The organism is Legionella nigrisilvae (genome assembly GCF_977063395.2).
Map to the genome: position 1 here is coordinate 749,730 of NZ_CDRUGZ020000038.1, position 57,671 is coordinate 807,400.

The following is a 57,671-nucleotide window of genomic DNA, read 5'->3' on the forward strand; positions in this document are numbered from 1 at the left end:
TTATACTTCTGCCTTAAATGGTTACGCTAAGTTGAATTTGGAAGATGAAGCCACAGACATGAGTGCTTTATTACAAACGATTATCAATGAAGTTGAAGCACCTAAAGTGGATGCGAATGGTCCTTTCCAAATGCAAATTAGCTCTCTCGATTATTCATCTTATGTGGGTACTATTGGCATAGGTCGTATTACTCGAGGCCAAATTAAAGCTAAATCCCCAGTTAAAATTATTGATAAAGATGGCAATATTCGTGCGGGTCGATTGTTGCAACTACTCGGTTTTAAAGGCCTTGAGCGCATCGAAGTTGAAGAAGCGGGGGCGGGCAATATTATTGCCATTACTGGTATCGAAGGCATTAAGATTTCTGATACGATTTGTGATCCCAATCTGGTTGAGGCATTACCGGTACTTTCGGTGGACGAGCCAACAATTAGTATGACCTTCCAAGTTAACGATTCGCCGTTCGCAGGTCAGGAAGGAAAGTTTGTGACCTCGCGAAAAATTCGGGAACGCCTAGAAACAGAATTATTACACAACGTTGCTTTACGCGTTGAGGATTGTGACGACCCTGATAAATTCCGGGTTTCTGGTCGCGGTGAACTACATTTGTCCATTCTGATCGAGACAATGCGTCGTGAAGGCTATGAATTAGCGATTAGCAAACCAGAAGTCATTATTCGCGAAGTAGATGGCGAGCAACAAGAGCCTTATGAGCATTTAACTGTCGATGTAGAAGAAAATCACCAGGGTTCTATCATGGAAAAGTTAGGTGAGCGTCGTGGTGAACTGCAAAATATGGTTCCAGATGGTAAAGGCAGAGTACGTCTTGACTATATGATTCCTACCCGAGGCCTGATTGGTTTTCATAATGAGTTCTTGTCTTCCACCTCAGGTACAGGTTTAATGTATCATGTGTATGATCATTATGGTCCGGCAATTAAAGGACGAATAGGGAAGCGCGCAAATGGTGTACTGATTGCCAATTGTCAAGGAATGGCGCGAGCTTTTGCTTTGTTCAACTTGCAAGATCGTGGTAGGTTATTTGTTGAGCCACAAACAGTTTGTTACGAAGGAATGATTGTTGGAATCCATGCCCGTGATAATGATTTAGTGGTGAATGTGACTAAAGAAAAACAATTAACTAACATTCGTGCTTCAGGTTCTGACGAAAATATTATATTAACTCCTGCAGTCAAATTAACTTTGGAGCAGGCATTGGAATTTATTGATGATGATGAATTAGTGGAAGTAACTCCTGATTCCATCCGTATAAGAAAAAAATCATTGAAAGAACATGAACGAAAAAAAGCATCAAGAACAGCAAATATTGAAGAATAAAATTAAATTTGAACGGATCGTTTTGTATGCACGTCAGCACCGAGCCAATCAAGGGGTAAACGAAAGTTTAGGCCGTCTGATCGAGTTCCTGGAAAACCAAGACGTGCAAATTTACCAAGACATTGATACCGCTTCTAGCTTTGATGCGAAAATTCCCATATTGGCCAGGGAAGATATGGGTAAAAAAAATGATTTGATCATTGTTGTTGGCGGTGATGGGAGTTTGCTTTCAGCAGCCCGCATGGCGATTAAAGTGGATACCCCGGTCATCGGTATTAACCGCGGCCGCCTGGGGTTTCTTACCGATATTTTGCCCCATGAACTGGAAAAACAGATGGGTGCAGTTCTTAGAGGCGATTATGAAGAAGAAAAGCGTTTTCTTTTACATACTCGAATTTATGATGAACATCATACTTATTTTGAGGGTGATGCACTCAATGATGTCGTATTAGGCCGGGGTCAGGAAACGCATCTCATTGAATTCTCAGTACATGTAAATCAACAATTGGTGAGCCATTATCGATCTGACGGTATGATTCTCTCCACACCCACCGGTTCTACTGCCTACGCTTTATCTGCGGGCGGTCCAATTATGCATCCACAATTAAATGCCATCGTTCTTGTGCCTATGTTTTCTCATAGTTTGAGCTCACGTCCATTGGTTATCGATGGCGAGTCTAAAATTGAACTGCATATCAGCCAATTCAATGAAGCTGATTTGCGAGTGAGTTGTGATGGTCACGAATCAAGAATGGTCAAACCCGGACAAAAAGTGGCTATTCAAAAAAATAGCCATCAATTACGTCTACTGCACCCTCTTGATTATCATTATTATGATACATTACGATCAAAACTGGGTTGGGAATCTAAACATCAGGGATAGGATTGAACATGCTCACCACTTTGTGCATTGAACAGTTTGCGATTGTACAACACTTGGAGTTGGATTTTACTCAAGGAATGACTGCCTTCACTGGTGAAACAGGAGCCGGTAAGTCCATTATGATCGATGCTCTGATGCTGGCTTTAGGTGATAGAGCTGATGCTTCGGTTATTAGACCAGGCCAAGAAAAATGTGACATCACCGCTGGATTTTTTGTGGGCCAGGGCTCGGAACCTGCCCTATGGCTTGCAGAACACGATATTCCTTGTGATGATGGTGAACTCTATTTGCGACGGGTAATTTATGCCGAGGGTCGCTCCAAATCCTATATCAATGGCCAACCATTCCCATTACAAAAGGTAAAAGAACTCAGTGAAAAGCTGGTACATATTCACGGACAACATCAACATCAAACCTTGATGCATCATGCAACGCACCGCCAGCAGTTGGATCAATATGGCAAAAATCAGGTATTACTTGAGGAAGTTGCCCAACTTTACAAACAATGTCATAAAGTCAATCAAGAAATAGAAGCGTTGGAAGTCCAGCAACAACAAGCAGATAAAATTGCATTATTACAATTTCAAATTAATGAGTTATCTGCATTGAATTTGCACGAAAACGAAATTGAAACCTTATATCAAGAACACCAAATGTTGCATCATGCAAAAGATTATTTGCAAAAAAGTCAGCAAATTAATGGATTATTAAATTCTGAGGACGAACCCAACATTTGTACCAGTTTAAATCAGATTTTGCACTCCTTGAGTCAATTGCCACAAGAACAAGCTCAAATCAAAAATACTGTGGAGTTGATTAACGGCGCACTGATTCAGTGCGAGGAAGCGATAGATGAGATGCAACAATTCGCGGAGCGTGTCCACCTGGATCCAGAACGATTACATGAAATCGAAACCCGCATGAGTGCCATACATCAGCTTGCGCGTAAATATCATATTGATAGCAGCCAACTCCATGAACATGCTCAAAACTTACAAAAGGAATTAGATCTTTTGCAAGACAGCGAAAGCAGATTAGCAAAATTAAAAATACACCATTGCCAGTTAATAGCCAACTATGAAAAAGCTGCCTTTAAATTAAGAGAGATACGGAAAACACAGGCAAAAAAACTGGCGCAAGAAATCACAGCCAGCATCCAACAGCTTGGTATGCCTAAGGGATGGGTGGAAATTGAACTATCTCCTTTGGAAAAAATGCATCCGCATGGCATGGATAAAGTGGAATATAAAGTATGTACCAATCCGGGTATGGAGCTTGATTCATTAAGTAAAGTAGCATCTGGTGGTGAGCTTTCCCGAATTAGTTTATCCATCCAAATGATTACCGCCCAACAAGGTACAACCCCAACCTTATTGTTCGATGAGGTGGATGTCGGTATTGGGGGGGCTACTGCTGCTTTAGTGGGACAAATGCTTCGTAAATTAGGTGAGCGTTTGCAAGTATTTTGTGTGACACATCAACCTCAGGTGGCTGCTGCAGCCCATAACCATTTTATGGTTGAAAAGTTAAGCGATAATAAAGAGACGTTCACCCAAATTTCCTTACTGCAGTCAACTGAAAAAATTGATGAAATTGCCCGCATGTTGGGAGGGTTGAAAATAACAGAACAAACTCGCTCCCATGCCAAAGAATTATTGCTACAAAGCAACTAGGGGCTGTTGATTTTTCTAACTAGGGTTCTCACTTCCTAAGATATCGGCACTTTCGTAGCGTTATACCTCTCATTACGATTTTAATGCTTCACTAAGTGAAATAAAATGGTAGCCATGTTCTTCAAACATGCGCAGTAAATCATCTAAGAAGTAACCATTTAGCAAATTAGCATGGATGAGTAGGACTTGCTTTCCAGGGGTATTTTGTTCCGCAGTCAATGTACGTTGCCAAACGTATTCTAGATACCGTTTTTTCAAATCAGTTAAGGATGCCTGTGGATTTTGTTTCATTAGTTTTATTAATTGAGAATTAAATTCGAAATCCTTACTGTCAATGGTGACGGGAGCAATAATGTAATTATTTTTACTTAAGTAGTGGCGGACAATACTTTTTTTCCAAAATTTCCCTTCTGAGAGATAGGGGTAACGAAAATATTTTGGCTGGGACATAAAGGGTGCCAGCACTTTATCTGCTTGAATAAGATCGTCGATGTATTCTTCATAAGAAACCCGTTTTAATTTTAAATGAGAATAACTATGGTTTCCTAATTCCCAACCATTCTGTTTAAATACCTCAAATTGCTTTATCGTTTCGTTGTTCACTCTACTCCCAATCATAAAACCAATTGCCGGAACTTGATGACTCACAAGGCTGTTGACCATTTTTTCAAAAGCTTCATAAGGCGTTTTAATAAGAGGTAAATCGTCAATGGTAATTGCAACACTCCGTTGTTCTGCAAAGCAGATACCAGTTAATAGGAAAAATAAAGCAATAGCATGGTACAGAATTTTTTTCAAAATAGCACTCCAAACATGGTATTGGTAAATTAAATTGAACTAATTCGATATAGGCGACTATGTTTGCATAGAAATGTGATAGTTCCAATAGTTAAATATTAAGGGGGATGATCACCCCGTCTTAAGAGGATGGGGTGAAAAATGGATGGTGTTTATGACTAGACTACTTATTAGATTGCATTAACACGTTCTGGTAGTGCTTCAATGAATTCTTGAGTCGTAGTTTTTTCATCTTTTCGCAGAGCAAATAGCCGAGGTTGATTATAAATAGAATTATTTCTTGCTTCCTTAAGAACATCCTTTATTGAAGAATGACCAGAAAGAGTTTCACGAACTTTGCTTTTTAATTGTTTTAGTTGTTCTTTTTTATCTTCTGCCAGCGACGCATTAACCAATACAGTGTCCAAGTGTTTTCGCTCATATTTTTCAATGAGAGATAGCGTATGCTCAATGTTCCATTCCTTCGACGGATATTTCGCATCCTTCGCCAATGAAACATTAATTTCATCTGGAATTCCTAGTTGCTTATTCCATGCTTTAGAAAAACTGAGTGGTTTCGGTTGAGATTTTTGGACTGTATCACTTGAAATGGGATTCAATTGGCTAGCTAAGTAATCCCAACTGGCAGCAAGAAAATATAAGGGGGAGGCAATAAATTTAAGAACCTGTGTGGGGATGTCGGTACCATGTTCATTATCCGCTTCAGAACCCAGGCGTTCTTCCAGTAAAGTTTTGTGTTTGTGATTACCCGATCCCAAGAAATAGTGAGCATCTTCAAAACCCTCACTAATAATTGCTACGAGTGCAGAAACTATTTGAGGTACTCCAGGCATGCGATCTGAAGTGAGCGCCACGCTTACTAAATGACCAAAAAAAAGAAGAATACGTAATGGGGTAATCGTTAATTTTAATAAAATACGAAATGGGTTGAGCATTTGCAGCCAATTTTCTGTATCCCAAACATGGGTAAATCCAGCAGAAATTGCCTTGTAAGTGCGTTGAAATATATTCTCAGAGTTTTCCTCATCAGAGTTTTCCTCCGTCGCCTCATACACTATTTCCAGAGATTCGGCAGAATTTTGTATGTTAAAGAATATTGCGGATAAGCCAGTGATAATGGGATTAATAACCCCCATAACAAAACTGGGAATGTTTTTCATCCATTCAAATAAAGGGCGAGCACTGGTTGCTACAGTCCACCAAGTACCCGCGGTACAAACCGTAAGTGCAATGGCTAAGCTAACTAAAAAAATAGCTATGGCAGCCATAAACAAGTTACGAGGATTTAAGCTTTTGTTTAAATCGTTGCTTAGTTTGGTGTACCATTTTTTTATGGTGTCATTGTTGATAAGATCAGTAATCGTGTTATACGTCAACATACCATAAGCAGCCCCAGCGATTAGTGCCATAGGGACAACTAAGATTGGCCACAAAGCAAAAGGAATCGCAGCCATCAAAGGGATCACGCTGAAGGCTTCAACAATGAGGTAGGTGCTACCAAGCCCCATAAACGTAGCGGCAAGAAGGCTAAACCCTTTAACAAAATTAAAAGTGGACTGACGTTTATCTAAACGGTCTTGCCATTCACTTTGTCCATTTTTTTCAAGCCAGTCTCTTAGTTGTGCTGTATAAAATGATAAGTTCTGCGTTTTCTTTTTCTTCACTGAAAATAATTGCAAAGCGAACCATTTTTCCATGTCGGACAAAGTTTTTTCGATTTGCTTTTTGCGTTTTCTACTCTCTTTATCGAGTGGTTTATGGTTAAACTCACTAAGCAATTTGAGTTGGGCCTCATAATCTTTAAAAAACTGAGGACACTCTTTAGACGTTGTATCGGGAAAATGTTCTAGCAAATATTCTTTAGCTAAATGATTCTCAAGATAATCCTTTTTAAATAACTTTTTGAACGATCCTTTTAGGTTTTGTAGATAGACTTCACCTTCATAGGCCACTGAAAGACCAAAAGCAGCAAAGGCTAGAGATAAAGCGGGGTATAAAGCATACATCCCTCCAAAACTTAAAAAACCAAGAATTAAACTAGCACCTACAGTAAGGGATGCCAGAGCAAGGTAACGAGGAATTTTTTTGAATCTTTTTTTTGTTACTGCCATTTATTTGCTCAATTAATGGATTAGGGCTGAAACTGTATCCCAAATGAAAATGATTATCAATAGCGATAAGTTTAAAAAAAAGACATGTGGTTATTTTTTTATTGAAGAAAACTTAAATTAAACAGTGGATTCAACTGCCGAATTTAGGTAAAGTGAGTTTTCGCAGTGTAAACACATTTAAAATTTTAATTTTAACTTAGGAGTAGAAATGCGTTTGAATCAATGGATGACCTATATCGCAGTGGGCTCGGTGCTTGCGAGTACTAACGTTTTGGCCAATGCCCCTGTTCATGAACAGTTGCAAGTCCCTCAATGTCTTGCAGCCAAAATCACTGCTCCTTATGAGGTTTTGGCAGAAAATAAAGAATTTAAGATTATTGATCTCGCTGCGGCTGATGTAGATACCCTGACTCATTTAGCAGATGAAGCAAATTGTGGTCGTTTTGTGAATGTAAGCCATCATATAATTGGTTCCTTACTGCCCGCAAAAAAACAATCTGCGCAACGAGTTCTGCAGAAAAAAAACATTAAAACAGTACAACCACAAAATACAGTTTATGAGATTAAACATCAGAATGAAGTCAATGCAGCATTACATGAGGTAATTCCAGCAAATATTTGGAATACTTTGACAAAACTTACCTCCTTTCATAACCGTTCCGCTACCAAAGATACCGGCGTAGATGCAGCACGTTGGCTAAAAAAGACTTTTGAAGACATGGCTCAAGCAAATGGCCGCACTGATACTGCAACTTTTTTCGTGAAAACAGGAAGTTACTATAAGCAACCTTCATTAGTAACGGTTATAGGTAAAGATATTAATGAACCAGGTGTGGTAATTGGCGCCCATATGGATACACTGGATGGTCGTATGCCAGGGGCTGGAGATGATGGTAGTGGTTCTTCATCGATTATGGAAATGGCTCGGGTTTTGCTATCTTCTAAAACAGTTTTTAAGCGCCCAATCTATATTATTTGGTATGCAGCTGAGGAACGAGGTTTAGTCGGTTCTCAATATGTAGTTGAACATTTCATGGATCATTCGATTCCTGTAAAAGCAGCAATCCAGTTCGATATGACTGGATATCGAGTGGATTCCAAAGATCCAACTATGTGGGTATTTACTGATTATACCAATAGAAGTTTAAGTAATTTCGTAGCAGAATTAATCAACAATTATGTTCAAGTTCCAGTTGCTTATTCAGAGTGTGGCTATGGTTGCAGCGACCATGCTTCATGGGATGAAGTAGGTATTCCAGCCGCATTCCCATGTGAGTCTAATTTTGAAGATCACAATCCGTACATTCATAGTTCTGAAGACACTATGAATAGATTAAGTCTTGAGCATATGACTAATTTCTCTAAATTAGCATTGGCTTTCGCTATTGAAATGGCATCAGAATAATCCTACATGCCTTCACCTCTGCCTGTGTCCACGCGCACAATCCCACGAGCAAGTCGTGGGGTGCAGGGGTAATTGGGAGCTAAGCAGGTCTGTGCAAGAGATGTGTATAAGTTAAGTTGAATTCATAGAGGTGATTGTTGTTCTTTAATAATGTGAGATGTAATGATGAGTCGAGCAGTACGTAAAGTAGGGCTATTTCTGGGTATATTTTTAAGCAGTATAAGCTTCGCTGTAAATGCGGGGAAGCTTCTTCCTCCCTGGTACTTATTGAATAATCAGTTAAGTGCCACCTTAAATGCGGATCCTTGTGTACACGTGGGTGATTTAACCGGCGATGGGCTTGAAATGGAAATTAAAGTTACTGTTTGTAATGAGGATAAAGCACGTGCATTAGCCTCATTCATTAATCGTGTGCATACCTATGGAGATGAATTAGCAGTAACGGTAAAAATTTATTCTGATTCGGCTCCTGTCGAAGCGAACGCGCCCAGTACCCCAGATGAAGCGGTGGAGCTTATCAATCAAGCTCTTAAAGGAAACAAATATTTTTTAAGTGCAGGACTTGGCACAAGACAATATGATGGAACCGCCTATGCACTTTTTAAACCTATGATTGTGCAATATTATGCTGATGATACGAGTGACTGGTATTTTAATAAGAATGAAGTAGCAGCTAAAGCTTTTGGGACTGTTTTTAATCTAGACCCTTATCTTGATGGCGCTATTAAAATGTATGCTAGCACCGAAGTGATAGAATAAGATAAACAAAGTAAGCAAACATAAACTTCTTTTATATCCCAGGTCAAGGAGACCCTTTAACCTGGGTTTCACATACTAAGCATCCTCTTGAAGTGATTAAAAATTATACAATTCCTATAAATTTATCATAATTGTGATAGACTACAAAAAAGACATTTAGTCATTTTTTTGCCCACACAGGCAATGCCTCAATATATTTGGAAAGATGTTATGCCAAAATGTACCATTGGATTATTACTCAGTGCAGCACATATTGCTTACCGCATTGTGGGGAAGGACAATAATTTGCGAGAAGAGCCTCGTGAGGGGTACGTCTCTACAGCCCAATTAATGGCTGATATCTCTAATTCGGGATACCTCATTACGGAAAAAACCAATGCCGATGTAGCACTTTCCAATGGTTTAACTGCAGTTCGGCTTGAACCACTAGATAACGAATCGCCTATCATCATTTCTTTTAGAGGATCAGATTCTCTGAGAGATGTGTTTTCAGACCTAAATGTAATATTGACTGGCACAGTAGGAAGAAAACTACAAGAAGATGCTTTTTCTTTTTTTAAAGAAACTAAAAAAGCTTTTCCAAATAGAGAAATTATATTAGTGGGTCATTCTCTTGGAGGGCACTTAGCTCAACATGTAGGTGCGATAGCTTATGCCGAAGATCCAGACTTGATAAAATCAAGAAGTATCCATGTAAGAACTTTTAATACCGCACCTGTTGATTCACGTCATGGTAGATGGTTGAAGGATAAACACCCTTCTATTTTTACTCAATTTTGTAATTATAGACTGGATAGAGATGTAGTCAGTCAAACACCCGTTAAACAATATTATGGAAACACCTTTTCGTTTTGTACCGAAAAAGGTAGGTTTGCAGCTCATCCTCTGAGGGCAATGAGAGAAGTTATTCCTGACTCCGTACAAAACTTGGAAATAGGTGGAACTAATAAAGTTCAAAGAGACTTAAATACCTTAAAAGAAGCAGTTCTAGGTATAAAAGAAGCTTATGCTGCCCATATAAAGGGGCAATGGTTTTCTAAGTTTCGAATGGGTAGTAAAAATATGAAAATTATCGATGAGACCTTAGACTTGGTTACCAAGGAATTAAATGAAGATCCGCCTGATTTGGAAACGGCAAAAGTTCTACTAAAACTTGCTAGGCTGGGAACACATGGAGCTACATCGCATAAGTGCTTGAAATTTTTACTAGAGGATGTCGAGTATGTTCAAAAAGAATATAAGGAACTTCTTGCATCCTCGAGTGTGTCGAGCGAGAACGCCTATGAATTTCATCGTTAAACGGATGGATTATTCAACGGTGGACAATGATACTCTTCGGTGCTCTCATTTTCGGAATTGACTGCTTGCAATACAATGGGGAATTTCCACAAAGAATAGAGATGTTTCAGTACGTCTGCGGTGGTATTCCCTAAAGGTACTCTGTTTTGTTGCGTATACCTTAGAGTCATGGAGCGATCTCCTTGTACGTCAACAGAGAAAATTTGAATATCGGGTTCTAAATAACCTAAATTATACTGTCTCGATAATGCCTCTCTTATTCTTTGATATCCTGGCTCATTATGAATTGCATTAACATAAAGATCAGGACTGCGATCATCGTCAACAACATGAAATAATTTTAAATCACGAATCAATTTGGGTGATAGATATTGGGCAATAAAACTTTCATCCTTGAAATGGCGCATCGCATTATCCAGGCTACTTAACCAATCGGTATTAGCCAAATAAGGAAACCATGCTTTATCTTCTTCAGTAGGATTTTCACAAATCCGTTTGATGTCTTGCATCATATGATAACCCAAAGTATAAGGATTAATTCCACTATAATAGGGGCTATTATAAGGTGGTTGCATGATAACGTTGGTGTGACTTTGTAAGATTTCCAACATAAATTCATCTGTAACCAGCCCTTCATCGTACAGTGCGTGTAAAATGGTATAGTGCCAAAAGCAAGCCCATCCTTCATTCATCACCTTGGTTTGCCCTTGAGGATAAAAATACTGAGCCATCTTGCGTACAATACGGACAATTTCTCTTTGCCACGGCTCTAATAAGGGTGCATTTTTTTCAATAAAATACAAAATATTTTCTTGCGGTTCTTCTGGGAATCGTTTTTTCTTAGCTTCTTCGGTGACTTGTCGGCCTTGAGGTATGGTTCGCCATAATTCATTAACTTGCGATTGCAAGTAAATTTCGCGATTTTGTTGGCGGATTTTTTCTTCTTGGATGGACAAAGGTGCCGGGTGTTTGTAACGATCCACACCATAGTTCATCAAGGAATGACAGGCATCCAAAATTGATTCTACTTCATTGATGCCATAACGTTGTTCACATTCACTAATGTATTTTCTTGCAAACACCAAATAATCAATAATGGCATCAGCAGAAGTCCACATTTTAAATAAGTAATTGTTTTTAAAAAACGAGTTATGTCCATAACAAGCATGAGCAATTACCAAAGCTTGCATGGCCATGGTATTTTCTTCCATAAGATAGGAAATACAAGGATTTGAATTAATAACTAATTCATAAGCCAAACCCATTTGTCCTCTTTTGTAACTTTTTTCAACACTGACAAAATGTTTACCAAAAGACCAATGATGATAACCTATAGGCATTCCTACAGAAGCATAAGCATCCATCATTTGTTCTGCAGTAATAACTTCTATTTGATTGGGATAAGTGTCTAACTTAAAGTCTTTGGCAATGCGTGCAATTTCACGATCGTAGTCCTGTATTAATTCAAAGGTCCATTCTGCACCTGTAGATAATGGCTTCTTCTTTTTCATGCAGTCTTCCTTTTAAATAGCTCATGAAATACCGGGTAGATGTCTGCTACCGTATCAATATTCTCCATCGCAAAATTAGGATAGCGCTCTTTTACTAGTTGATAAACTTCCCATAAACTTTGATGATGGCGTGGCATGATTTCAATATAGGCAAAATATTGCAATAAAGGCATGATCTTATCTTGCAATAACTCCTGACAATAAGGGGAATCGGCGTTCCAATTATCTCCATCTGATGCTTGGGCGACGTAAATATTCCATGCTTCGGGAGGATATCGGGTATCGATAATGGTACTAAGAAGTTCTAAAGCGCTGGAAACTACAGTACCCCCCGTTTCTCGCGAATAAAAGAACTCTTCTTCATTTACCTCTTTGGCAGAGGTATGATGGCGGATAAATACGAGCTCAATTTTTTCATAATTTTTGGTAAGAAACATATAAAGAAGGATAAAAAAGCGTTTTGCAATATCTTTCTTCGCCTCATCCATTGAACCGGATACATCCATTACACAAAACATGACTGCTTGAGTTGAGGGTGAGGGTATACGAACGCGAAAGTTATAGCGTAAATCGATAGTATCAATAAAGGGGAACGTTTGTATTTTTTTCTTAAGATATTCAACTCTCTTTTGCAGATTGATTAAAGCCTCGGCATCTGGAACAGGTTGGGCCTGTAGTTGCTCGAGTTCTTCTTCAGCAGCGATTAATTGTTTTTTATAAGGAGAAGCTAAAGCAACGCGACGTCCCGTTGCTTGTTTCATCGAGCGAAGAACATTAATATTGTTGGGAATGCCACTGGTTGTTACTCCCGCCCTTACTGTTTTGAAGGTGCTAATACGCGCCAATTCTTTTTTAACTAAATCTGGCAATTCCAGATCTTCAAAGTACAGATCCAAAAATTCTTCCCGTGATAATTCAAAAACAAAATTATCCTCACCTTCACCACTGTCACTGGCTTCAGAACCATCCCCGCCACTCCCAGAACCACCAGTGGGCCTCCTTATTCGATCACCAGTAACAAAATTATCATTACCAGGTAATACCCGTTCTATGTGTCCACCTTGACCTCTATGAAACATAGGCTCAGAAATATCTTTGGCTGGAATGGTAATTTGTTCGCCTTGGTCAATTTCGGTAATACTTCGCTTGCCAACTGCATCAGAGACAGCACGTTTGATCTGATTTTTATAGCGGCGAAGAAAGCGTTGGCGATTAACCGTACTTTTTTTACCCGCATTTTGTCGTCTATCAATCAATTGCGACATAATTTAGCCCCACATAAAATATTCTGCACCTATTTGTACTTTGGCGAAGGCAAGAGCCTGGGCTCAAAGAAGCTTTACTATAGGTCCCGGGTTACAACTCGCGCTTAACCCAAACTACAAAATAGCTAGTCTTTAGCTTTCTCTCATAGGTGCGAGAGAACCCCATTATTATTGTGACTTACGTACTCGCAAATACCATTCGCAAAGCAAGCGTACTTGTTTGCGTGTATAACCTTTATCGATCATTCGAGAAATAAACTCCTCATGTTTTTTCTTATCATCTTCAGATGCTTTGGCATTGAAAGAAATAACAGGTAACAAATCTTCCGTATTGGTGAACATCTTTTTCTCAATCACCGATCTTAATTTTTCATAACTGTTCCACACAGGGTTTTTGCCACGATTATTAGCACGGGCGCGTAAAACAAAATTCACCACTTCATTACGAAAATCTTTTGGATTGGATATCCCTGCGGGTTTTTCAATTTTTTCCAGTTCTTGGTTTAATAAAGCGCGATCGAAAATTTCACCGGTATCTGGGTCGCGATAATCTTGGTCTTGGATCCAGAAATCTGCATAGGTTATGTAGCGGTCGAAGATATTTTGGCCATATTCAGAATATGATTCCAAGTAAGCAGTTTGAATTTCCTTGCCAATAAACTCAACATACTTAGGTGCCAAATATTCTTTAATAAAGGCCAAGTAAGATTCCTGTACTTCTTGCGGAAATTGTTCTTGTTCAATTTGACGCTCCAAGACATACATTAAATGTACTGGATTCGCGGCTACTTCACTATGATCGAAATTGAACACTTTAGATAAGATTTTGAAAGCAAAGCGAGTGGACACACCACTCATTCCTTCATCAACACCGGCGAAGTCACGGTATTCCTGATATGATTTAGCTTTCGGGTCGGTGTCCTTTAAACTCTCGCCGTTATAAACGCGCATTTTTGAGTAAATACTTGAATTTTGAGGCTCTTTTAAACGAGTTAACACTGAAAATTGCGCCAACATGTCCAAAGTCCCAGGGGCACATTGTGCATGAGTCAGCGAACTATTATCAATAAGCTTTTGATAAATTTTAATTTCTTCAGAAACACGCAGGCAATAAGGTACTTTGACTATATTAATACGGTCTATAAATGCTTCATTATTTTTGTTATTTCTAAATGATTGCCATTCGGACTCATTGGAGTGCGCTAAGATAATTCCTTCAAATGGAATAGAAGATAATCCTTCAGTTGCGTTGTAATTGCCTTCCTGAGTGGCCGTTAACAATGGATGTAGCACTTTGATGGGTGCTTTGAACATTTCAACAAATTCCAAAAGACCACGGTTTGCACGGCATAAGCCACCAGAATAACTGTATGCATCAGGATCATCCTGAGAAAACTCCTCGAGTTTACGAATATCCACTTTACCCACTAAGGACGAGATATCCTGGTTGTTTTCATCGCCTGGCTCTGTTTTGGCAACGGCAATCTGTTTTAAACGGGATGGTTTAACCTTAATCACTCTAAATTTACTGATGTCTCCATTATATTCATGTAATCGTTTAACTGCCCAGGGTGACATCAGATATCGTAAGTATCGGGGGGGAATTCCGAACCGTTCTTGGAGTAACTCAGCATCTTCTATTGGATTAAATAAAGAAAGAGGGGATTCAAATACTGGTGAACCTTTAATGGCATAAAAGGGGGTTTTTTCCATTAAATCTTTTAATTTTTCAGCGATAGAAGATTTACCTCCACCTACAGGTCCTAAGAGATAAAGAACTTGTTTGGTTTCTTCCAGTCCTTGAGCTGCATGTTTAAGGAAACCAACAATTTGTTCAATGGGTTCTTCCATGCCGTAAAAATCTTGAAATACAGTATAATGAGGGATGATTTTATTGGAAAAAATCCTTGATAAAACAGGATCATGACGTGTGTCAATCATTTCTGGCTCACCTATAGCCATTAATAAGCGTTCCGCTGGATTGGCATAGGCAGACGGGTCATTTTTACACAACTCTAGGTATTCTTCCAAACTCATCTCTTCTTCTTTGTTATCTACAAAGCGTTTGGTATAACCAGTTAAAAAGTCTTGAGTGTTCATATGCCATCCCCTTTTACCCTTCTATAAGGATATATTGTGTTTCTTTACATTTATTGCATTTTACTGGTAAATGCAATAATGGATTTTCAGCTAACTTCGTTCTATTTATAAAGATTGACCTAAGAAGTTACCCCTTTATAATCATTATAGGCTAAACTAGGAAAATTGTTATATAACTCAATAAACTTAATCGCATTTGCATAGGATGTAATGATCATGCCTAACACTACCGTTTATTTAAAAAACTACCAGCCCCCTTTTTTTACAGTAGAAACTGTAAATTTAAATTTTGACTTGTATGATGATCATGCTTTGGTACAAAGTGAACTGAAATTAATCCGTCAACATCAAGGTCCTTTGCATTTATATGGAGATGAGTTGGAATTGGTAAGCGTGCATCTGAATGGCCAAAAACTCGAGCCATCTGCTTACACCTTACATGAGGATGAGCTAATTATAGAAAATTGTCCCGATGAACTGGTATTAGATATTGTCACGCGGATTTATCCTCAAAATAACACCCAATTATCCGGCCTTTATCGCTCAAATCATTTATTTTGTACCCAGTGCGAGGCAGAAGGCTTTCGACGCATTACCTATTTTCCAGATCGCCCCGATGTTTTAGCTACTTATACAACGCGCATTTCGGCAGATAAAAAACAATACCCTATCTTGTTATCCAATGGAAATTTAATCGAATCAGGTAGCACTCCGGAGGGGCGTCATTGGGTAGTTTGGAATGATCCCTTTAAAAAACCATCGTATTTATTTGCTTTAGTTGCAGGAGATTTGGCTTGTGTGCAGGATCAATTTACTACGAGTTCTGGTCGCACTATTGATTTACGTATTTATGTGGAACCTGGAAATGAAGATAAATGTGCCCATGCGATGGACTCTTTAAAAAAATCCATGCGCTGGGATGAAGAAGTTTATGGACGTGAATACGATCTGGATATTTTTATGATCGTAGCGGTTAGCGACTTCAATATGGGAGCAATGGAGAACAAGGGATTAAATATTTTTAACTCCAAGTACATTCTTGCTCGTCCTGAAACCGCAACCGATCAAGATTTTGCAGATGTTGAAGGCGTGGTTGCCCATGAATATTTTCATAATTGGACTGGTAATCGAGTTACCTGTCGTGATTGGTTCCAGTTAAGTTTGAAAGAAGGACTCACTGTGTTTCGGGATCAGGAATTTTCTCGGGATATGAACTCACGTGACGTAAATCGGATTATGGATGTTAGGGTATTGCGAAGTGCGCAATTTCCCGAGGATGCCGGAGCCATGGCACATCCGGTACGACCCGAGTCTTATCAGGAAATAAATAATTTTTATACAGCTACGGTATATAACAAAGGTGCTGAAGTTATCCGTATGCAGCATACACTACTTGGTAAGGCAGGTTTCCGTAAGGGTATGGATTTATATTTTAAACGTCATGATGGTCAAGCGGTTACTATTGATGATTTTGTTGCTGCTATGGAAGACAGTAATCAGATTGATTTAACTCAATTTAAACGATGGTATAGCCAGGCAGGAACTCCAGAAGTAACCGTTACTAGTGAGTATGCACAAGGGCAGTTGATCTTAAAAATGAAACAAAGTTGTCCTTCAACTCCTGAATGCCATGAGAAGAAACCATTTCATATTCCTATTAAAATTGCCTTATTTGACTCTAATGGACATCAAATATCATTGGATCGAGAACTATTAGAGTTAAAGGAAATGGAACAGAGTTTCACTTTTACAAACTTAAATGAAAAACCGGTCATATCCTTATTACGTGAGTTTTCTGCCCCGATTAAGATGAATCATGATTTAAGTCAGGACGAGTTGTTGTTTTTATTGCGACACGAAGTAGATGGTTATGCTAAATGGGATGCAGCACAAAATCTTATTCTGAATTGCATCAAGGAATGTTTGAATAAACCATCAAGTAAATGGCAAATTCCATCTAATTTGATTTCAGCTTTGCAGCATGTATTGCTTGATGAGTCACTTGATGCGGATCTTCGCGCAGAATTATTAACACCTCCAGGATTTGAGGATATTGCTACACGATTAGAGAGTGTGGATGTGAGTGCTGTAGAAAGTGTACGTGATTTTTTTCACCAGCAATTAGGTTGGTATTTGTATGAAGCTGCTCATTCACTTTATCGGCAGTTATGGAATATTGAAGATCACCGTATGAATGGTCCTGCATACGGGCGGAGAAAATTACGCAATGTTTGTCTATGGCTTATGATGAAAGCAAAGGAAGTTTCAACTCTAGACCTGTGTCAACAACAATTTATGGCTGCACGGACTATGACCGATCAAATGGCTAGTTTTTCTTTATTAGTTAATTGCACGAATCAAGGTTTACGCGAACAAACAATTGATGATTTTTATAAACAATGGTCCAAAAATGATTTGGTTTTAGACAAGTGGTTTGCAATCCAAGCGACTTGTGAGTTACCGGAAACTTTAACTCATGTGAAAGTTTTATTAAAACACCCTGCATTCTGTATCAAGAATCCAAATAAAGTCCGCGCTTTGCTCGGCGCATTTTGTATGGGAAATCCGCGCAATTTTCATGCATTAGATGGAAGCGGTTATTCCTTTTTAGCGGAAATGCTGGTGACACTAGATAAGATTAATCCGCAAATCGCAGCCCGCTTGGCTAATCCGTTCACGCGTTGGAAGCGCTATGATAGCTCCAGACAAACTTTGATGCGAAATCAATTAGAACAGTTGGCTAAGTTAGAATTATCACGTGATTTGGCAGAAGTTGTTTCTAAAAGTTTAATGGTGAATTAGAGAAGCAATTTGGTAACCTGGGTTAGGCGACGCCATAACCCAGTTATGGTTTAACCTCATTTTAGAGTACGACTTTAGTGTTTTCAGCTGGAAGAGAATTCAAATCATTGCATAAATTGGAAGGTTTTAACGTGTAATACAGCCCTAATCCTACTTCAGATAAAAAAATACACAGGACAAGTGCACCAAACAATATACAAAAAATTTGTTTGTTCTTTTTCTTTTTTTCATGGATTTTATTGAGAATGGTTTCATTACTGTGAAACAAACGGTCGCTGATTATTTTAATGACTGAGGCGACAATTGCATCATGACACTCATGATTTTCCAAAGCATGTAATTTGCTGATTGACAGGTGTAACACCACAGTGGACTCCATTGCTATGACAGTTAGAGCACAGGTGCGGTTTTGAATCACCCTCATTTCATCAATTGTTTCTCCTGCGCTCAGGGTTCCAATCAATTCAGGGGCAGAATTTTCCCTTTCTTTTTTATAAAGCCCAACAGTCCCCGAAATAATAATGAAAAAATTATCATTTAATTCACCTTCTTTAAGCAAAATATTGCCTTTTCCAAAGGTAGTTCTTGATGAAATCTCCATAAATGTTTGATAATTTTCCTCGGATAAAGAACTTAAGAGAGGACTGTTTCTTAAAATATTTTTTTCATTTACGGAAAAGTCGCTCATTGAATTTTCCTTAACTCAATTGAGTTTTATTATGCTCTTTCGTCACGCAATCTGATTGAGATATTTGAGACAAACGAGCTCGGTTACTTTAATTATTTGTAGAGAGATGCATTTTTTTCAAGAAAAATTAAATTTTGAACAATTTTATTGGAATTATGAATAGCTCCTTGATAATTTGACAGGTGCACGTTTATCGATAAGCTTTTTACGGATAATAGGTAAAATTAAACAGAGTAGGAGCGGAAATGTCTCATCGTTTTGCAGTTATGGGTAATCCAATTGCGCATAGTTTATCCCCGATAATTCATCAGTATTTTGCTCAACAGGTGAATGTGCAATTGACTTATGAAAAAATTAAGGTGGATGAATCATCTTTCGAGCAACAAGTATCTGATTTTTTTACTCTCGGTGGCAAGGGTCTTAATATTACTTTACCCTTCAAACAAAGAGCTTTTGCGATGGCATTACACTGTAGTTCACGTTGTGCCCAAGCTGGAGCTGCAAATACGTTATGGATGGAAGCAAATCAATTACATGCAGACAATACGGATGGTGTGGGAATTATTCGTGATTTGCATCGCTATATCTCAGTCGAAAGCAAAAGGGTATTGATATTAGGAGCTGGAGGAGCCGCTCGTGGAATAGTTTATCCTCTACTGGAGCATCATCCTGCAGAGCTGATCATAGCCAATCGTACTTTAACCAAAGCGGAAGATTTCCAACGTGCTTTCCCGCAAATCAAATGTTTGAGTCTTAATGCGCTGGAAGGACAATTTGATTTGGTGATTAATGCTACTTCTGCCAGTTTGGCGGGGGAGTTTGTGGCCTTACCTGCACAATGTATGTCAGCAAAACCATTTTGTTATGATCTGTCTTATGAACACAATGAGATTACGGCTTTTGTTCAATATGCTAAGGACTTAGGTTGCGAAGCAGTGGATGGTTTAGGCATGTTGGTCGAACAAGCTGCTGAGTCATTCTTTATTTGGCATGGTGTGATGCCTCAAACAGAAGAAGTACTTTCCCTATTACGTACCCATGTCACCGGGGGAAAATCAAAATGAAACCCAGGTTATACGGAGGCTTCACATTGTAAGTGGCGCAACTACTCAAAAAAAGCCGTAACTTCCTTGGCATTATTGATGGTGTCTTGAAAACCAAGTTCAAGCAATTCCCGGGTGTAGTCTCGTTCAAAAAGCACAAAACTTAAAAGATCGCCAGAATGTTTTTTCTCACCTAGAATATTGAGGAGATAGCGGAGTAAAGTGGGAAGCGCTTTAAAATGGATTTGCGCTAAAGGTGCTAAATCTTTACTCGGACGTAAATGCAAAGTAGTGATGGGGCGCCATGGAGAGCGGCGCTTTTTCCACATTGAGAGCAACATCGCTATTTCATTCATTCGGTTGACCATTTCAATATCCCGGTCGAGATTGTCCAAAAAGAGCGCATTTAGCATGTTACCAAAAATATGCGAAAAAGGAATGTCATCATGATTTCGTAACGTTTCCTGTTCAACAAATGTAGGTAGAGCCCGGGTTCCTAAAATTAGAATTTTATCGACTTCAAAACGAATAGATCCTCGTAGTGGTGCAGCCAGACCCACGCTACCGTCACCATAATGAAAACCGTCAAGTAACACGGTTGGAAAAAATAGAGGTAAGGCACTGGATGCTAAAATATGTTCTGCCTGGACGCTAACACGCTTGCTGCCGTGGCGCGGGTAATTCCAATCCATAAATTCAGGATTATTATGTTCGTAAAACGAAATAGTCTGGCGAGTTTCATAACAATTGCTGATAATTTCTAGAGTATCGAGATAGCCACCACTTATATTTTGCGCAATTTTATTGAAATCAAGGCCATCCGTTATCATCTCTCTCAGAGGAGTGGTATCAAGTAAATGTGCCGCTTGCCGTTGCTTGATCATCATAGTGCTCATGTTACGCATAACGGATTTACTTAATGCAAAATTACTCGCTTTATAAACTTGCTGGCAATGAATTTCACTCCAAATCGTCTCGAGTTTATCAAGTGCTGTGGGAAAGTCATCGGCATTTTCCGCAAGCACTGCTGCGTTCATACTCCCCACGCTTACGCCGCTGACCATTTCAAAGGGTAATGTTTTAACTTGTAATATGTGGCCAATTGCTTTTAAGACACCAGCTTGATAAGCGCCTCGAGCACCACCACCTGCCAAATAAAGGGCTTTTTTAGACATAATGATTTTTTTTATCGCATTTATTTAGTCTCTATGAGGAAATATAGTTGAGTTTATACTGGATTAGCAAGCTCTAGCGTATATTGGAAAAAAAATTATCAAAATTTTGGCGAATAGTATATTATGTGTTTCTGAACAAAGTGGGTAATTGGTGAGCAAGGTGAGAGAATTTGAGATTTCTGATACTCTACTCGAGGCAGCTGAAGTCCTTGAAGAAATACAACGCCCCATCGACTGTGAAATTGAGCTCTTATTCTTTAAGAAAAATCCTGAAAAAGTCTTAAAGAAGGTATTACTTGCATCACAAATCATCAAAACTACCGGTAGTTCAGGCAAGGCAATAATGCAGATAAGTTCTTCTATAAGAACGTTTAATAATATTGCGCCTACTGAATCGCTGAAGCAAGGATTAGGTATCGGAGCAATTATATTTGCTGCATTGGATTTTCTTCTTATCCCGTTTATTTATCTTACCTGTTACTTATTAGGCGAAAAAATTCCTGCGGATCGGAGCAATAATTCCAAATGGCTTTTTTCTTCAATATTGTTAGCACTGACGATCACTTCCATAACAGTTCCTGCTGTAGCAATAGCGATTGCTCTAACCACAACATCAATCTCATTTCTTTTAAGCGTATTTTTATTAGGCAGAGCAATATATGAACGTAACCGTTTGGGTAATGATCGTAGAGCAATTAGAAAATTGATTGACAATACTACAGAGGAAATAAAATCCATTCAGACCGATGCAATTACGCTTAGAAATGCATTAAGAGAAGAGATCGATGAACAGGAGCTTATCTTTTTATGTGAGCAAATTTCAATGCTACACGAACGTTTTAAGGCAGAAAAAGATGAGCTAATAAAACTTAAGTTAAAAGAATTGGATTTGAATAACAAAATAAAGAACGCAGGATTTATGCAAGTCATGGACAAGGGAGTTGGTTTAAGTTTGTCTGCCTTAGGTTTAATTGGTTTAATTGTATCTTTATATTTCCCATTAGTAGGATTAGGGATATTAACCGCAGTATCCGTTATTTCACTTGCATACCTTGCAGCACGATTGATCGTGCCTTTAATCCAATTGGGAAAATGGATTGTTAACAAAATTTGTTCTTTGGTTGGCGGAAGTTCTGAGGATTTAACACAGGCGGATAAGCCTAATAAAGAATATTCAACCGATTTGATGTTAGGACGTTTTTCGGCTAATAAAAATGATATAAATGAGTCGTCGCAAAAAATAACTAAATACACTTCGGATATCTCATTATCCCGTACAATCCCATTATTTCAGCCTCTGAAAAGCTCAGTAGATAGAGTCGAAAAAGGAAAACCGATTCATTCTTTATTAACTCCACCTATTGAAAATACATTTCACTGATAAGATAAGCACCTATTGATAAATAGCTTTTTTCTGTTATTCCTCAATTTCGTAGCTTCTGCTTTTTTAGTCTAAACCTCATTGCAAAAAACGTAAAACTCCTTTAACTTAAAAATTTACCCCCAAAAGGAAAAAAACTCATGGTGAATATACTTCGCGAGCAACCCCGTGCATTTCACATGATTTTTATGTTGGAATTATGGGAGCGGTTTGGGTTTTATACTGTTCAAGGGATTTTAACTTTATTTTTTATTCGCTATTTGGGTTACAACGATACCGTTTCCTATTACACCTTTGGTGCCTATTCGGCTTTAGTATACGGGATGGTGGTTATTGGTGGGTATTTGGGGGATAGAGTATTAGGAACCAAACGTACCATTGTTTTGGGCCTTATTGTTTTGGCTGCAGGTTATTTTTCTTTGGCGCTTACTGATAAGGAACATGTATTTCTTGCCCTTGGGTTAATTTGTGTTGGAAATGGTTTGTTTAAAGCAAATCCATCAAATTTGCTTGCTAAATGCTATGAGGCAAATGATCCGCGTTTGCATGGTGGCTTTACCTTGTATTATATGGCAATCAATTTGGGAAGTATGATTGCATTATTTGCTGGACCAGCAATTTCTAGCCGCTATGGTTATTCTTATGCGTATATGATGAGCGCGATCGGTTTATTAATTGGCTTGGCAAATTATTGGCTTCAACATCAATTTGTGGCTCATATAAATACTGATGCGGACAAACGGAACATTTCGTTTTTCCAGTGGTTACTGATATTGGTCGGAATAGTCTGTCTCACTGAAGGATCTGCTTATTTATTGCAGCATGTAATGCTAACAAAAAATTTGTTTTGGTTGATTACCATTACGGTAATCGCTTATTACTTATTCATGATTCGCAAGGAAAGCAAAATTATCAAGATGCGTATGTTGGTTGCTTTGGCTTTGATGTTGGAAGCCATCATTTTCTTTACTTTATATCAGCAAATGCCTACCTCGTTGAATTTGTTTGCGGTCCATAATGTAGTCCCTGTTTTTTTGGGAATTACGATTGATGCACAAAGTTTCCAAGCGTTAAACCCGATTTGGATCGTATTAATGAGCCCAGTTTTGGCCTATTTTTATGACGTTCTTCATAGAAGAGGCATAGAGTTTTCTATTCCTTATAAATTCTCTTTAGGAATGACGATGTGTGGAATTAGTTTTTTAATGCTCTTTTTTGCACGTTATTTTTACACAGACCAAGGTATGGTTTCTTCCTGGTGGTTAATCATGAGCTATTTATTTCAAAGTGTGGGTGAATTATTAGTATCTGCACTAGGAGTGGCTATGGTTGCAGAATTGGTACCTCCCCAGATTGCTGGATTTGTGATGGGAATGTGGTTTTTAACCTCCGCAATTGCGGGATTTATTGGTGCTTCAGTCGCATCTTACACAGCACTTCCTGAGCAAATTAAACCTGGAGTAGGTTCATTAATGATTTATACTCATGTGTTTGCTTGTATTGGCATTGTCACCCTAATTATTGCTTTCCTAATGTGGTTATTGTCACCACGGTTAAGTCGTTATATTTCGGGGAAAAAAACAGACTTAGAGCAAGAGGCAAAAGAAGCAGAATACTCTGTATCTAAATGTTTTATGATTCAGTCTCGGTTTGAACAACATTCGGATCCGCTTAATTAAAATACGTTGAGAGATATTTTTAATAATTCGTATTGAAGATGAGTCAACCTAAAATCCGAGTGGAATTTAGATTGACTCAATTCGTTTATCTCCAATGACCTCGGCCACGATGCCAACCACCCCAGCCTCCTTTATGCCAACCGCCACCGTGCCAACCAGTTCTATGCCAACCGCCATGCCAGTTACTACCATGCCAACCTCTATAGAAGCCGCGCCCACCCCAATAGCCCAAGCCTAAACTACCCAATCCTAACCCGAGGCCAGAATAAGAGTAACCTGGGTAATACCCTGAATAATAAGAGTAGTTTGGATAATAGCCTGAATTATAATAGCCAGTATTGGGATTTGCAGTGACATAGCAACCGCTTAAAAGAAGTGTAGGAACAAACACTAATACTGCGATAATAATTTTTTTCATGATCGCTTCCTTACGCAATGTTCGCACATTAATTATACTCCATGAATATAATTTGATCAAAAAATAATTGATGTAGCAAATGAATGACAGTAAGTTGTTTTATTATTAAGGCATTTTTTAAGATAGCTTGGATAAACTATGTTCATTTCGAGGATTTCTATTGTACTATGCAGTGAATTATGGAGTTAATTGAAAGCAGGTAAGAAAAATGAGTATCCCAATCAATCTGCATTCTCAAAAATTAATAAAGAACTATTTATCAGAGGCCCAAGTCCATTCACGTGAGCTTAGTTCCATTACTACATCGGTTGATCTCCAGACCTTAATATTTTGGTTGAATAAAGAGCTAAAATACTCTAGGAAATCAAAAGGACAACAGCAAAAAATCGAGTTTATTCTTGTACTATTACGAACGTCTTTATTGCAGGATTTATTCCTTTCTATGAAAGGGGTTGACGCCAATTTACTCCAAGAAGAGAAACCTAATACTCCAATAGACAAGATAAAATTTATCTTGCTCACTATGGCAGGTATTTTGGTTGCAGCATGTCAGGGATTCGATAGCATTGTGACCATGCTAAATATTTTCAATCTATCTTCCTCAATGATTCTTGCTGCTGGATTTGTATTCTCCTTTCTTTCAGTGATTGTTTTTTGTGGATTTGACTTAGTCAAAGTCTCGAAGGCTTTGGGAGTTAAACTGAGTGATACTTATAAGTTATTAGATGCATATTTGTTGCAATTAAAAATAATTAAATCCATTAGAAAAAAAGTAAATGAATATTCTCTTTCAGATTTGTCACAAGAAGATTTAAAACAATTGGAATGCATTATTTCCATGCTGCAAAAACGCTTTACGTTGCTCACTGAAGCAAGTAAGCAATTTGAGTTGGCCCTCACAAGTGAGAATATGAATAGGGCTAAGTCGCTTATTTCCGGTGTGTCTGGAATCCTGTTCTTTGGCGGAGGGTTCTTCGCTGGTCAATCAGTAGCTCTTTTCATGTCTGGTCTTCTTATAAACCCATTAACATCAGCTTTTTGGCCTGTGATCCTGTTTAGTGCTCTCGTCGGATTCGCTGCATTTAGCATTTACTGGTATGTTGAGCGTCCTGGACTAGACAAATTAGTAAGCAGCTGGTTTGGCCTAAACGAAGAGAATATCCAGAAATTATGTGATAAGCATCTAATTAATAAAGAAATTCATAAATTAGAAAATCTACAACTAAAAGTAATAGGTGCTTCTCGATTAGTGAAAAAATTAACTCAAGCTGAACAGCGCATTGAGTTGGATAAAACACTGTTAATTGATGAATGTGTTGATGAGCGAATTTCGATCGATATACGAGCAAGTGGTAATTATTATTCTTTTCTTAAGCCTCAGCGACCTTGCGATGTACTCTTGAACATTACGTGTAAGCAGGAACAAGTAGACCCGTCTTGTTGTTTTATGTAAGGTCGGTATAGATAATATTTATCTTTCGATCTTAAAGTTAAATATTGAGAATATCTTTCACAAAAGGAATGGTTATTTTTCGCTGTGCAGCAAGAGATGCATCGTCTAAGCGGTTAAGCAAATTATGTAGGTCATGCATATTTCGGGAACATCTATTTAAAAGGAATTGACCCACACTTTCTGGTAAGTCGAACCCTCTTTTAAGCGCATGAAGTTTCAAAGTGTGAATTTTATCTTCGTCACTTAATTCCATTAGTTGAATTACCAAGCCCCAACTTAATCTTGAACGTAAATCAGCCAGTTGAATCGGAATTGTAGCGGGAGATTGATTTCCAGAAATAATTAGAATGCTTTGTTCCATATCTTTGATTTTATTGTATAAATGAAATAACGCTTCTTCCCATTCAGGATCTTTGGCTATAACATCTATGTCATCAATACAGATTAACTCTTGATCTTCAACTCCCTCTATAGCTTGCGGTCCCCATTCTTTAAGAAAAGTCAAAGGAAGATAGATTGCAGATTGAGCATCAATTGCTTGACAACATCCTTGTAATAAATGGGTTTTACCGCTACCTGAATCACCCCAAAGATAAAGTAACCGATCTTCTTTATGAGTGAGCATGTGATGTAATTGCTGGTGCAACAGTTTATTACTTCCCCAATTGAAATCAACAAGGGTAGCCTCATCGTTTAATTTTATTGCTAACGCCAACTGCTTATTCATTATGATGGTTCTTTTTTGGGATACGCTTTTTTGCCCCAGGTCCATATATAATCAATATAAGTAACCGCTGTTGTAAACGTCGTCAAAATGATTAGAACAGTGATCAAATAAGAAGGAAATTCAAAATAGGCTAATTCAAATAAACAGGAAGTAACCAGAATGAGTTGTAATGCAGTATTAATTTTACTGAGCAAAGTGGGTTGAAAATCCAACTTGCGGCGAACAAATTGATACCAAGCAACTACCCCCAAAGAAATTGTTAAATCCCTGAGGAACACTAAAACGACAAGCCACCAAGGCAATAAACCAATTAATGCTAAAGAGATGAAGCTGGAAGCAATTAATAATTTATCCGCAAGTGGATCCACAAAAGATCCAAAAAAGCTTTGCCAGTTAAAACTACGAGCTAAAAAGCCATCCAAGCCATCACTTAATCCCGCAAATATGAATAAATAAAAAGCGATTACATACTCATGGCGATATAAAAAAAATAGAAAAGGTGCGATTATTATGAGACGCAATAAAGTTAGAGCATTTGGTATGTATTTTAATATCATAGGCCATACGATAATGTAATTACCCTTATTTGCTCAGCCCCTTAAATATAGGGATGGCTTAAGAAAGAGTATATGTTTTTGCTGAACTGTTAAGTCTAGTGTATACAATACTCGTAGTTCTGTCACTTATGTTTCTCTTCATTTTTACGATACATAATTAATGTATTACCAATCATTTGTACGAGTTCGGCTTGTAGTTGTTGGCATAACTCATCTGCCATCATAATTCTGTCCTCCCTTTCTGCCCCATTAATTTTCACTTTTATGAGTTCATGCGAAAGCAATGCAATATCTGTTTCGGCAATAACGGCTTCAGTTAATCCTTTCGCACCAAGAAGCACGACAGGTTTTAAATGATGTGCTTGGGCTTTAAGTGATTTTTTGAGTGCAGTATCCACTGGTAATGTTCCTTAAATACACTCCAATAACATAGCTATTTGGAGACTGAATGATAAAATGGTAAATTATTGCACGTTTTGCTGGGAAAAGGTAGTGAAATTCAGTATCATAGGTCAAATTGATACTCTATATAAATTTATGAAGCGTACTAAAAGCAGTAAGCGGTGGTTACAAGAGCACTTTGATGATGTTTATGTAAAGAAAGCACAAGCAGAGGGTTATCGTAGTCGCGCTATATACAAGTTAAAAGAAGTAGACGACAAAGAGTCTTTGCTCAAACCAGGGATGACGGTAGTTGATCTAGGAGCAGCTCCTGGTGGATGGACACAGTATGTCACTGAACGGTTGCAAGGTCGCGGGCGTATAGTTGCCCTTGACATTTTGCCTATGGATGCATTGCCCGATGTGGATTTCATTCTTGGGGATTTTAGGGAAGATGAAGTACTGCAGAAGTTAAAAGATTTAATCCCTGAACACAGTGTTGACTTGTTATTATCAGATATGGCCCCAAATATGAGTGGTACAACTGCAATTGATATTCCACGTGCCATGTATTTGGTAGAATTGGCTTTTGATTTTGCAGAAAAAATGCTAAAACCAGGTGGTTCCATGCTAATTAAAATCTTTCATGGCGCTGGTTTTGATGATTTAGTAAAACAAGCAAGAGCTTCTTTTGAGAAAGTCGTGATTCGAAAGCCTTCCGCTTCTCGTTCTCGCTCAAAAGAAACCTATTTGCTGGCAAAGGGATACAATTTATAGTAACTTTATGATTTAAGAATCCGATCATAATATAAAAGCTGTACGTCACTAACGAGGTTAATACTTTGAACGACATGGTTAAGAATTTATTTTTATGGCTGATTATAGCGATCGTGCTTGTTTCAGTTTTCAGTAATTTCGGCCCTCGAAACACGGTTGCTGAGAAGCTTTCTTACAGCCAATTTTTGAAAGAAGTCGATCAAGGTATGGTTAATTCAGTCACCATTGAGGATGATAAAATCATCAAAGGAATGACTAAAAATAATAAACGTTTTGTAACGTACATGCCTATGCAAGATAATGCTTTATTAGGCGAGTTGCTAAAAAGTAAAGTCGACGTAAGCGGCCAAGAGAAACAACAAGAAAGTTTCCTTCTCCATTTATTTATCAATTGGTTCCCAATGCTGCTTTTAATCGGGGTTTGGATATTTTTTATGCGCCAAATGCAAGGAGGGGGTGGTCGAGGTGCCATGTCGTTTGGCCGATCACGTGCACGCTTGCTTGGTGAAGATCAAGTAAAAGTGACTTTTGCTGATGTTGCAGGAGTAGATGAAGCTAAAGAAGAGGTTAAAGAATTAGTGGATTTTCTTCGTGATCCTACCAAATTCCAAAATCTTGGGGGACGTATTCCTCGCGGTGTATTATTAGTGGGCTCTCCCGGAACAGGTAAAACCCTTTTGGCTCGAGCTGTTGCTGGTGAAGCGAAAGTTCCATTTTTCACCATTTCGGGTTCGGATTTTGTTGAAATGTTTGTCGGGGTGGGTGCATCTCGGGTCCGCGATATGTTTGAACAAGCGAAAAAACATGCTCCTTGTATTATTTTTATCGATGAAATTGATGCAGTAGGTCGTCATAGAGGCGCGGGTCTTGGAGGCGGTCATGACGAGCGCGAACAAACACTAAACCAATTGCTTGTGGAAATGGATGGTTTTGAAGGGAGTGAAGGAGTAATTGTTGTTGCAGCAACGAACCGCCCAGATGTTCTAGATCCTGCATTATTGCGCCCAGGTCGTTTTGATCGCCAGGTGGTAGTTCCATTACCTGACATTCGAGGTCGTGAACAAATTTTAAGAGTGCATTTGCAAAAAGTTCCCGTAGATAGCAATGTGGACATTATGGCAATTGCTCGAGGAACTCCGGGGTTTTCGGGAGCAGATCTCGCGAATCTGGTGAACGAAGCTGCTTTATTTGCTGCACGTGCAAATAAACGCAAGGTCAACATGGTGGAATTAGACAAAGCAAAAGACAAAATTATGATGGGAGCGGAACGACGTTCCATGGTTATGGATGATAACGAGAAAAAACTAACTGCTTATCATGAGGCGGGTCACGCAATTGTTGGTTTATCTGTACCCGAACATGATCCGGTGTACAAAGTTTCTATTATCCCACGGGGTCGTGCTCTTGGGGTGACTATGTTTCTACCAGAGCAAGATCGCTATAGTCATAGTAAACGCCGTTTAGAAAGCCAATTATGTAGTTTGTTTGGTGGCCGTATCGCCGAGGAACTCATTTTTGGTCCTGAAAGCGTGACTACTGGTGCCTCGAATGACATCATGCGTTCTACTGAAATAGCCCGTAAAATGGTTACAAGCTGGGGACTTTCATCTTTGGGCCCTCTTACTTTTGGTGAAGAAGAAGAGGAAGTATTCCTAGGGCGATCGATGAATAAACATAAAGAAATGTCAGACAGGACAGCGCAGCAAATTGATGATGAAGTCCGTACGATTATTGACCGAAACTATAAACGAGCTAAAGAAATTCTTGTCACCAATATGGATAAACTGCATTTAATGGCACAAAATTTGATTAAATACGAAACGATAGATTTCAATCAAATCCAAGAAATTATGTCGGGTAAAGAGCCTACACCACCGGAAGATTGGAATTCGTCAAAACCACTGGATGGCTCGGAAGTGAATAACCACTCATCAGAAAAACCAACAGAGCATGAGGTTAGTGTAAACCCTGCTGAAGAGCACTGAAATATTAGTGAGAAAAGCAGGTGAATCCAACGCAATTTTCAGGTTGGCTTGAACTACAAAGCCAACCTTCTTTAGGTAAATCAATCCAAAAACCTTTAATTATGGGAATATTAAATGTCACTCCAGATTCATTTTCTGATGGTGGCGAATTTTTATCCCTAGATAAGGCTTGCGAACACGCAGATTACTTAGTAAGTAAAGGTGCAGATTTAATCGATATTGGAGGGCAATCAACCCGACCCGGAGCGCACCATGTACCGCTCGATGTCGAATTAAATCGAGTCATACCTGTCATTAAACAAATTCGTACAAATTCAGATATATGTATTTCGATTGATACAAATAAACCAGAGGTTATGGAAGCTGCTATCAATGCAGGTGCTAACCTAATTAATGATATTTATGCTCTACGCACAAAAGGGACTCTGGAGATGGCGGCACAGCTGGCAGTTCCGGTATGCTTAATGCATATGCAAGGTGAGCCACACAATATGCAACGTAATCCATATTATGCAGACGGTGTGCTTAATGAAGTAACCCGTTTTTTTATGGAACGTATTAATGCATGTGATAAGGCAGGCATAAAAAGAAGTAATATAATTTTGGATCCGGGCTTTGGATTTGGAAAACAAGTACAAGATAATTTGCTCTTGGTAAAAAATCTTGATAGCTTTGCATCATTGGGGAGGCCTCTGCTTTTAGGGGTATCACGTAAAAGTACTATAGGGACGGTACTGGCTAGAGAGGTGGGTGAGCGTTTGATAGGAAGTATAGCGGCAGCGGTTTATGCAGCACTGAAAGGCGTGGGGATCATTAGAACGCACGATGTAGATGAAACAAACCAGGCGCTGCAGATGACTACCATGATTAGTCAGGCCGATGTAGATCAGCTCACGCGAGCTAAAATTTCTTAATAGAGGTGGTTAAGGATGAGTCAACGTAAATATTTTGGTACTGATGGCATCAGAGGGCATGTGGGTCTGTCAAATATTAATCCAGAATTCGTTTTGAAGTTGGGTTGGGCTGTTGGCCGAGTATTGGCTAATGGGCATCGCAAAAAAGTAGTGATTGGAAAAGACACACGAGTTTCAGGCTATATGCTGGAATCAGCTTTGGAGGCGGGGTTATCCGCTGCTGGTGTTGATGTCGCTTTGTTAGGTCCAATGCCTACTCCAGCCATTGCTTATTTGACTCAAACACTGAGAGCCAATGCCGGTATCGTGATTAGTGCATCGCACAATTTATTTGAAGATAATGGAATTAAGTTTTTTTCTTCAGAAGGGGGTAAATTACCCGACAGCGTTGAATTAGCAATTGAAGCGGAACTGGAAAAGGAAATGCAAACCGTCCCGTCACAAAATTTGGGGAAGGCGGCACGAATTGATGATGCAAGTGGGCGTTATATAGAATTTTGTAAATCAACAATTCCTTCATTAACACGATTATCCGGTTTAAAAATAGTTGTTGATTGCGCTAACGGTGCAACCTACCACATTGCTCCCAATGTATTTGTTGAGTTGGGTGCTCAAGTTATCGCTATCGGTAATCGCCCTGATGGCTTTAATATTAACGAGGATTGTGGTTCTACAGCTCCTGAATTATTAAGGCAAAAAGTTATTAGTACGGGTGCAGACATTGGTATTGGTCTAGATGGTGATGGAGATCGTGTGGTCTTAATCGATTCTGATGGTCGTTTACTTGATGGAGATCAAATTCTTTATATTATTGCGAAGGATAGGCATCAAAGAGGCGTATTGAATGGCGGGGTAGTGGGTACGCAGATGAGCAATTATGGATTGGAAATCGCAATAAAAAGTCTGGGTATCCCTTTTGTTCGAACACGCGTAGGAGATCGATACGTTTTAGAGGCTTTACGAGAAAAAGATTGGAAGATTGGTGGTGAAACCTCAGGACATATTGTTTGTCTGGATAAAACTACAACAGGCGATGGGATTGTTGCTGCATTGCAAGTCTTGTCAATTATGGTAAAGCAAGGGAAAACCTTACAGCAATTAATTGAAGGAATAAATTTATTACCACAAAGCTTGATGAATTTAAAAACTAATTATGCCACCTTACTTGCTGAACATACTCAAGTAATTGAAATTGTGCGAGCTTTAGAAACTAGTTTAAAAGGAGAGGGAAGAGTATTACTCAGACCGTCAGGCACTGAACCTTTATTACGTGTTATGGTGGAAGGTATGGATGAGAGTATTGTAAAACAGCATGCACAAAAGTTATGCGATGAGATTAGTCAAATTGAGAGGGGTTTGGGCGCTTAGTAATAAATTTAACCTCCTGGTTTTTGAGCTAAAGAACCTTTTAATAAAAAATACACGATAAGACTACACATCGGCATTGAGTTTGGGTATAGTCCGCAATTGGAACGAGGGGGTGTACTAATGAGGCACAAGATAGTTGCGGGCAACTGGAAAATGAATGGTCAGCTGCAGCAAGTGATTCAATTAAGTAATGAACTTAAACAATCACTGAATTCTATTAATGATGTCCAAGTTATAATCATACCTCCAGTAATTTATATTCCACAAGTCAGGGATATACTTGCTGAATGTAATATTGAAGTAGGTGCCCAGAATGTATATCCAAAGGACTTTGGAGCGTATACCGGAGAAATATCAGCGCCTATGTTAAAAGATTTTAACTGTCGCTATGTATTGGTGGGACACTCTGAGCGAAGACATTTTTTTCATGAAGATGAAAATTTTGTAGCGCAAAAATTCCACCATGTAAAAGAACATGATATGATACCGGTTCTTTGCGTCGGTGAAACGCTAGTTGAGCGTGAAAAAGGGCAAACAGAGCAGGTCATTGCTAAACAATTACTTGCAGTAAGTGAGCAAGACAAAAATTGTTTTCGTGATTGTGTTGTAGCTTACGAACCCGTTTGGGCAATAGGCACAGGAAAAACTGCTTCACCCGAACAAGCACAGGAAGTACATCAGTTTATTAGAAAGCTGGTTGCAGAGATAAATCATAGCGATGCTGGACGTTTACCCCTTTTATATGGGGGAAGTGTGAATGAAAACAATGCCAGAGCATTATTTGCCATGCCAGATGTAGATGGTGGCTTGGTAGGAGGCGCATCGTTGAACGCGAAACAGTTTGTGGAAATTGTGAAATGTATCAATTGATATTAATGATTCATGTAATCGTTGCTGTAGTCTTAATAGGCTTAGTGCTCATCCAACATGGTAAAGGCGCCGATATTGGTGCAGCTTTTGGATCAGGCGCTTCAAATACTTTATTTGGTAGCCAAGGGACAGGCGGATTTTTATTTAAATTAACTGGTGGTTTGGCAATAACCTTTTTTATCACCAGCTTATTGTTATCTTATTTGGTGTCTGTCCAATATCAAAAAGCAGATCAGCAAATAATTCCTCAGACTAGTGTACCTGCGAGTTCAATTCCTGTACCGGTTGATAACAATAAGAAATAAATAAGAATCTTCTCTTTGTACTTAAGTACTCAGAGGGATTAGAGAAGTAAATAATTATTAAAGAATATGCCGAAGTGGTGGAATTGGTAGACACGCCGTCTTGAGGGGGCGGTGGCGAAAGCCGTGCCGGTTCGAGTCCGGCCTTCGGCACCATTTTAATCCGTGCAAGGTGAAAAAATGCTATCTCAATATTTACCTGTTCTTATTTTTATAATTATCGGATTGGCATTGGGCGTAGCAATGATAGGGGCTGGTTCCCTTTTGTCAAAGCACAACCCTGATAGCTCTAAGAATTCTCCATATGAGTGTGGATTTGGTGCATTCGAGAGTTCTCATATTCCATTTGATGTTCGCTTTTATCTTGTAGCCATTTTATTTATTATTTTTGATTTGGAAACTGCGTTTTTCTTTCCATGGGCTTTAGCTTTACGTAAAATTGGCTGGTTTGGTTTTGCAGGAATGATGTTGTTTTTAGGATTATTAGTTATTGGTTTTATTTATGAATGGAAACGAGGCGCACTAGAGTGGGAATAATTTAAGGTGTGCAATAAGTCACTTCTGATTGTTACTTCCTAAGAAGAAACAATCAGAGGTGGTACTTTTTTTATTAATATTTAACTGCTTAGAGGCTAGCTATGGCGGTTGCAGAATTGCAAAAAAGTGGCTTTGTAACGACTTCAGTCGAGAAACTTCTCGGATGGGCACGTAGTGGTTCTATGTGGCCTATGACTTTTGGATTGGCATGTTGTGCTGTTGAAATGATGCACGTGGGTGCTGCACGTTATGATTTGGATCGGTTCGGAATTATTTTTCGTCCAAGTCCACGTCAATCAGACGTGATGATTGTTGCAGGGACCCTGTGTAATAAAATGGCTCCTGCTTTGCGTAAAGTTTATGATCAAATGCCTGAACCTCGTTGGGTTATCTCCATGGGCTCTTGTGCGAACGGCGGTGGGTATTATCATTACTCTTACTCCGTAGTTCGTGGATGTGATCGCATTGTCCCAGTAGATGTATATGTACCAGGTTGTCCTCCAACTGCTGAAGCACTGCTGTATGGAATTATTCAATTGCAGAACAAAATCAGGCATAAAAAAATCTTAGAAGCTTAAGATCATCAAAGGTGCAAACAGATGACAACAAAAAATGATTATTTGGTTGAACAACTCAAAAGCGAATTGGCGAGCCAATTTAATGAAATTAGTATTGCTTATAATGAAGTAACTATTGAGTGTGACTCAGCAAATTTAAAAGCAATTATGTTGGAACTACGTGATCTGGAAGCCTTTTGTTTTGATCAGCTGATTGACCTTTGCGCTGTGGATTATTTGCTTTACGGTGAGTATGATTGGGAAACAGATTCAGCAACTGAAAGTGGATTTTCTCGCGGTGTAGAACGTCAAGAAGCAAAAGTTTATGCTCTAAGTAAACCCCGTTTTGCTGTAGTTTATCATTTACTCTCAACAAAATTGAATCATCGATTACGTGTGAAGGTATTTCTTGATGAGGCTCATCTAATTGTTCCTTCTGTGCATCATTTGTGGAAAGGCGCGAATTGGTTTGAGCGCGAGGCTTATGATTTATATGGTATTTTATTTGAAGGCCATCCGGACTTAAGACGTATTTTGACAGATTATGGATTTATCGGACATCCATTCCGTAAAGATTTTCCTCTCAGTGGTCATGTTGAAATGCGTTATGACGCAAAATTAGAAAAGGTCATATACGCTCCAGTGGATATTGAACCCAGAATTTTAGTGCCCAAGGTTATTCGGAATGATAACCGGTATATTGATGATAAAAGGGGCGAAGAATGATTGAATTAAAGAATTATACTTTAAACTTTGGTCCACAACATCCTGCAGCTCATGGAGTATTACGTTTAGTTCTTGAGCTTGAAGGTGAAACCATTGTTCGCGCAGATCCACACATAGGATTACTGCATAGAGCCACAGAAAAATTAGCAGAAACAAAACCTTATATTCAAAGTATTGGTTATATGGATAGACTAGACTACGTGTCTATGATGTGTAACGAACATGCTTATGTACGTGCCATTGAGAAACTTTTAGATATCGATGCACCAATTCGAGCTCAATATATCCGTACGATGTTTGATGAAGTAACGCGTATTCTAAATCATTTGCTGTGGTTGGGTGCTATCGCACTGGATATCGGTGCGATGACCGTATTTTTATATTGTTTCAGAGAACGTGAAGATTTATTTGATTGTTATGAGGCAGTATCTGGGGCTCGAATGCACGCTACCTATTATCGACCTGGGGGTGTTGCACGAGACTTGCCCGACTCTATGCCTAAGTATAAAGCGTCAAGATGGCATAACGAACGAGAAGTGGATAAGCTCAATGAGGAGCGCAGCGGCAGTCTACTAGACTTCCTCTGGTCCTTTACCGAGCGGTTCCCCCGTTGTGTTGATGAATATGAAACCTTATTAACTGACAATAGAATTTGGAAACAACGAACAGTAGATATTGGTGTTGTTTCCCCTGAAGAAGCATTGCAATGGGGATTTACAGGTCCAATGCTTCGCGGCTCTGGTGTCGCGTGGGACTTGCGAAAAAAACAGAGCTATGCAGCCTATGATCGCGTGGATTTCGATATCCCAGTTGGTAAAACTGGAGATTGTTATGATCGTTATTTAGTCCGTGTTGAAGAACTAAGGCAATCAAATCGAATTATTAGACAATGTATCGAGTGGCTCAGAGCAAATCCTGGACCAGTGCGTATTGATGATCACAAAATCACACCACCACGCCGCGTAGAAATGAAAGAAGATATGGAGGCATTAATCCATCATTTCAAATTGTTTACTGAAGGTTTTTGTTTACCCCGTGGGGAAGTATATAGTGCCGTTGAGGCTCCTAAAGGTGAGTTTGGTATTTATATGGTATCTGATGGGGCGAATAAACCCTACAGATTAAAGATTCGTGCTCCTGGATTTGCTCACTTGTCGAGCTATGATGCAATGACTAGAGGACATATGATCGCTGATGGTGTGGCGATTTTAGCGAGTCAGGATATAGTATTTGGTGAAATAGATCGTTAATTTTGATCTGTCAGTTTACAATTATTTAAAATGACATTCCAAAAATAGCAATTTAAATTAATAAAGGTTTAGAAATGTCTGATAATTCAGCAAAAAAATTAAATCAATTGGTGTCAGCTCAAAGAATAAAGGACATCGATCATTGGATAGCTAAATATCCTAAAGATCAGAAGCAATCCGCTGTGATGAGTGCGCTACGAATCGTGCAAGAAGAGCATGGTCACCTGACTACAGAATTAATGGATGCTGTAGCTGATTATCTTGAGATGCCTCCTATTTCCGTATATGAGGTTGCGAGTTTCTATACTATGTACGAACACACACAAGTTGGAAGACACTCGATAAATGTATGTACCAATATTTCTTGTATGCTGCGTGATTCGGCTGCGGTTGTCGAACACTTGGAAAAAAAGTTGGGTATAAAATTAGGTGGGACCACAGATGATGGGCGCTTTACTTTAAGATCCGTTGAATGTTTAGGCGCTTGTGTTAATGCGCCGATGATGCAGGTGGACAAGGATTATCATGAGAATCTGACTCCTGAATCTATAGATAAAGTGTTGGAACAATACCAATAAAAGATAGAGGTGGTTGCCGTGGTTGAATTAAATCAAGTTTGTTATCGAACATTTCATCTACCAGAGCCTTGGACACTATCTGCTTATGAGAGTGTGGGTGGATATAGTGCATGGAGAAAAATATTAAAAGAGCAAACTTCTCCACAATTAATAATTGATGAGTTAAAAACCTCTGCCTTGCGTGGTCGAGGAGGAGCAGGATTCCCGACTGGATTGAAATGGAGTTTTATGAATCGTAATACTCCAGTACAAAAATATGTAGTTTGTAATTCAGACGAAGGTGAGCCAGGTACGTGTAAGGATCGCGAAATACTTACATTGAATCCACACCAGCTTATAGAGGGTATGGCTATTGCTGGATATACCATGGGTGCTACTGTTGGATATAATTACATCCGCGGTGAGTTTTGGTTGCCCTATGAGCGTACTGAAGCCGCACTAAAAGAAGCTTATGAAGCTGGTTTATTAGGTAAGAATATTTTAGGTACAGGTATTGACTTCGATTTATATAATCATTTAGGTGCTGGGGCCTACATTTGCGGTGAAGAGACCGCATTGCTCAATTCCCTTGAAGGAAAAAAAGGTCAGCCCAGATTTAAGCCTCCCTTTCCTGCTAACTATGGCTTATACGGGAAGCCTACAACGATAAATAATACTGAGACTTTTGCCTCTGTTCCGGTCATTATGGAAAAAGGTGGGGAGTGGTTTTTAAAAATAGGCAAGCCCAATAATGGCGGAGCCAAATGTTTTAGTGTGAGTGGTCACGTTAATAAACCTGGAAATTTCGAAATCCCTTTGGGGACCCCCTTTAAAACGCTACTTGAATTAGCAGGTGGGGTTTCAAAAGGTCGTAAAATTAAAGCAGTAATTCCCGGGGGTACTTCCATGCCTGTTTTACCTGGTGAGGTGATGATGGGTCTAGATATGGATTATGACAGTATCCAAAAAGCAGGATCAGGATTAGGTTCGGGTGCTGTGATTATTATGGATGAAACAACCTGTATGGTTGATGCACTCTATCGCATTTCCGAGTTTTACATGGATGAGTCTTGTGGCCAATGTACTCCATGCCGGGAGGGCACTGGTTGGCTAGTCCGTTTACTACATCGCATTAAGGATGGGCATGGTGAACCTGGAGATGTAGAGAAATTAGTCAATGTTGCGAACAATATCGAAGGACGCACTATTTGTGCATTAGGTGAGGCAGCAGCTTGGCCAGTACAAAGTTTTGTGAAGCATTTCCGCGATGAATTTGAATATTTCGTGAAGCATAAACGCTCAATCTTCGCAGCATAATTAAAAAGGTTTGACCCATGACAACTACTATTGAAATCGACGGTAAAACATTTGAAGCAGAAAACGGCAAAATGATAATCGAAGTTGCCGATGAAGCAGGTATTCATATCCCACGGTTTTGTTATCATAAAAAATTGTCCGTGGCTGCCAATTGTCGCATGTGTTTAGTTGAAGTGGAAAATGGCCGTAAGCCAGTTCCTGCTTGTGCGACTCCAATTACAAATGGCATGAAGGTATTTACCAAATCGAAGGAAGCGTTACATTCACAAAAAGTAGTTATGGAATTCCTTCTTATTAACCATCCGCTTGATTGCCCAATCTGTGATCAGGGCGGGGAATGTGAATTACAAGACATATCCATGGGCTACGGGGCAGATGAGTCCCAGTATACAGAAAACAAACGTTCAGTGGACGATGATAATTTGGGTACACTGATTTCAACTGAAATGACCCGTTGTATTCATTGTACTCGTTGTGTCCGTTTCGGTGAAGAAATTGCTGGGTTGAGAGAGTTAGGTGCGACTGGCCGAGGCGAGCACATGCAAATTGGTACTTATGTGCAACACAGCATGAAGTCAGAAGTTTCTGGTAATATTATTGATTTATGTCCCGTTGGGGCATTAACGTCAAAACCATTTCGTTTTACTGCTAGAGCATGGGAACTAACTCAACATGATGGTGTAGCGCCTCATGATTGCCTCGGTTCAAATATCTATCTTCATACTCGTCGAAATGAGTTAATGCGGGTTGTTCCTAAAGAAAATGAAACAATTAACGAAACTTGGTTGGCAGATAGAGATCGATTTAGCTATTTAGGATTAAAAAGTTCATCAAGAGCAAGCCAGCCACAGATTAAGCGTAATGGGCAGTGGGAAGTTGTGGATTGGGAGACGGCTTTAAAATATACCGCCGAAGGGCTGGCGCGAGTCATAAAACAAAATGGCGCTGAGCAAGTTGCGGCTTTTGCCTCAAGTTCTTCTACATTAGAAGAACTGTATTTATTACAAAAATTAATGCGTGAAATCGGTGTTCACAATCTGGATCACAGGTTGCAACAGGTAGACTTTAGAGATCAACAACACCAAGCAACTTCACCTCAAAGTTCCTTGCCCTATTCCGAAGTAGAACATCAAAATACCATAGTCCTAATTGGATGTAACATTGATCGTGAAGTACCTTTAGCTGGAGTGCGAGTTCGTAAGGCATTCCGTAATGGAGCAAAGATTTACGCAATAAATCCCGTAGATTTTGAATATCGTTTTGATCTCCAAGAGCGCTTTATTGTTTCACCTTTAGAAATGCCAATGCAACTCGCCAAGCTTGCTTTAGCATTGACTGGTGACATCAAAACTTTACCCGCAGAAGTGCAAAAATTATTAATAGGTCTTGAGTTGGATAAAGCAACTCAAAACGTGGCCAAAGCATTAAAAGAAGAAAAAGCATGCTTAATTACCGGTGCTCTTTGTGAAAATCACCCTGAAGCGGCGTTATTGCGTACCTTGATGTTTCATATTGAAAAATTAAGTGGAGCTAAAGTATTGCGCCTGACTCAGGGGGCAAATGCTGCTGGCGCTTGGATCGCAGGCATGGTTCCTCATCGCACCACTGCAGGAAAAGCCGATTCAGCCCCCGGGATGGATGTGCAAGCTGCATTAAATGCCAAATTGAAAGCCTATTTTTTAATGGGCGTAGAACCGGGTTTTGATTTTGCAAATCCTTACGGCGCAAGACAATCAATGCTCGGTGCAGAGTTTGTTGTATTAATGTCTGCTTACAATCATGAGTCAATGCTGGATTATGCGGATGTCATTTTACCAATTGCTCCCTATGCTGAAACTTCAGGAACATACATTAATGTTGATAATACTTGGCAAACAGTAAAAGGTGCGTTATCACCTCATGGTGAGGCTCGACCTGCCTGGAAAGTCTTGCGGGTTCTTGCTAATTTACTGCATTGCGAAGGTTTTGAATATTTATCAACTGAAGAGGTTTTGTCAGAAATTAAAAATAGTGTTGCAATCACAATGGAACAAGAATATAAGCCCTTTTATCCTGAGAGTTTGCCTCTAATTAATCAATCGTTGATTCGTGTGGGCGAATGGCCGCTTTATCGTAGCGATGCAATTGTTAGGAATGCTAAAGAGTTGCAATTTTGCGCTGCTGCTGAAGTAGCGTGTATACGCATAAATCCGACAACAGCGGATCGATTGAAATTAGAAGATGTTGCTACTGTATCTCAGGGAGATATTGAGATAACATTGCCGCTTAAACGTGATGAACGCATTGCGGCAGATGTTGTATGGGTAGCAAACGCGATGCCTGAAACGGTGGATTTAGGCCATTCATTTGCTGCAATAACTATTAAGCGCTAGGCAGGTAAAAAAATGCTGCAAGATATTAGCATATTAATTTGGGTCATCATTAAAATATTAGTAATCGTAGTTCCCTTACTATTATGTGTTGCATATTTAATCTATGCAGAGCGTAAAGTTATTGGGTATATACAAGCACGCATAGGACCCAACCGCGTGGGTATACGGGGGTTGCTCCAACCGATAGCGGATTTGATTAAACTAATTACTAAAGAAATTATTATCCCAACCCGCTCTAATAAATATCTTTTTGTGGCCGCCCCATTATTTGCTCTAGTTCCTGCTTTGGCAGGTTGGGCAGTCATTCCTTTTCAGGAAGGCATGGTTTTAGCAAATATTAATGCAGGTGTTCTTTATATTTTCGCAATGAGTTCTCTTGGAGTTTATGGAGTGCTTATCGCAGGATGGGCGTCTAACTCCAAATACGCAATGTTTGGTGCATTAAGAAGTACTGCGCAAACCGTATCCTATGAAATTGCAATGGGCTTTGCTTTAGTTGGAGTACTGTTGGCTGCTGGAAGTATGAATCTTACCGACATTGTAAACTCACAAAGAGGAGGAATTTTACATTGGTGGTTTATTCCTCTCTTGCCTCTATTTTTTGTTTTTTGGATAGCAGGAATTGCTGAAACCAACCGAGCACCATTCGACTTAGCCGAAGGTGAGTCTGAAATTGTTGCTGGATTCCACGTAGAGTATTCAGGGATAGGCTTCGCATTATTTTTCTTATCAGAATATGCGAGTATGATTCTTATTTCTATGCTGCTTAGTATTCTGTTTCTGGGTGGCTGGATGTCACCATTTGAAGGTATTCCATTTTTAGAAAATATATTTTTTATTGTACCCGGCTTTGTTTGGTTAATCGTGAAAGTCTGCTTTTTCCTATATGTATATTTATGGATAAGAGCAACTTTTCCTCGTTATCGTTATGACCAGCTTATGCGTTTAGGTTGGAAGGTACTTATTCCGGTCACCATTGTTTGGATTATTGTAACTGCGCTAATGGTTGTTACACATGTGAAACCTTGGTTTTAATGATTAATAGAGAAGCCGATGAAAAAAGCATATCAATTTATTAAATACTACGTACGCAGTTTTCTTTTTATAGAATTATTGCAGGGTCTAAAGTTAACTGGTAAATATTTTTTTAAGAAAAAAATAACGGTCCAGTTTCCTGAGGAACAAACTCCAATTTCACCTCGTTTTAGAGGCGCACTGGCTTTACGACGTTATCCAAATGGCGAAGAACGTTGTATTGCTTGCAAATTATGTGAAGCAGTTTGTCCTGCACTTGCTATAACTATTGAGTCAGAACCACGCGAAGATGGATCTCGTCGCACCACACGATATGATATTGATGTATTTAAATGCATTAACTGCGGATTATGCGAAGAGTCTTGCCCTGTGGATTCCATCGTAGTAACACCAGTGCATCATTATCATATTAGTGAGCGTGGCCAAAATATTATGACGAAAGAAAAGCTCCTAGCCCTTGGCGATTTGTTGGAGCCCAGACTTGCAGCAGATAGAGCTGCTGATGAAAAATACCGATAACGGGGTGCAGTATGCATGAATTATTAGTTCAAACTATTTTCTATATCTTTGCGGCCATAGCCGTAGGCGCTGCCTTTATGGTAATTATTCAAGATAATCCTGTACGCAGCGTTTTATTTCTTGTACTTACCTTCATTGCGAGTGCAGGATTATGGATCCTTGCAGAAGCAGAGTTTCTTGCCCTAATTTTGGTGCTTGTATATGTGGGTGCGGTAATGACATTGTTTCTGTTCGTCGTAATGATGCTTAATATTGATGTGGAAGTAATTAAAAACCATTACAGACGCTATTTACCCTTTGGTTTAATTCTGGTTGCTCTTTTAACTGGACTATTAATGGTATCTATTCCAGCAGGTACGTTTAAGTCGAATGTTGAGACGCAAAGCAATCCTATGATTAGTACCCAGTTAATGAATGCAACACAAAACAAACTTGAAGCACCCCGGTCAAATACGGAAGCCTTGGGCATGGTTTTATATACAGATTATTTACTGGCTTTTGAAATTGCAGCTGTGCTGTTATTAATCGCCATTATTTCAGCAATTACCCTAGTCCATAGAGGTCCCAGAAAATCGAAACGGCAGGATGTGAAACAACAGATCCTGACACGTAGAAGCGATCGGGTGGAATTAATTAATATGAAAACAGAAAAATAATGTTGGGGATTTCTAGATGATACCAGTAAATAATTACTTAATTCTGGGGGCCATTATATTCGGTTTTGGTCTTATTGGCATAATGATGAATCGTCGGAATATCATTTTATTGCTGGTATGTATCGAATTGATGTTACTTGCAGTGAATACTAATTTTGTCGCATTTTCCCACTACTATAACGAAATTAGCGGTCAAGTTTATGTCTTTTTTATTTTAACGGTTGCTGCCGCAGAAGCAGCAATAGGATTAGCCATAGTGATGTTGCTTTATAGAAATAGAGGTAACATTAACGTAGATAAGATGAATCATTTAAAAGGTTAACATTGTGAGTATCCAACAACTTTGTCTAATAATCGTTTTAACTCCCTTGGCTGGCTCTATAATTGCTGGTTTTTTCCGTAATCAAATTGGACGAGTCGGGGCACATTCAGCCACTATCCTAGGCGTTACAATATCTTTTATTGCATCCCTCTATGTGGCTTGGCAAATCTTTTCTGGCGCCATGCCGACTGAGAGCACTGTGCTTTATCACTGGGCGACTGGTGGCTTAATTCTTCCATTTGAATTTAACATTGGTTTTCTGATTGATCCTTTAAGTACTGTGATGCTAGTGACTGTTAATTTTGTCTCTTTGTTGGTGCATATTTACAGTATTGGATATATGGCCGATGACGATGGATACCAGCGTTTTTTCAGCTACATTTCATTGTTTACTTTTATGATGCTGATGTTAGTCAGTGCAAATAATTTCTTACAATTATTCTTTGGTTGGGAAGGTGTTGGTCTAGTTTCTTATTTGCTTATTGGTTTCTGGTATCAAAAAGAATCAGCTATTGAGGGTAGTCTTAAAGCTTTTCTCGTCAACCGCGTGGGTGACTTTGGTTTTCTCTTAGGGATTGCCCTGGTATTTGCCTACACGGGTAGTATTGATTACGAAACTGTTTTCAAGAGCGTTAACTATCTTACAAGTCAGAATATTGAACTGTTTCAAGGTCATCCTTGGTCTTTAGTCACGGTAATATGTTTAGCTTTATACGTAGGTGCTATGGGTAAATCTGCACAAGTACCGTTACATGTGTGGCTACCTGAATCAATGGAAGGTCCGACTCCTATCTCTGCATTGATTCACGCTGCGACAATGGTCACGGCTGGTGTATTTATGATTGCGCGTATTTCACCTCTAATCGAATTTTCTACAACCGCATTAAGCGTAGTTCTTGTGATAGGAGCAACAGGTGCACTCTTTACAGGAATTTTAGCACTCACAATGAATGACATTAAACGAGTAGTCGCCTATTCAACGCTGTCTCAATTAGGATATATGATGGTAGGAATGGGGGCATCAGCATACAGTGCAGGAATGTTTCACCTTCTTACTCATGCATGTTTTAAAGCCCTCTTATTCTTAGGTGCTGGTTCGGTAATTATCGGTATGCACCATGAACAAGATATGCGAAAAATGGGTGGTTTATGGAACAAGATGCCCATTACTTACATAACATATGTAATTGGTTCTCTAGCTCTTTGCGCGATACCCCCTCTGGCAGGGTTTTATTCCAAAGATACAATTATCGAAGCGGTACAATTGTCACAGATTCCTGGAAGTAGTTATTCCTATTTCTGTGTGGTTCTTGGTGCTGGCGTTACTGCCCTGTATACCTTTAGATCTTTGTTTATGACATTCCACGGCAAACCTCGTATGGATGAGCATACTTTAAGCCATGTTCATGAGTCGCCATGGGTGGTTTGGCTGCCGCTGGTTTTACTTGCTATTCCATCAATTATTCTAGGCTACATATTGTACATGCCTATGCTTTTTGATAATCCAACAATTTTAAGTTCTTCTTTATTTGTTCTCCCTCAACATAATGTGTTGGCAGAGCTTGCCCATGAAGTGACTTCACCTTTTGCAAGTATGGTGCATTCAGTATACTCGCTTACTTTTTGGATTACTTTGGCGGGGATTGCGATAGCTTGGCTCTGTTATATAGCGGTACCAACGATCCCAGGTTATTTGGCACGTCGTTTTTCACTCATTTATAAAATACTCCTCAATAAATATGGATTTGATGCGTTTAACAATCTAGTTTTTGTGAAAGGATCTAAGGGTATAGGAACTGTATTTTACAGTGTGGGTGATCAAAAATTGATCGATGGGATGGTTGTAAATGGCAGCAGTCGACTAGTTAGATGGTTATCAACTAAAGGTCGCGCTATACAAAGTGGTTATCTGTATCATTATGCTACGATAATGATTTTTGGATTGCTTGGATTTTTATGCTGGTTGATACTCGGCTGAATATAGGGTGAAGGTATGCATTATTTGCTCAATTTACTAATTTGGTTGCCAGTAATAGGCGGGGTTTTTGTTCTTCTCTCTGGAGACGATCGTAGCCCGAATATTTCACGTTATTTGGCATTATTTACCGTAATACTTTGTTTGCTACTGTGTATCCCGCTTGTTGCAGGCTTTGATCCTAAAGTGCTCGGAATGCAATATTTGGAGGAATTTTCATGGATGCCTTCACTAGGTATTAGCTATAGCTTAGGCATCGATGGAATGTCGTTACTCCTAATTGTGCTTAGCATTTTTACAAATTTAGTGGTGATCTTGGCAACTTGGGAAAGCATTACCAACAGAGTTTCTCAATATTTAGCTGCATTTTTGATTATGCAGGGGCTATTAGTTGGTGTTTTCTCTGCCTTAGATGCCATCTTATTTTATATTTTCTGGGAGGCGACCCTAATTCCTATGTACCTCATTATTGGTATTTGGGGATCAGATAATCGTGTTTATGCTGCGATTAAATTTTTCTTATATACCTTTTTAGGTTCAGTTCTCATGTTAGCTAGCTTTTTATACATGGGGTTCATCGCTGGCACATTTAGTATAGAAGCTTTTTATGCTATTAAATTAAGCATGACGGCTCAAACATTGATTTTCATTGCATTTTTCCTTGGTTTTGCAATAAAGATCCCGATGTTTCCAGTCCACACCTGGTTGCCTGATGCACATACCGAGGCTCCAGCTGGTGGCTCTGTTGTATTAGCTGCAATTTTATTAAAGCTTGGAGCGTACGGGTTTATCCGGTTCTCCTTACCCATAGTTCCAGATGCTTGTAGCCGTTATGCTGGGGTTATGATTGCCTTATCTTTAATTGCAATCGTTTATATTGCTTTAGTCGCAATTATTCAAAAGGATATGAAACGACTAATTGCCTATTCTTCAATTTCACACATGGGATTTGTAACTTTAGGTAGTTTTGCTATTTTTGCGATTGCAAAACAATCAGGACTAAGTGCAGCTGGCTTAATTTTAGAAGGTGCCATTGTCGTTATGATTTCGCATGCTTTTGTCTCAAGTGCACTTTTTGCCGGTGTAGGTTTTATCTACGATCGGATGCATACACGACGTTTAGCTGATTTTGGCGGGATAGTGAATACCATGCCAATTTTTGCATCATTTTTCATGCTTTTCTGTATGGCGAATGCCGGTTTGCCAGGAACCTCCGGTTTTGTTGGTGAATTTATGGTAATTCTTGGGTCACTAAAAGCTGGTTTTTGGGTGACATTTTGGGCGGCTACCACACTAATAACCGCAGCAGGTTATAATCTTTGGATGTATAAACGAGTAATTTTTGGACCTATAGCAAATGAAAAAGTTGCGGAACTAAAAGATCTTTCGGGCTATGAGTTAAGTGCTTATATTTTACTTGCTTTGATGGTAATCGCTATGGGTGTTTATCCTAAGCCATTCCTAGAGTACATTCATCAAACAGTAAGCCATACTCTAGCGTTAGCAAGTCAATCAAAATTGTAATCAAGGTTAACCAATATGACAGCATTACTTGAAAATATCCATGTAGCCATTCCGGAAATGATTGTGCTCGCCACCGCATGTATTGCATTGCTTGCGGATCTATTTTTACGGCATCGATATAAATCTATTTCCTTTTTTATCTCTTGTATCGGTTTAGTTTTAGCTGCTGTTGTTAGTTTTCTTTATATTGGTATGTATAAGGTGATTACCCTCAATGGCTTGTTCATTAGTGATGATATAGCGAATTTAATGAAATTCTTTATGTACATTACGGTTTTGCTGAGCTTTATCTATTCCAAAGAGTACATAGATGAGCGTCAAATGCCTTCAGGGGATTACTATATCTTAGGATTATTTTCTACTTTAGGGATGATGCTGCTTGTTTCAGCACATTCTCTCCTCACAATTTTCCTTGGTTTAGAATTATTGTCATTACCTTTATACGCGATGACTGCTATTCGCAGAACAGATAGTGATGCTTCTGAAGCAGCAATGAAATATTTTGTAATGGGGTCAATTGCTTCTGCCATGCTTTTATATGGTATTTCTTTAATTTATGGAGCAACCGGAAAACTTGATTTACTCGAAGTGGCAAATGTCATCGCTGCGAACTGGCAACAGCAAAGTACCTTACTGGCATTTGCTATAGTTTTCATTCTATGTGGCGTTGCTTTTAAATTAGCTGCTGTGCCATTCCATATGTGGGCTCCCGATGTATATCAGGGGGCACCAACTTCAGTTACCCTATTCATTAGCGCTGCACCTAAAGTTGCTGCTTTAGGTATGGCATTTAGATTACTTACAATTGGCCTAGTCGATGTGAGTTCGCAGTGGCAACATATTCTATTGGTAATGACTTTACTTTCCACAGGTCTGGGGAATTTGTTCGCAGTAGTGCAGACCAGTATAAAACGTTTATTAGCTTATTCGGCTATCTCTCATATTGGATATGCTTTATTTGGAATCTTAGCGGCAACTGCTTCAGGATATTCTGCGGCACTCTATTATATTTTGGTTTATTCAATAACCTCAGCTGCCGGCTTTGGTTTAATTGTGTTAATGTCTAACCGCGGGATGGAAATAGATAGCATTGAGGATCTAAAAGGGCTTAACAAAAGAAATCCCTGGTTGGCATTTATGATGCTAATCGTTATGTTCTCTCTTGCCGGTGTGCCTCCAACTGTGGGCTTCTTTACTAAACTGCTTGTGCTTAAAGCGTTAGTGGACGCTCAAATGATGTGGGTGGCTGTACTGGGATTATTATTTACGGTGATTGGTGCTTATTATTATTTAAGAATTGTTAAAATAATGTATTTTGATGCACCGGCACATGTTGACCCAGTAGTTATGAATAAGGGGAATACTTTAGTCCTTTCCCTTAATTGTCTATCGTTACTGTATTTAGGTATATTTCCAGGCGCCTTAATTGTAGCGTGTATGAATGCATTTGGTTCCTAAGATACCTTCATCTTTGTTCTGGATTAGAAAATAAACTGTTTTCCAGTCCAGAATACATATTTATTTAGATTCTTCAAAGAAAGTACTTGCTAAGCGTACTGACTCTCAGTATACTTGCCATCAGTTGACGCGGGGTGGAGCAGCCTGGTAGCTCGTCGGGCTCATAACCCGAAGGTCGTAGGTTCAAATCCTGCCCCCGCTACCACTTATTAAGAACCCCATTTATGGGGTTTTTTATTATGTATAATTTGTAACTGCACTAAAAGTTTGTAGTAGCCAGTGAAGCAAAGATCGCGCTCGGAATTAATTGTTTTATAGAAATCACGTTCAGAGTTAAGCTCTTGCCCGAACTTAGGTTACTATACCGTATTTGTATTAGGCATCCGTGCCCTTTTTAGTTTGTTAATACTATGATACAAGATGAATTGGAAGATTTATTAGCTCCTACAATTAATGACATGGGCTATGAGCTTTGGGGATGTGAATATCTTTCACAAGGTAAGCATTCTTTATTGCGCATATACATTGATAAGATTGATGGAATAGGGATTGAAGACTGCGAAGCAGTGAGTCATCAAGTCAGCGCATTGCTTGATGTTGAAGATCCTATTTCTGGAAATTATAGCTTGGAAGTATCATCACCAGGTATACCACGGCCATTATTTAAAAATTGGCAATATCAGCGTTATATAGGCCATGAAGTACAAGTAAAAACTTTTAAGCCAATTGAGGGTAAGCGTAAATTATTAGGGACTATTGTCTCAGTATCTGAGAACACTTTAGTAATTAAAATAAATAATGAAGATCAAGAATTACTTTTTTCAAATATTGTGAAAGCAAGTTTGACAGTATAGAGAGGCGAACAATGAGCAAAGAATTGTTACTGGTTGCAGAGGCGTTATCAAATGAAAGAGGTGTAAGTAAGGAAGTTATTATACTTGCCATTCAGGCTGCATTGGAATCCGCAACTCGCAAGATCTTTGGTTTAGATATAGGGGTACGAATCAAATTAGATCCCCGCACAGGTGACTATGAAACCTATAGATATTGGGATGTAGTCAATGAAGATGAACTAGAACATCCAGATCGCCAATTAACTGTTGAACAAGCAAAAGAACGCAACCCCGCTGCAAAAATTAACGATCGTATAGAAGAATCAATTCCTTCAATCGAATTTGGAAGAATTGAGGCGCAAGCTGCTCGGCAAGTTATTATGCAAAAAGTTAGAGAGGCAGAGCGCGAGCTCGTAATTGATCAATTCAGAAGCAAGTTAGGTCAATTGATTTATGGAACCGTTAAAAAAGTAACCCGAGATAATATTATTATTGACTTAGGTGGGAAAGCAGAAGCATTCTTGCCGCGTACAGAAATGCTTCCGCATGAAATGTTTCGTCCGAATGATAGGGTTCGTGCTTATTTATATGAAATTACGCCTCAAGCGCGTGGTCCTCAACTATTTGTCAGTCGTACCCGTAATGAAATGCTTATTGAACTGTTCCGTATTGAAGTACCTGAAATTGGTGAGAACGTGATTGAAGTGAAAGCTGCAGCACGAGATCCAGGCAATCGAGCTAAGATTGCAGTTAAAACCAATGATGGACGCATTGACCCTGTTGGGGCTTGTGTTGGTATGCGCGGCGCTCGAGTTCAGGCTGTTTCTAGCGAGCTTGGCGGGGAACGTGTAGATATTATTTTATGGGATGATAATCCTCCGCAATTAGTTATTAATGCCATGGCTCCTGCAGAAATCTCTTCTATTGTTGTGGATGAAGACACCCATACTATGGATTTAGCAGTTGAAAAAGATCAATTGTCCCAAGCTATCGGGCGCAATGGTCAAAACGTTCGCTTGGCAAGTCAATTAACGGGCTGGACGTTGAATGTTATGACTACAGATGAATTCGAAAATAAGAATTTGGAAGAATCAAGTAAAATTGTTAAATTATTTACTTCTGCACTAGAAATTGATGAAGAAATTGCTACATTACTCGTAGCACATGGTTTTTCTTCTCTAGAAGAAATTGCTTATGTCCCTAAAGAAGAATTACTGGCCATCGAAGAGTTTGACGAAGAAATTGTTGAGGAACTGAGAAATAGGGCAAATGATAAATTACTTACAATGGCTCTTTCTTCAGGTAAAGAGCTATCTGGTTCACCTGATGAATCATTACTCTCAATGGAAGGTATGTCCGAAGAGTTAGCTAACAAATTAGCATCAAAAGGAATTACTTCTATGGAAGATTTAGCTGAGCAATCTGTTGATGAGCTGTTAGAAATTGAAGGAATGACTGAAGAAAAGGCCGGAGCTTTAATAATGAAGGCCAGAGAACCATGGTTTTTATAAGACTATGGATTTATTATAAATTAATGTAGTGCAAATATGCAGTTATTTTCAGATAAAGTATATAACTGCTGAAAGGGGATTAAAATATGGCGGATGTGACGGTTAAACAATTAGCTCAAGTCGTTGGTATTCCGGTTGAACGCTTATTGAACCAGTTACAGGAAGCAGGGTTGTCTTTTAGTGATGACCAACAGACTGTGAATGAAGAGCAAAAGCGGATCCTACTCAATCATTTGAAGAGAACTTCTCTACGTGATGTGAATGTTTCGCCTGAGCGAATTACTTTAAGACGAAAAAGCTTATCGCAAGTCACCGTTGGCCATGATGCTCATAGCGGCAAAACTGTAAGTGTTGAGGTACGTAAGAAAAAAGTATTTGTAAAACGTACCCCCATAGCAGAGTTGCCTGAAGCTGAAGAACCAACTCTATCTGAAGAAAATCAGACGATACCTGAAGAGCATACTGCTGAAGTGGCTTCTGAGATGCCACCGGTATCTGAAACACCTATAGAATCAGTAGAGCAAATCACCGAACCTGCTGAAACTACAGTGGAAGAAAACCAAGCACATGAGGTAGAAGAAAATTCTCAACATAATGAAGAAATTCCTACAGACTTACCAACAGAAGTGGTTGTAAGTACAAGTCCGAAAGAAGTTATGGAAGATATCTCCATAAAAGAAGAGCAAAAATTGGAAAAACCATCTAAAAAGAAACATGTTGAGCAGCCAATTGAGTCTGAGGCCGGAGATTTCAGGAAAGTTAAGAAAAAACCTAAATATCAAACATCTTATGATCGCGATGAAGAAGATCAAGAGGGTCATAGACGAGGCGGTCGTAGCAAATTTAAAAAGCGTAAGGGTGTAGAGAAATCAGATAAACTTAAAGAGGCTGAAGAGTCTTTAACTCATGGTTTTGCTTTGCCCACCGCCCCCGTAGTAAAAGAGGTTTTAATCCCTGAAACAATTACGGTTGCAGAATTAGCAAAAAGAATGTCTGTTAAAGCCGCTGAAGTAATTAAAATAATGATGTCCCTTGGGGCGATGGCAACCATTAACCAGGTTATTGACCAAGAAACAGCGGTTATTGTTGTTGAAGAAATGGGCCATAAGGCACGTATTATTAAAGAAGACGCAATTGAAGTGGGATTAGGTGAGTCGATTAACATAGGTAGTCGAACTGAATCAAGAGCACCTGTCGTTACAATTATGGGACACGTAGATCATGGTAAGACCTCGTTACTTGACTATATTCGCCGAACCAAAGTTGCAATTGGCGAGGCAGGTGGTATTACACAACATATTGGTGCATACCATGTAAGTACTCCTAAAGGTGATGTTACATTCCTAGATACTCCAGGTCATGCTGCTTTTACCGCAATGAGAGCTCGTGGTGCAAAGGTCACTGATATTGTTGTGTTAATCGTTGCTGCAGATGATGGAGTTAAGCCACAAACGATAGAAGCAATTCAACATGCCAAAGCAGCGAAAGTGCCAATTATTGTTGCAATTAATAAGATGGATAAACCCGATGCAGATCCTGATCGTGTCATGAATGAATTAACGACATATGAAGTAATCCCAGAAGCTTGGGGTGGAGATACTATGTTTATCAATATCTCGGCTAAATCCGGTATGGGTATTGATGAGCTACTTGATGCCATCTTATTGCAATCTGAAGTTCTAGAATTAACCGCTGTAACAGACGGTGCTGCTAAAGGAGTTGTAATTGAGTCACGTTTAGACAAAGGTAGAGGTCCTGTAGCAACTGTGTTAGTACAAAGCGGAACACTACATAAAGGCGATATCCTACTTGCGGGATTTCAATACGGCCGTGTACGAGCTTTGGTTGGTGATAATGGGGATCTAGTTGATTCTGCGGGCCCATCAATTCCGGTCGAGGTATTGGGCTTATCTGCTATTCCTCATGCCGGGGATGAAGCTGTCGTTGTTCCTGATGAGAAAAAAGCAAGAGAGGTTGCCTTATTCCGTCAAGGTAAATTCCGAGATGTAAAACTTGCCAGACGCCAGAAATCAACCCTCGAAGGCATTATGGAAAATATGGCGGCAGGAGAATCTAAGGTACTTAATGTGGTACTTAAAGCTGATGTTCAAGGTTCACTTGAAGCAATTTCAGATGCGTTAGTGAAATTATCTACTGAGGAAGTTAAAGTTGAAGTTATTTCAAGCGGTGTAGGTGGTATTACTGAATCTGATGTTCATTTAGCCATAGCATCCAATGCCATTTTGGTTGGCTTTAACGTGAGAGCCGATAGTAGTGCTAAGAAATTGGCCGAGCATGAATCTGTGCAGCTGCACTATTATAGTGTCATTTACGACATTGTAGACCAGATTAAAGGCGCTTTAACCGGTATGCTTGCTCCGCAATTTAGAGAGGAAATTATTGGTACTGCTGAAGTTCGCGATGTATTTAAATCACCCAAAATTGGTGCGATTGCAGGTTGTATGGTTATTGAAGGAGTTATAAAGCGAAATAACCCTATTCGTGTCCTGCGTGCCAATGTGGTTATCTATGAGGGTACTTTGGAATCATTGCGAAGATTCAAAGATGATGTGGTTGAGGTTCGCCAAGGCTTTGAATGTGGTATTGGGGTCAAAAATTACAATGATGTTAAGCCAGGTGACCTAATTGAAGTATATGAAACAGTTGAAATTAAGCGTGATTTATAAAGATGGCTCAAAATTTTAAACGTACAGATAGAATCGCTGAAATGATTCAGCGTAAATTAGCACAGATAATACCCATGGAAGTAAAAGATCCCCGCTTAACCGGGTTCGTCACTATATCCGCTGTAAAAGTTGCGGCTGATTTGAGTCATGCCAAAGTATATTTTACTGTGCTGAATGATAATAAAGAAACTGCAGCGGCTATTTTAAATGCCGCTGCAAGTTATTTGCGCAGCGCTTTGGCACGAAGTATTACTTTGCGCACAGTCCCCCAGCTTCATTTCATATATGATGAATCAATAGAATATGGTGAACGTTTAAGTCGTCTCATCGATAAAGTGAATCCACCTGATTCTGATGATAATGAAAGTAATTAATCCTTCAGCATTAGATGGAATTTTATTGCTAAACAAATCTGAAGGAATGACCTCGAACACGGCGTTGCAAAAAGCAAAAAGATTGTTAGGGGCAAAGAAAGCTGGCCATACTGGAAGTTTAGATCCGCTTGCTACAGGTATGTTGCCTCTTTGCTTTGGCGAAGCCACTAAGGTATGTCAATTTTTGCTTGATGCAGATAAGTGCTATCAGACTACCGGCTTATTAGGAATTAAAACAAACACTGCTGACGCAACTGGTGAAATAATCGCTCGTGTTGAGGCATTTGCAGTTTCAGAGTTAAATTTACTTGCTGTATTAAAAGAACATACAGGTCATATAAAGCAGATTCCTTCCATGTTTTCCGCTTTAAAGCATAATGGAACCCCTCTTTATCGTTTGGCGAGAGAAGGGATTCACATTGAGAGAGAGGCTCGCGAGATCCTGATTAGTAATTTGGAACTTAATGCATTTGACGGTAGTCAATTTTCATTAACTGTAACGTGCAGCAAGGGAACCTATATTCGTAATTTGGTTGAAGACATTGGTGATGCATTAGGTGTAGGGGCTCATGTTACGCGCCTACATCGGGTTTATACCTCTGGTTTAGAGAGTATGCCTATGTATTCTCTAGATGAATTAGAGGCAATGTCTAGCTCCGAACGAACAGCTTGCTTGATTCCCATGGATAGAGCTGTTAGTCATTTTGAGAAAGTGATCCTGTCGGATGATAAAATTGTTATGATTCGTCAAGGTAGAGTAGTAACAAATAAAATAGGTGGAGAAAAAGCAGATTGTGTTCGTCTTTATGATGAGAAAGCACAATTTATTGGGTTAGGAGAACGAAATATCCAAGGTGATATTAAAGCGAAACGCTTACTTTCTTTTTGATCATTGGTAGTAAAATAAGTGATTAAAGCTAAATATGAAATTTTTTGCACAAAAATAATTATCAGTACTTGTTTCGTTGGACGTGCCTTGGTAGAATGTTCGCCTTTAAATGAATACTTAGTAGTTCCGGGAGTGTATAATGTCGCTAAGCAGCGCAGATAAAGCAGCAATTGTTAAAGAATACAAGCGTTCCGATCAAGATACTGGTTCGCCTGAAGTTCAGGTTTCTATTATTACTGGCCGTATTAAATATTTAACTGAGCACTTTAAAGAACACAAAAAAGATTTTCATTCTCGACGTGGACTGCAACAACTTGTTAATAAACGTCGTAAGCTTTTGAAATATTTAAAGCATAACGATGAAGCTCGTTATCAAACTTTGATCCAAAGTCTGGAACTGAGAGATTCTTATTGATTTCTGAGCAAATACATTTCGTTACGAATGTACTTTACAAAAAAATACTTTAAATAAAGGCGCAATTTTCTGCGCCTTTTTTTCGTTATAATTACTAAGAGGAAGAATACGTGGCTAAGTTTACAAAAGAAATAGCATTCGGTGACCACACGCTTATATTGGAAACAGGTGAAATTGCGCGACAAGCGGATGGAGCAGTATTAGCCAATATGAATGGCACTCAGGTATTAGCTACAGTAGTTGGCAAAAAGGAATGTGGCGAAGGAGCTGGATTTTTTCCATTGACGGTAAATTATCAAGAAAAATTTTACGCAGTAGGTAAAATACCGGGTGGGTTTAATAAACGAGAAGGCAGACCTTCAGATAATGAAACATTAACTTCTCGATTGATTGATCGTCCTATTCGTCCTTTATTTCCTGATGGTTTTTGCAACGAAGTACAAGTTATTGTTACGGTTCTTTCTCTAAATCCAGAAGTTTCAGCGGATATTGTTGCAATGATTGCATCCTCTGCAGCATTAGCTCTTTCAGGTGTTCCTTTTAATGGTCCCATTGGCGCTGCCCGTGTAGGCTATAAAGACGGTATTTACTTATTGAACCCAAGCCGCAAAGAACTCGAGCAATCCAAACTTGATTTAGTGGTAGCCGGAACTAAAGATGCAATTTTGATGGTCGAGTCAGAAGCCAAAGAGTTAAGTGAAGACATTATGCGCGGCGCCATTATGTTTGGTCATGAAATGATGAAAAGTGTGATCAAAGGAATCGAAGAGCTCGCAGCACAGGGTGGGAAAACTCGTTGGGAATGGACCGCTCCTGAAGTAGATACTTCCTTGCAAGAACGAATTTCTGATATGGTGAAACATGACGTTGAAGCAGCCTATCTGATTAAGGATAAGCAAGAAAGATATCAACGTTTGGATGAGTTAAAAGAACAAGCAATTTCTGCTCTGCAAGCAGAGAATGATGAGTTAAAAGCGGATGTGATTGGCAATATGTTTGTTGAAATAGAGCGCGCTACCGTACGTAATCGAATTCTTGATGGTGAGCCACGAATTGATGGCCGTGACCACAAAACAGTTCGTCCCATTGCAATTCGCACAAAACTTTTAGAAAGAACACACGGTTCTGTACTGTTCACCCGCGGTGAAACCCAGGCTATTGTGGTTGCTACTTTGGGTAATGAGCGTGATGCACAAATCCTCGATAACATCACCGGTGAATCAAAAGATCGATTTATGCTGCATTATAACTTCCCTCCCTATTCAGTTGGGGAAACAGGTATGGTTGGTAGCCCCAAACGTAGAGAAATTGGACATGGCCGCTTAGCAAAACGTGCTATTATCGCTGTATTGCCTGAGGCAAACGAATTTCCCTATACTTTAAGAGTTGTTTCGGAAATCACTGAATCAAATGGTTCAAGCTCGATGGCCACCGTATGTGGTACTAGCCTTGCACTGATGGATGCGGGTGTTCCCCTGAAAGCACCTGTGGCTGGAGTTGCGATGGGCCTGATTAAAGAGGGCGATCGTTATGCAGTGTTAACCGATATATTAGGTGATGAAGACCATTTAGGCGATATGGATTTCAAGGTAGCAGGTACTGAAAATGGAATCACCGCCTTACAAATGGATATTAAAATCCATGGGATTACCAGTGAAATCATGGAGCAAGCTTTAGACCAAGCATTGGCGGGTCGCTTACATATCCTCGGTGTAATGAATAATGCATTATCAGAGCATCGAGAAGAATTATCTCAACATGCTCCACGAATTACGACTATGAAAGTTGCTGAAGACAAAATCCGCACTATTATCGGTAAAGGTGGCGCAACGATTAAAGGGTTAATTGAAAGCACAGGTGTTTCTATTGATATAGATGATACAGGAGTTGTTCAATTATTTTCTCCAGATATGAATGCTTTGGAAGAGGCACAAAAACAAATTAAGGCATTAATTGCAGAAATCGAGGTAGGCCAAACCTATCAAGGTAAAGTAAGTAAAATCGTTGATTTTGGAGCCTTTATAAATCTTTTACCTGGTAAAGATGGATTACTACACATTTCTCAAATCTGTAATGACCGATCCCAAAAAGTCGAATCAGTACTGCAAGAAGGCCAAGATATTGAAGTTTTTGTTGCGGGTATTGATAAGCAAGGTCGTGTGAAGCTTGAATGGAAAGATAGACCTCAAGCAGCGGCTGCTCCAGCTGAAGAAACTACTTATCCTGAAGAAGAACATAAAGAAGTAGCGCAGGGTGGTGATAAAGACGGCGAAGAAGAGTAAAGAATTATCGTTCTTCCCCTGCAAAGGTGGAAGAACGATTTGCGTGTAATCCGGGGAGAATGGATCCATTTGAAGAATTTCCCGGGTTACGCTTTGCTTCACCCAGGCTACACTTCTAAAAAATAAAAGACAGGGAAAGATGGACTACTTGTTTTGAGTTAAGGTTAAAAATTCAGCTCGGCTTGTTGGGTTATTCCGCATATCACCAAGCA

The 57,671-nt window shown here is 39.2% G+C and carries 49 protein-coding genes, 2 tRNA genes and 2 pseudogenes (2 of these 53 cut by a window edge); 41 read left to right on the plus strand and 12 right to left on the minus strand.

The annotated features are described in order from the left end of the window. The 3 genes in view from typA to recN are tightly spaced (at most 8 nt apart) and all read left to right on the plus strand, a layout consistent with a single transcriptional unit that may run on beyond the window. On the plus strand, positions 1–1,339 hold the 3' portion of the coding sequence (typA, locus tag ACWTE2_RS25670) for a translational GTPase TypA (protein ID WP_454784978.1). The gene continues 488 nt to the left of window position 1, outside the view; the window shows 1,339 of its 1,827 coding nt (coding positions 489–1,827); its start codon lies off the left edge, out of view; the stop codon is at positions 1,337–1,339. Further along, on the plus strand, positions 1,296–2,222 hold the full coding sequence (locus tag ACWTE2_RS25675) for an NAD(+) kinase (protein ID WP_454784979.1): 927 nt from the start codon (positions 1,296–1,298) through the stop codon (positions 2,220–2,222). The genes typA and ACWTE2_RS25675 overlap by 44 nt, the downstream gene beginning before the upstream one ends. A gap of 8 nt (positions 2,223–2,230) precedes the next feature. Then, positions 2,231–3,895, plus strand: a complete 1,665-nt coding sequence (recN, locus tag ACWTE2_RS25680; protein ID WP_454784980.1) for a DNA repair protein RecN — start codon at positions 2,231–2,233, stop codon at positions 3,893–3,895. A gap of 72 nt (positions 3,896–3,967) precedes the next feature. Here the strand turns inward: recN and ACWTE2_RS25685 are convergent, their stop codons facing one another. Continuing rightward, positions 3,968–4,693 (minus strand): polysaccharide deacetylase family protein, encoded by a 726-nt coding sequence (locus tag ACWTE2_RS25685; protein ID WP_182392311.1) that lies wholly within the window; start codon positions 4,691–4,693, stop codon positions 3,968–3,970. A gap of 170 nt (positions 4,694–4,863) precedes the next feature. Then, the gene (locus tag ACWTE2_RS25690) at positions 4,864–6,804 is read right to left on the minus strand and encodes a hypothetical protein (protein ID WP_454784981.1); all 1,941 of its coding nucleotides are present in this window, start codon (positions 6,802–6,804) and stop codon (positions 4,864–4,866) included. 208 nt (positions 6,805–7,012) lie between these two features. On the opposite strand from ACWTE2_RS25690, the gene lapA reads away from it, so the two are divergent. The 3 genes from lapA (at position 7,013) to ACWTE2_RS25705 (ending at position 10,267) form a co-directional block, all read left to right on the plus strand. Beyond that, the gene (gene lapA, locus ACWTE2_RS25695) at positions 7,013–8,209 is read left to right on the plus strand and encodes an aminopeptidase LapA (protein WP_454784982.1); all 1,197 of its coding nucleotides are present in this window, start codon (positions 7,013–7,015) and stop codon (positions 8,207–8,209) included. A 162-nt stretch (positions 8,210–8,371) separates the two neighbouring features. Continuing rightward, positions 8,372–8,968, plus strand: a complete 597-nt coding sequence (locus ACWTE2_RS25700) for a group-specific protein (RefSeq protein ID WP_454784983.1) — start codon at positions 8,372–8,374, stop codon at positions 8,966–8,968. 210 nt (positions 8,969–9,178) lie between these two features. Beyond that, a complete protein-coding gene (locus ACWTE2_RS25705) occupies positions 9,179–10,267 on the plus strand; it encodes a lipase family protein (RefSeq protein ID WP_454784984.1) in 1,089 nt (362 codons plus the stop codon). On the opposite strand, the gene ACWTE2_RS25710 is transcribed toward ACWTE2_RS25705, so the two are convergent. The 3 genes from ACWTE2_RS25710 to ACWTE2_RS25720 all read right to left on the minus strand — a co-directional run bounded on the left by ACWTE2_RS25710 (position 10,264) and on the right by ACWTE2_RS25720 (position 15,143). After that, positions 10,264–11,778: a SpoVR family protein gene (locus ACWTE2_RS25710; protein WP_454784985.1), complete on the minus strand. Its 1,515-nt coding sequence runs from the start codon at positions 11,776–11,778 to the stop codon at positions 10,264–10,266. The genes ACWTE2_RS25705 and ACWTE2_RS25710 overlap by 4 nt on opposite strands. Then, positions 11,775–13,043 carry a YeaH/YhbH family protein gene (locus ACWTE2_RS25715; RefSeq protein WP_454784986.1) on the minus strand — a complete coding sequence of 423 codons (1,269 nt, stop codon included), beginning with the start codon at positions 13,041–13,043 and terminating at the stop codon, positions 11,775–11,777. The genes ACWTE2_RS25710 and ACWTE2_RS25715 overlap by 4 nt, the downstream gene beginning before the upstream one ends. 168 nt (positions 13,044–13,211) lie before the next feature. Further along, positions 13,212–15,143: a PrkA family serine protein kinase gene (locus ACWTE2_RS25720; protein WP_454784987.1), complete on the minus strand. Its 1,932-nt coding sequence runs from the start codon at positions 15,141–15,143 to the stop codon at positions 13,212–13,214. Positions 15,144–15,359: 216 nt separating this feature from the next. On the opposite strand from ACWTE2_RS25720, the gene pepN reads away from it, so the two are divergent. Beyond that, a complete protein-coding gene (gene pepN, locus ACWTE2_RS25725; protein WP_454784988.1) occupies positions 15,360–17,945 on the plus strand; it encodes an aminopeptidase N in 2,586 nt (861 codons plus the stop codon). A gap of 61 nt (positions 17,946–18,006) precedes the next feature. Here the strand turns inward: pepN and ACWTE2_RS25730 are convergent, their stop codons facing one another. Next, complete coding sequence (locus ACWTE2_RS25730; protein WP_454784989.1) at positions 18,007–18,633, minus strand: Crp/Fnr family transcriptional regulator; 627 nt, start codon at positions 18,631–18,633, stop codon at positions 18,007–18,009. A gap of 245 nt (positions 18,634–18,878) precedes the next feature. On the opposite strand from ACWTE2_RS25730, the gene aroE reads away from it, so the two are divergent. Continuing rightward, positions 18,879–19,697 (plus strand): shikimate dehydrogenase, encoded by an 819-nt coding sequence (aroE, locus tag ACWTE2_RS25735; protein ID WP_454784990.1) that lies wholly within the window; start codon positions 18,879–18,881, stop codon positions 19,695–19,697. Between the two features lie 41 nt (positions 19,698–19,738). On the opposite strand, the gene ACWTE2_RS25740 is transcribed toward aroE, so the two are convergent. Then, positions 19,739–20,851 (minus strand): patatin-like phospholipase family protein, encoded by a 1,113-nt coding sequence (locus tag ACWTE2_RS25740; protein WP_182392322.1) that lies wholly within the window; start codon positions 20,849–20,851, stop codon positions 19,739–19,741. Between the two features lie 160 nt (positions 20,852–21,011). On the opposite strand from ACWTE2_RS25740, the gene ACWTE2_RS25745 reads away from it, so the two are divergent. Together ACWTE2_RS25745 and ACWTE2_RS25750 are read left to right on the plus strand one after the other, a co-directional pair. Continuing rightward, on the plus strand, positions 21,012–22,232 hold the full coding sequence (locus tag ACWTE2_RS25745) for a hypothetical protein (RefSeq protein ID WP_454784991.1): 1,221 nt from the start codon (positions 21,012–21,014) through the stop codon (positions 22,230–22,232). A gap of 140 nt (positions 22,233–22,372) precedes the next feature. Next, on the plus strand, positions 22,373–23,911 hold the full coding sequence (locus ACWTE2_RS25750) for an oligopeptide:H+ symporter (protein ID WP_454784992.1): 1,539 nt from the start codon (positions 22,373–22,375) through the stop codon (positions 23,909–23,911). Between the two features lie 85 nt (positions 23,912–23,996). On the opposite strand, the gene ACWTE2_RS25755 is transcribed toward ACWTE2_RS25750, so the two are convergent. Further along, positions 23,997–24,329 (minus strand): hypothetical protein, encoded by a 333-nt coding sequence (locus ACWTE2_RS25755; RefSeq protein ID WP_454784993.1) that lies wholly within the window; start codon positions 24,327–24,329, stop codon positions 23,997–23,999. A gap of 208 nt (positions 24,330–24,537) precedes the next feature. Here ACWTE2_RS25755 and ACWTE2_RS25760 point away from each other — a divergent pair, with 208 nt between their 5' ends. Continuing rightward, on the plus strand, positions 24,538–25,782 hold the full coding sequence (locus ACWTE2_RS25760; RefSeq protein ID WP_454784994.1) for a hypothetical protein: 1,245 nt from the start codon (positions 24,538–24,540) through the stop codon (positions 25,780–25,782). Between the two features lie 37 nt (positions 25,783–25,819). Here ACWTE2_RS25760 and hda read toward each other — a convergent pair whose 3' ends face one another. The 3 genes from hda to yhbY form a co-directional block, all read right to left on the minus strand. Next, positions 25,820–26,509: a DnaA regulatory inactivator Hda gene (hda, locus tag ACWTE2_RS25765; RefSeq protein ID WP_454784995.1), complete on the minus strand. Its 690-nt coding sequence runs from the start codon at positions 26,507–26,509 to the stop codon at positions 25,820–25,822. Further along, positions 26,509–27,066 carry a CDP-alcohol phosphatidyltransferase family protein gene (locus ACWTE2_RS25770; protein ID WP_182392328.1) on the minus strand — a complete coding sequence of 186 codons (558 nt, stop codon included), beginning with the start codon at positions 27,064–27,066 and terminating at the stop codon, positions 26,509–26,511. Before ACWTE2_RS25770 ends, hda begins: the two co-directional genes overlap by 1 nt. A gap of 122 nt (positions 27,067–27,188) precedes the next feature. Beyond that, the gene (gene yhbY / locus ACWTE2_RS25775; RefSeq protein WP_182392329.1) at positions 27,189–27,464 is read right to left on the minus strand and encodes a ribosome assembly RNA-binding protein YhbY; all 276 of its coding nucleotides are present in this window, start codon (positions 27,462–27,464) and stop codon (positions 27,189–27,191) included. Positions 27,465–27,603: 139 nt separating this feature from the next. Here yhbY and rlmE point away from each other — a divergent pair, with 139 nt between their 5' ends. From rlmE to pnp, 30 genes and pseudogenes are all read left to right on the plus strand, one after another. Beyond that, positions 27,604–28,224, plus strand: coding sequence for a 23S rRNA (uridine(2552)-2'-O)-methyltransferase RlmE (rlmE, locus tag ACWTE2_RS25780; protein WP_182393575.1), 621 nt, complete (start codon positions 27,604–27,606; stop codon positions 28,222–28,224). 74 nt (positions 28,225–28,298) lie between these two features. Further along, positions 28,299–30,209 (plus strand): ATP-dependent zinc metalloprotease FtsH, encoded by a 1,911-nt coding sequence (gene ftsH, locus ACWTE2_RS25785; protein WP_454785030.1) that lies wholly within the window; start codon positions 28,299–28,301, stop codon positions 30,207–30,209. Between the two features lie 20 nt (positions 30,210–30,229). Beyond that, entirely contained in the window at positions 30,230–31,123 is an 894-nt protein-coding gene (gene folP / locus ACWTE2_RS25790) for a dihydropteroate synthase (protein ID WP_454784996.1), read from the plus strand. 15 nt (positions 31,124–31,138) lie between these two features. After that, positions 31,139–32,491: a phosphoglucosamine mutase gene (glmM, locus tag ACWTE2_RS25795; protein ID WP_454784997.1), complete on the plus strand. Its 1,353-nt coding sequence runs from the start codon at positions 31,139–31,141 to the stop codon at positions 32,489–32,491. Positions 32,492–32,611: 120 nt separating this feature from the next. Then, entirely contained in the window at positions 32,612–33,361 is a 750-nt protein-coding gene (gene tpiA, locus ACWTE2_RS25800; RefSeq protein ID WP_454784998.1) for a triose-phosphate isomerase, read from the plus strand. Beyond that, positions 33,349–33,666 carry a preprotein translocase subunit SecG gene (secG, locus tag ACWTE2_RS25805; protein WP_454784999.1) on the plus strand — a complete coding sequence of 106 codons (318 nt, stop codon included), beginning with the start codon at positions 33,349–33,351 and terminating at the stop codon, positions 33,664–33,666. Before tpiA ends, secG begins: the two co-directional genes overlap by 13 nt. 68 nt (positions 33,667–33,734) lie before the next feature. After that, a tRNA-Leu gene (locus ACWTE2_RS25810) sits at positions 33,735–33,819 on the plus strand. 24 nt (positions 33,820–33,843) lie between these two features. Continuing rightward, positions 33,844–34,200 (plus strand): NADH-quinone oxidoreductase subunit A, encoded by a 357-nt coding sequence (locus ACWTE2_RS25815; protein ID WP_182392334.1) that lies wholly within the window; start codon positions 33,844–33,846, stop codon positions 34,198–34,200. A 101-nt stretch (positions 34,201–34,301) separates the two neighbouring features. Further along, positions 34,302–34,778, plus strand: a complete 477-nt coding sequence (locus tag ACWTE2_RS25820; RefSeq protein WP_019232910.1) for a NuoB/complex I 20 kDa subunit family protein — start codon at positions 34,302–34,304, stop codon at positions 34,776–34,778. 21 nt (positions 34,779–34,799) lie between these two features. After that, on the plus strand, positions 34,800–35,483 hold the full coding sequence (locus ACWTE2_RS25825; RefSeq protein ID WP_454785000.1) for an NADH-quinone oxidoreductase subunit C: 684 nt from the start codon (positions 34,800–34,802) through the stop codon (positions 35,481–35,483). After that, on the plus strand, positions 35,480–36,733 hold the full coding sequence (locus tag ACWTE2_RS25830) for an NADH-quinone oxidoreductase subunit D (RefSeq protein ID WP_182392336.1): 1,254 nt from the start codon (positions 35,480–35,482) through the stop codon (positions 36,731–36,733). Before ACWTE2_RS25825 ends, ACWTE2_RS25830 begins: the two co-directional genes overlap by 4 nt. 74 nt (positions 36,734–36,807) lie before the next feature. Continuing rightward, on the plus strand, positions 36,808–37,311 hold the full coding sequence (nuoE, locus tag ACWTE2_RS25835) for an NADH-quinone oxidoreductase subunit NuoE (protein ID WP_182392337.1): 504 nt from the start codon (positions 36,808–36,810) through the stop codon (positions 37,309–37,311). Between the two features lie 18 nt (positions 37,312–37,329). Continuing rightward, positions 37,330–38,607 (plus strand): NADH-quinone oxidoreductase subunit NuoF, encoded by a 1,278-nt coding sequence (gene nuoF, locus ACWTE2_RS25840; protein WP_454785001.1) that lies wholly within the window; start codon positions 37,330–37,332, stop codon positions 38,605–38,607. A 17-nt stretch (positions 38,608–38,624) separates the two neighbouring features. Continuing rightward, positions 38,625–40,979, plus strand: coding sequence for an NADH-quinone oxidoreductase subunit NuoG (gene nuoG / locus ACWTE2_RS25845; protein WP_454785002.1), 2,355 nt, complete (start codon positions 38,625–38,627; stop codon positions 40,977–40,979). 12 nt (positions 40,980–40,991) lie between these two features. Further along, on the plus strand, positions 40,992–42,014 hold the full coding sequence (gene nuoH, locus ACWTE2_RS25850) for an NADH-quinone oxidoreductase subunit NuoH (RefSeq protein ID WP_182392340.1): 1,023 nt from the start codon (positions 40,992–40,994) through the stop codon (positions 42,012–42,014). A gap of 18 nt (positions 42,015–42,032) precedes the next feature. Beyond that, the gene (gene nuoI / locus ACWTE2_RS25855; protein ID WP_182392341.1) at positions 42,033–42,533 is read left to right on the plus strand and encodes an NADH-quinone oxidoreductase subunit NuoI; all 501 of its coding nucleotides are present in this window, start codon (positions 42,033–42,035) and stop codon (positions 42,531–42,533) included. A gap of 11 nt (positions 42,534–42,544) precedes the next feature. Next, positions 42,545–43,189 (plus strand): NADH-quinone oxidoreductase subunit J, encoded by a 645-nt coding sequence (locus tag ACWTE2_RS25860; RefSeq protein WP_454785003.1) that lies wholly within the window; start codon positions 42,545–42,547, stop codon positions 43,187–43,189. 16 nt (positions 43,190–43,205) lie between these two features. Then, complete coding sequence (gene nuoK, locus ACWTE2_RS25865) at positions 43,206–43,511, plus strand: NADH-quinone oxidoreductase subunit NuoK (RefSeq protein ID WP_182392343.1); 306 nt, start codon at positions 43,206–43,208, stop codon at positions 43,509–43,511. A 4-nt stretch (positions 43,512–43,515) separates the two neighbouring features. Further along, positions 43,516–45,489: an NADH-quinone oxidoreductase subunit L gene (gene nuoL, locus ACWTE2_RS25870; protein WP_454785004.1), complete on the plus strand. Its 1,974-nt coding sequence runs from the start codon at positions 43,516–43,518 to the stop codon at positions 45,487–45,489. Positions 45,490–45,504: 15 nt separating this feature from the next. Continuing rightward, on the plus strand, positions 45,505–47,010 hold the full coding sequence (locus ACWTE2_RS25875) for a complex I subunit 4 family protein (protein ID WP_182392345.1): 1,506 nt from the start codon (positions 45,505–45,507) through the stop codon (positions 47,008–47,010). 15 nt (positions 47,011–47,025) lie between these two features. Next, a complete protein-coding gene (nuoN, locus tag ACWTE2_RS25880; protein WP_454785005.1) occupies positions 47,026–48,468 on the plus strand; it encodes an NADH-quinone oxidoreductase subunit NuoN in 1,443 nt (480 codons plus the stop codon). A gap of 128 nt (positions 48,469–48,596) precedes the next feature. Beyond that, positions 48,597–48,673: transfer RNA gene (locus ACWTE2_RS25885), tRNA-Met, on the plus strand. A gap of 205 nt (positions 48,674–48,878) precedes the next feature. Further along, on the plus strand, positions 48,879–49,322 hold the full coding sequence (gene rimP, locus ACWTE2_RS25890; RefSeq protein ID WP_454785006.1) for a ribosome maturation factor RimP: 444 nt from the start codon (positions 48,879–48,881) through the stop codon (positions 49,320–49,322). Between the two features lie 11 nt (positions 49,323–49,333). After that, positions 49,334–50,812 (plus strand): transcription termination factor NusA, encoded by a 1,479-nt coding sequence (gene nusA, locus ACWTE2_RS25895; RefSeq protein ID WP_454785007.1) that lies wholly within the window; start codon positions 49,334–49,336, stop codon positions 50,810–50,812. Positions 50,813–50,898: 86 nt separating this feature from the next. Further along, positions 50,899–51,231 (plus strand): annotated as a pseudogene (locus ACWTE2_RS25900) (translation initiation factor IF-2 associated domain-containing protein); the annotation flags it as partial. Positions 51,232–51,480: 249 nt separating this feature from the next. Beyond that, positions 51,481–53,499 (plus strand): annotated as a pseudogene (gene infB, locus ACWTE2_RS25905) (translation initiation factor IF-2); the annotation flags it as partial. Positions 53,500–53,501: 2 nt separating this feature from the next. Further along, positions 53,502–53,873, plus strand: a complete 372-nt coding sequence (gene rbfA / locus ACWTE2_RS25910) for a 30S ribosome-binding factor RbfA (protein ID WP_182392350.1) — start codon at positions 53,502–53,504, stop codon at positions 53,871–53,873. Further along, positions 53,860–54,762 (plus strand): tRNA pseudouridine(55) synthase TruB, encoded by a 903-nt coding sequence (gene truB / locus ACWTE2_RS25915; RefSeq protein WP_182392351.1) that lies wholly within the window; start codon positions 53,860–53,862, stop codon positions 54,760–54,762. The genes rbfA and truB overlap by 14 nt, the downstream gene beginning before the upstream one ends. Positions 54,763–54,901: 139 nt before the next feature. Beyond that, positions 54,902–55,177: a 30S ribosomal protein S15 gene (rpsO, locus tag ACWTE2_RS25920; RefSeq protein WP_182392352.1), complete on the plus strand. Its 276-nt coding sequence runs from the start codon at positions 54,902–54,904 to the stop codon at positions 55,175–55,177. Positions 55,178–55,287: 110 nt separating this feature from the next. Beyond that, positions 55,288–57,459 (plus strand): polyribonucleotide nucleotidyltransferase, encoded by a 2,172-nt coding sequence (gene pnp, locus ACWTE2_RS25925; RefSeq protein WP_454785008.1) that lies wholly within the window; start codon positions 55,288–55,290, stop codon positions 57,457–57,459. A 144-nt stretch (positions 57,460–57,603) separates the two neighbouring features. Here pnp and folE read toward each other — a convergent pair whose 3' ends face one another. Continuing rightward, on the minus strand, positions 57,604–57,671 hold the end of the coding sequence (gene folE, locus ACWTE2_RS25930) for a GTP cyclohydrolase I FolE (RefSeq protein WP_454785009.1). The gene runs 478 nt beyond the window's last position; the window shows 68 of its 546 coding nt (coding positions 479–546); the start codon falls outside the window, past its right edge — the gene reads right to left on this strand; its stop codon occupies positions 57,604–57,606.

What these genes read in the sequence shown, in the direction of transcription:
- ACWTE2_RS25690 (WP_454784981.1), bottom strand. Translation starts at nt 6,804, where the DNA reads ATGGCAGTAACAAAAAAAAGATTCAAAAAAATTCCTCGTTACCTTGCT.
- rimP (WP_454785006.1), top strand. Translation starts at nt 48,879, where the DNA reads ATGATACAAGATGAATTGGAAGATTTATTAGCTCCTACAATTAATGAC.
- truB (WP_182392351.1), top strand. Translation starts at nt 53,860, where the DNA reads ATGAAAGTAATTAATCCTTCAGCATTAGATGGAATTTTATTGCTAAAC.
- ACWTE2_RS25770 (WP_182392328.1), bottom strand. Translation starts at nt 27,066, where the DNA reads ATGATATTAAAATACATACCAAATGCTCTAACTTTATTGCGTCTCATA.
- ACWTE2_RS25815 (WP_182392334.1), top strand. Translation starts at nt 33,844, where the DNA reads ATGCTATCTCAATATTTACCTGTTCTTATTTTTATAATTATCGGATTG.
- nuoH (WP_182392340.1), top strand. Translation starts at nt 40,992, where the DNA reads ATGCTGCAAGATATTAGCATATTAATTTGGGTCATCATTAAAATATTA.
- ACWTE2_RS25700 (WP_454784983.1), top strand. Translation starts at nt 8,372, where the DNA reads ATGATGAGTCGAGCAGTACGTAAAGTAGGGCTATTTCTGGGTATATTT.
- nuoK (WP_182392343.1), top strand. Translation starts at nt 43,206, where the DNA reads ATGATACCAGTAAATAATTACTTAATTCTGGGGGCCATTATATTCGGT.
- hda (WP_454784995.1), bottom strand. Translation starts at nt 26,509, where the DNA reads ATGAATAAGCAGTTGGCGTTAGCAATAAAATTAAACGATGAGGCTACC.
- recN (WP_454784980.1), top strand. Translation starts at nt 2,231, where the DNA reads ATGCTCACCACTTTGTGCATTGAACAGTTTGCGATTGTACAACACTTG.
- ACWTE2_RS25710 (WP_454784985.1), bottom strand. Translation starts at nt 11,778, where the DNA reads ATGAAAAAGAAGAAGCCATTATCTACAGGTGCAGAATGGACCTTTGAA.
- ftsH (WP_454785030.1), top strand. Translation starts at nt 28,299, where the DNA reads ATGGTTAAGAATTTATTTTTATGGCTGATTATAGCGATCGTGCTTGTT.
- rlmE (WP_182393575.1), top strand. Translation starts at nt 27,604, where the DNA reads ATGAAGCGTACTAAAAGCAGTAAGCGGTGGTTACAAGAGCACTTTGAT.
- ACWTE2_RS25830 (WP_182392336.1), top strand. Translation starts at nt 35,480, where the DNA reads ATGATTGAATTAAAGAATTATACTTTAAACTTTGGTCCACAACATCCT.
- rpsO (WP_182392352.1), top strand. Translation starts at nt 54,902, where the DNA reads ATGTCGCTAAGCAGCGCAGATAAAGCAGCAATTGTTAAAGAATACAAG.
- secG (WP_454784999.1), top strand. Translation starts at nt 33,349, where the DNA reads ATGTATCAATTGATATTAATGATTCATGTAATCGTTGCTGTAGTCTTA.
- ACWTE2_RS25760 (WP_454784994.1), top strand. Translation starts at nt 24,538, where the DNA reads ATGAGTATCCCAATCAATCTGCATTCTCAAAAATTAATAAAGAACTAT.
- tpiA (WP_454784998.1), top strand. Translation starts at nt 32,612, where the DNA reads ATGAGGCACAAGATAGTTGCGGGCAACTGGAAAATGAATGGTCAGCTG.
- ACWTE2_RS25740 (WP_182392322.1), bottom strand. Translation starts at nt 20,851, where the DNA reads ATGTCTAAAAAAGCCCTTTATTTGGCAGGTGGTGGTGCTCGAGGCGCT.
- ACWTE2_RS25705 (WP_454784984.1), top strand. Translation starts at nt 9,179, where the DNA reads ATGCCAAAATGTACCATTGGATTATTACTCAGTGCAGCACATATTGCT.
- nuoG (WP_454785002.1), top strand. Translation starts at nt 38,625, where the DNA reads ATGACAACTACTATTGAAATCGACGGTAAAACATTTGAAGCAGAAAAC.
- ACWTE2_RS25720 (WP_454784987.1), bottom strand. Translation starts at nt 15,143, where the DNA reads ATGAACACTCAAGACTTTTTAACTGGTTATACCAAACGCTTTGTAGAT.
- ACWTE2_RS25730 (WP_454784989.1), bottom strand. Translation starts at nt 18,633, where the DNA reads ATGAGCGACTTTTCCGTAAATGAAAAAAATATTTTAAGAAACAGTCCT.
- ACWTE2_RS25675 (WP_454784979.1), top strand. Translation starts at nt 1,296, where the DNA reads ATGAACGAAAAAAAGCATCAAGAACAGCAAATATTGAAGAATAAAATT.
- ACWTE2_RS25820 (WP_019232910.1), top strand. Translation starts at nt 34,302, where the DNA reads ATGGCGGTTGCAGAATTGCAAAAAAGTGGCTTTGTAACGACTTCAGTC.
- nuoI (WP_182392341.1), top strand. Translation starts at nt 42,033, where the DNA reads ATGAAAAAAGCATATCAATTTATTAAATACTACGTACGCAGTTTTCTT.
- ACWTE2_RS25750 (WP_454784992.1), top strand. Translation starts at nt 22,373, where the DNA reads ATGGTGAATATACTTCGCGAGCAACCCCGTGCATTTCACATGATTTTT.
- rbfA (WP_182392350.1), top strand. Translation starts at nt 53,502, where the DNA reads ATGGCTCAAAATTTTAAACGTACAGATAGAATCGCTGAAATGATTCAG.
- nusA (WP_454785007.1), top strand. Translation starts at nt 49,334, where the DNA reads ATGAGCAAAGAATTGTTACTGGTTGCAGAGGCGTTATCAAATGAAAGA.
- pepN (WP_454784988.1), top strand. Translation starts at nt 15,360, where the DNA reads ATGCCTAACACTACCGTTTATTTAAAAAACTACCAGCCCCCTTTTTTT.
- ACWTE2_RS25755 (WP_454784993.1), bottom strand. Translation starts at nt 24,329, where the DNA reads ATGAAAAAAATTATTATCGCAGTATTAGTGTTTGTTCCTACACTTCTT.
- aroE (WP_454784990.1), top strand. Translation starts at nt 18,879, where the DNA reads ATGTCTCATCGTTTTGCAGTTATGGGTAATCCAATTGCGCATAGTTTA.
- ACWTE2_RS25715 (WP_454784986.1), bottom strand. Translation starts at nt 13,043, where the DNA reads ATGTCGCAATTGATTGATAGACGACAAAATGCGGGTAAAAAAAGTACG.
- ACWTE2_RS25825 (WP_454785000.1), top strand. Translation starts at nt 34,800, where the DNA reads ATGACAACAAAAAATGATTATTTGGTTGAACAACTCAAAAGCGAATTG.
- nuoE (WP_182392337.1), top strand. Translation starts at nt 36,808, where the DNA reads ATGTCTGATAATTCAGCAAAAAAATTAAATCAATTGGTGTCAGCTCAA.
- nuoN (WP_454785005.1), top strand. Translation starts at nt 47,026, where the DNA reads ATGACAGCATTACTTGAAAATATCCATGTAGCCATTCCGGAAATGATT.
- ACWTE2_RS25875 (WP_182392345.1), top strand. Translation starts at nt 45,505, where the DNA reads ATGCATTATTTGCTCAATTTACTAATTTGGTTGCCAGTAATAGGCGGG.
- glmM (WP_454784997.1), top strand. Translation starts at nt 31,139, where the DNA reads ATGAGTCAACGTAAATATTTTGGTACTGATGGCATCAGAGGGCATGTG.
- lapA (WP_454784982.1), top strand. Translation starts at nt 7,013, where the DNA reads ATGCGTTTGAATCAATGGATGACCTATATCGCAGTGGGCTCGGTGCTT.
- ACWTE2_RS25860 (WP_454785003.1), top strand. Translation starts at nt 42,545, where the DNA reads ATGCATGAATTATTAGTTCAAACTATTTTCTATATCTTTGCGGCCATA.